The sequence below is a fragment of the Pseudomonas sp. D1-1 genome, assembly GCF_051132225.1.
GTDB lineage: Bacteria > Pseudomonadota > Gammaproteobacteria > Pseudomonadales > Pseudomonadaceae > Aquipseudomonas.
The window spans coordinates 5,749,125-5,806,795 of the sequence record NZ_CP071676.1 but is presented as its reverse complement, the minus strand read 5'-3'; the positions used below and the strand labels follow the sequence as shown (position 1 = coordinate 5,806,795).

The window sequence follows — 57,671 nt, the reverse complement described above, 5'->3', positions numbered from 1 at the left end:
AGCACCAGCGGCTTGTCGACTTCAAGCAGGTAGTGTTCGCCCTTGGTGCTCTGGTTGTGGATCTGTTCGGCAGGCGTGGCCAGGTTGCTGAAGAACTCGACGTCCTGGCCCAGGTATTTGTAGTGCCACTTCCATTGGTAGCCGGTGACCTGGACGTCGATCTCCGACTCGCTGGAATCGTACATCTTGATCAGCGTGGCGGTGGCAGGAACCGCCATGGCCACCAGTATCAGGAAGGGCACGATGGTCCAGAGGATTTCCACGCGGGTGTTTTCGTGGAAGTGGGCGGCGTTCTGCCCGGTTGAGCGGCGGTGCATCATCATCGACCAGAACATGGCGCCGAAGACGATGATGCCAATGACCACACAGATCCAGAAGATGGTCATGTGCAGGTCGAACACTGCGTTGCTGATCTGTGTCGCTCCAGGCGCCATATTCACAGTCCAGGCCGCTTGCGCCTGGCTGAAAATCGACCACAACAGGAGGCCCATCCATACGTGTGGATGTCGCGTCATTGCGGGTTCCCCTTATCGTTCTTGTTATCCCGTAGGCGTAACGCCTGCGGCAAGGGATCGGCATTCCAGACTGCTTACTTGACTCGCCGCGCCTTGCTGCACATGCAATCGGGTGTCATCGGCTAACTCCATTCCAAACCGAGTATAGACAGCACCCGCAACCTCGCAACGCGACGGCGTAAATCGTTTGAAACAGCTGGGACTTGCGCCAGAGCCCACGAATGGAGAAGGATGCGCAGCAGAGTGATGGCAAACCGATATAACGGCGACGTATCAAGGATGAGGCAGTTATGAAAAATAGGTCTTAGGAGTTTTTATGCGCCAGCTAAGTTATGTCATTCCTATTTCATTGCCTGTTGTTTCCTGGAGTTGTCATGAACACCGCCGCATTGCGCGAGCAGATCCAAAAAGCCCAACAGCACGAGGCCGAGACCGGCCTGCTGAGTCGTCAGCTGACGGCCCAGTTACCGACGCTGCACCCCGCCATTCAGCTCCCGGACGCGAACGCCAACGACGTTCTGGCGCGGTTTGTCGCAGCCTATATCAACGAAGTGCCTGACCTGCTGGATGCAGCCAATGACGTCGCCAGGGAGGCGGGTATCGAGTCGCAGATCAAGCCCGTACTGAAAATTGCCGAGCAGTATTTCCTCCAGCCTCCGACGATCATGGCCGGGCATGTCGGGCTCAACAGCCTGCTCGACGAAGCCTATCTGGCGCACCGGTTTGTCGAGGAGGTCAACGACCTGTACATCAAGCATTTCGGCCAGCCGCTGATCCCCTTGGACATGACGGTTGCCAATCTGATTGCCCATCAGTTGATCGGTGAGGAATTTGCCAACCAACTCGATGAGGTGGTGCATCACGCGTTCGACGAGATGCTCAACGACGAGACGTTTGCACTGGAGTCGGTGGAAACCTACCGCGAGAAGCTCAGCAGCCCGGAAACCGGCGCGGCCTGGAAGCGCTGGCCCTGCATGTCCCGCCGCTTGGGCGTGGGCCTGGAGCTGGATCAGCCGGCTGCTTGATCCTTCAAGAAAAACCCAAACCCCTTGTGGGAGCGAGCCTGCTCGCGAAGCGGTTGATCATTCAACATCATGTCGACTGAAACACCGCTTTCGCGAGCAGGCTCGCTCCCACATGGGGTCTGTGTTGCTCATCATGAGCGCTGGCGAAGCGGGGTCAGCCAGCTGTTGCGCCAACCCCCACGGTCGTGCGCAAGCGTCCTTCCAACCGGCGCTTGAGCCCGCGCGATTCGATCAACAACTTCGAACCCTTGCTGGCATTCGCCCGGCTCCATTCTTCGAGCAATTCCAGGCAGGAATGGTCGATATAGCTCAGGTTGTTGAGCGGCACATGCACCGTTGCGCCTTCGGGAATGGTGTTCAGCACCTGGGTCAGGGCTGGAACCTTGAGGAAGGTCGCCGCACCCACCAAGCGCAGTTCCATCTCGCCGTCCTGGGGCAAGTCGATCAGGCTGATCTTCAGGCGCGAGGCTTTCCACGCCAGTTTCACCAGGGTCAGGCCAAAACCGATCAGCACGCCGGTCAGCAGGTCGGTGAAGATGATCGCCAGCGCCGTCGCGGCGTAGGTGAACATCGGCATCCGGCCATAACGGCCCAGGCCACGGAACGCCTTGATATCCACCAGTTTGAAACCGGTGTAGACCAGCACACCCGCCAGGCTCGCCACCGGGATGCTTTGCAGCACGCTGGACAGCAGCAGCACGAAGAGCAACAACCACAGGCCGTGGAAGATCGTTGACATTCGTGTGGTCGCGCCGGCCTGGACGTTGGCCGAACTGCGTACGATCACGCCGGTCATTGGCAAGGCGCCGAGCAGGCCACAAAGCATGTTACCGACACCTTGGGCGGACAGTTCCCGATCGAAATCCGCCCGCTCGCCGCTGTGCATGCGATCGACGGCAGCCGCCGAGAGCAAGGTTTCCGCACTGGCGATGAAAGCGACCGCGAACGCGGCGATCAACACGGAGGGGTCGGCCAGGTTCAGCAAATCCGCCGGGCGCAGCCAGTCGATGGCTTCGGCCATGTTTTCCGGGACCTCCACGCGCTTGACCTGCAACGCCAGCAGCAGGCTGGCAACCGTTGCCAGGCCCACGCCGAGCAGGGCGCCAGGAACGAAGCGCAGGCTATGGGGGCGAAACTTTTCCCACAGCCACATCACTGCGATCGTCGACAGGCCGAGCAAACCGGCCTGCCAGCCGAACGAAGGTAAAGCCTGGGCCACTGCCGCCGGGAACGCCGCCAGGTTATCCAGCCCGGAAGGCTTGGGCGCCGCGTCAAGCATCACATGGACCTGGGACAAGATGATCAGCACACCGATACCGGCCAGCATGCCGTACACCACGGCAGGCGCGGTGACCCTGAACCAGCAACCGAGGCGAAAACGCCCGGCCAGCAGTTGCAGCAGCCCGGCCAACAAAAGGATCGGCCCGAGCATTGCCACGCCATGCTGGCGCACCAGTTCGAAGACCAGCACCGCCAAACCGGCCGCCGGGCCGCTGACTTGCAGCTTGGAGCCAGCCAGGAAGCCCACGATCAGACCACCGACGATACCAGTGATCAGCCCCTTCGCCGGTGGCAGGCCCGATGCAATGGCAATGCCCATGCACAAGGGCAGCGCCACCAGGAATACAACCACCGAAGCCAGGAGCTCCCGTGGCAGAACAGCTTTTAATTGAGCAGCACGCATGGCGACTCTCCCGAAATTTTCTTCAGGCATGGCGAGGCCCGCCCGCGCAAATGGCGGGAGGCTCGACCACACAAGGATGTTTAGGAGCGGTTAGAAGCGCGCTTTGGGCGTCGCCACCGGTATCGGATGGCTGCCATCGAGCGGCAGGAAACAACCCTGGTCCGCATCAAAGGCTTTGATCTCGCTGGTCTCGATGTTGTACACCCAGCCATGGATGAACAACTGGCCGCTGGCCATGCGAGAGGCCACCGAAGGGTGCGTTCGCAAATGCTGCAACTGGGCGATCACGTTCTCTTCGGTGAGGACGGGCATGGTCTGCTTTTCGTCACCGCACGGGCAGTTGTCGTGGACCATGGTCTTGGCGACTTCGGCGTGGCGCAGCCAGGCCTTGACTGTCGGCATTTTTTCCAGGGTGTCGGGGTTGAGCACCGCACGCATGGCGCCGCAATCGGAATGGCCGCAAACGATAATATGTTGCACACCCAGGGCCAGCACGGCGTATTCAATGGCGGTGGAAACGCCGCCGTTCATTTGTCCGTACGGTGGAACGACGTTGCCGACGTTACGGGTCACGAACAGGTCGCCTGGGGAGCTATGGGTGATCAGCTCAGGCACGATGCGCGAATCGGCGCAGGTGATGAACATCGCCCGGGGTTTCTGGGCGGTGGCGAGTTTCTTGAAGAGTTCTTCCTGTTGGGGAAAGATCTCGTGATGGAAATGCAAAAAGCCGTCAACAATGTGCTGCAGCGCTGCATCGGCGGTTTCCGCCTCGGGTTGGGCTGAAGCCGACGCAGCCAACGGCTGTTTATCCTTGTCACTCATGATTCATCCTCTTGACGGTTACGACGCCAGTGGCTGGTTAAAAAACATCCGGATCGAAGCTCGACCCGTCAGTCACTCGCTGAACAAGGTAGCGGCCGAAACTTAACTCAAACTGAATCGAAGGCTCTAGGACAACGATTCCAGGGGTGGCGAAACACTGGCGCAGTTCATGTCCAGCGCCCGTTCCAAGGTCAACTTTAATCAAATCAACGACATCTGTCGGCCGGGCGGACAGAAGGCATCGCAGTCAAGATTGTAACCATCTCGTCGGTTCAGGCCCAAACGCTTGAGCGTCTTGGCGAAGCGCTGAGCCAGCAGGTCGGCGAACGGACCTTCGCCGCGCATCCGCACGCCAAACCGGCTGTCATACAGTTCGCCGCCGCGGCTCTGGCGCACCAGGCTCAGCACATGGGCGGCGCGCTGCGGGTAGTGCGCCTGCAACCACTCCTCGAACAGCGGCGCCACTTCCAGCGGCAGGCGCAACATGACGTAGGCGGCATTCTGTGCACCGGCAGCGTGGGCTTCGGCCAGCAGGCTTTCAATCTCGCTGTCATTGATCATCGGGATCATCGGCGCGCACAGCACGCCGACGTTGATGCCCGCCTCGCGCATGACCTTTATCGCCCGCAACCGGGCCTTCGGCGCCGCCGCGCGGGGTTCGAGGATGCGCTTGAGTTCGTCGTCCAGCGTGGTGAGGCTGATCATCACATGTACCAGGCGTTGCTCTGCCAGTTCGGTCAGCAGGTCGAGGTCGCGCAGGATCAGCGAGCCCTTGGTAACAATCGTCACCGGGTGCCGATAGCGCAGCAGCACTTCGAGAATCCGCCGGGTGATGCGCTGTTCGCGTTCGATCGGCTGGTAGGGATCGGTATTGGAACCCAGGGCAATCGGCGCGCATTGATAGCCGCGCCGCGACAACTGCTCCTCCAGCACATCGGCGGCGTTGGTCTTGGCGATCAGCCTGGTTTCGAAATCCAGCCCGGGCGACATGTCCCAGTAGGCATGGCTGGGGCGCGCATAGCAGTAGATGCAGCCGTGTTCGCAGCCTCGATAAGGATTGATCGAACGATCGAAAGGGATATCCGTGGAGGTGTTTCGAGTGATGATGGTCTTGGCCGTTTCGATGCGCACCTCGGTGCCCTGGGTCGGCGGCACTTCCTGATACCAGCCATCGTCCTCGGCCACCGAACGGCTCGGCGCGAAGCGGTTGTGCGGGTTGGTGGCGGTGCCGCGGCCACGGGGCGGAAGTGAGACGGACATGGGAATACTCCGAAAGCTGTATGCGCATACAGTATTCGCTGCCGTCGATTCAAGCCAGTGCCGTTTGGCGGTTCAGGAAAAGCAGGCCCTGGTTCACGGCGCTTTGACGTCTTGCTCACAGGCTTTTAACCGAGGCGAACCGAAACTGACGACTTCAAAATCCTTGGTCGGCGGTTGCTCCCCATGCTCAAGCTCTGTTTGCGTTCCCTGCTTTGCCTGGCGTTGCTCGTCGCGCTGGTCGACTCCGCCGCCCAGGCCGCCACCGGCGCCGAGGCCAGGCCCGGCGAATGGGCCCAGCCCGTGGAAAAACGCTACGACCTCTACCAGATGTCGCCTACGCTCTATCGCAGTTCCTTGCCGGACGGCGGTGCCTTGCCCCTGTTGGCGAAACTCGATATCGGCACAGTCATCAATTTTCTGCCTGATTCGGACGCGAACTGGTTGTCCGCGCCTGACATCAAGCAAGTGCAGTTGCCCTATCGCACCAATCACGTCGACGACAGCGACGTTCTCAAGGCCCTGCGCGCCATCCAGGACGGGCAAGCCAGGGGGCCGGTGCTCATGCATTGCAAGCACGGCTCGGACCGTACCGGCTTGATGGCCGCCATGTACCGGGTGGTTGTGCAGGGCTGGAGCAAGGAAGACGCGTTGGAGGAAATGACCGAAGGCGGTTTCGGCGACAGCCATCACTTCAAGGACGGGGTTCGCTACATGATGCAAGCCGATGTCGAGAAGCTCCGTATTGCCTTGAGAGACGGCGATTGCAGTACCAGCGTCTTTGCGCTGTGCTCGTTGAAAGGCTGGGTCAATTCAACGACCACGGCGCGTCACCTCGATCCTCAGTCATTGGCTCCTTCACGCTGATTGGTCGCGCTGAGGAAGGCGCTTATGGATTCGGATAACGGCCGCGAGTCGCCCGGCCCGAATATGTGTTCGCGAAGCGCCCTGCCGGTCGTCGCTTTAAAGATTCCGTCGCGCTGGAACCTCTGGAAAACCGACTCGGCCAGGGCCTTGGACCACGAGTAGGCGTACACTCTTGCGCCGTAGCCCGTCACCATATGGTCCAGCCCGTTGGCCAGGCGTGCATTGGCAATTACCGGCAAGTGGCGGGTCTTTTCGCTGACCTGCTGGAAGACTTGCTGGACGCTGCGTCCATCGGCGTGGGTGCGATGCAACTCGAAATCCAGCAGCGCCTTGCGCAACTCGTTGGCGGTTTCCCAACTGGCCTGAGTGCTGATGAGCCTCATGAACTGATCGGCCATCTCGTCAGGCAAGGCTGCTCCGGTTTGATGATGCGCCGATACGCGGATCAGAAAATCCTTGGCGAAGCACCATTTTTCCAGCAGACATCCGGCGAATTCGACCGTATCGCGGGATGACTTATTGATCGCCGATAGGTCGCGATAGGCTGCCTGGCTCAAGACCTGATGCAGGCAATGGCCGAATTCATGGACAAGGATGCGTAGCTGCAGATGGTCGAGCAAGGTCGGGTTCGCCGCTGTGCCCCGTGGCAGCCAGCCATGCAGTGCGGCGATCGGGCGTCGGAGCACGCCTTCGGCGGTAATCTGACGGTCGCGAATGGTCGTGGTGTAGGAGAAACCTTCTCGATCATCAGATTTGAACGGATCGAAATAGATATAACCAATGCTCGTTCCGCTCTCCGTGACCTCAAAAAGACGTACGTCAGGATCCCAGCTGGCCACATCCTTGCGTTCGATGAAGTTCACGGTGAATAGATTCGACGCGATCACCAGCAGCTTGGAAAAAACCGCTTCCAATGGAAACCAGGCACTCAATGCCTGCTGTGAGATGCCCGCCTCCCGCTGGCGAATTTTTTCCGCCAGGTACCAGTAATCCCAAGGTTCGGGCTCGCTGAGACCTCGTTCACTGGCGAAGGCCTTGAGCTCATCGGTCTCCAGGCGGAAGGTGCTTTGCTGCGACTGGAGTTGATTGTCCAGAAAAGCCAGGACCTCTGCGGTGGACTCGGCCTGCTCCGACGCGATCGCGTATTGAGCGTAATCCGTGTAGCCCAGTAACTTGGCATACTCGTGCCGGTCGTCCAGCAGTTGCTTGAGGACGTTGCCATTGTCGAATTGCCCGGCTTGCGGGCCTTGATCGGACGCACGGGTGTTATACGCAACGTGGATCTGCTGGCGTAACGAGCGATTGTCGGCATAGTGGGTGACGATGCGATGCGACTCTTCATCAAGGGTCAGCAGCCATCCCGTGCGGTCGACCTTGCGGGCCAGGTGGGCCATGTGCTGTTTGAACGCCACCGGCAAGCCGCTGAGCAGGGCCTCATCGTCAATGAGGATGTCCCAGGCTTTGTTGGCCGACTCCAGCTGGTCCAGAAACAGACCTTCGGCGTTTCGAATACGGACTTGCACCAGGCTCAGGTCGCTCGCCGTGGTCATCGGCATGTTTTCACGAAACTGTCGCAGGTTTTTTTCCAGGACCCTCTTGCGTGCCGGTTCGAAATTTCCGGCTATTTCGCTGTTCGCCAGGCGCTCGTAGAGCTGAAAAAGTTCGGTGTTTTGTTCCAGTCCGACCTTAAATTCGTGCAGCCGTGCATCGCAATCGAGCGAGGACTGCTTCCAGGCGTCACCTGTCCGGGTCGAGGTCAGGCGGTTTAGCAAGTAGCCGAAACCCTCAAGCCGCGTGTGGATTTCATCCATTGCCAAGACGAGGTCGTCCCAGGTTGGGAAGGGTGTCTGGCTGGCAATGATCGCGGCAACTTTGATGCGGCTTTCGGCGATTATCTGGTCGAGGGCCGGGGAAAAGTGTTCGGCCTGGACGCGCGAAAAGGGCGGCAGGTCGTAGTCCTGCAGTAGCGGGTTATCAGCGTTTGGCATGGAAAGCTTCCTTTCAGTCTGGACGTGTCGGACCAGTCTGAAGAGGAAGGCAGGGCGCCCTGCGGTATATATGTATCGCTTCCGGGCCGGGCAGCCCGGAAGGTGATGCCGGAGATTTCAGTCGGTTTTTTTCTTCAACTTGGGGTTGGGGAAGAACTGCACCGCCTGGACCTTGGCGTCCGGTGCTTTCAAGGCGGACGTATTGACCCGGGTGCCCAATTCCTTGGGCACCGACAGGCCTTGTTCGTTGAGCGTGTCGGAATAACCACAAGCCACGCACTCGCGATGGGGCACGCCGTCTTCGTTCCACATCATCAACTTGTCCGGTTCACTGCACGCCGGGCAGACTGCCCCGGCGATGAAGCGTCGTTTGGTAATCACAGGCCCCTCACTCATGCTGCCGCGTCCTCGCTCAGGCCGCTATGGCGCAAGAGTGCGTCAATCGATGGCTCACGGCCACGGAAGTCGACGAACAGCACCATTGGCTCCTGGGAGCCGCCACGCGCCAGGATCGCCTCGCGGAAGGCGCGACCGGTGTCGGCGTTGAGCACGCCATCTTCTTCGAATCTGGAGAACGCATCGGCCGACAGCACTTCCGCCCATTTGTAGCTGTAGTAACCCGCCGCGTAACCGCCGGCAAAAATATGCGCAAAGCTGTTGGGGAAGCGGTTATAGGCAGGCGGACGCATCACCGACACCTCGTCGCGTACGCCTTCGAGCACTTGCAGTACGCTACGACCATCGCCATGGGTGGCGTGCAGTTCGAAGTCGAACAGCGAGAATTCCAACTGGCGGACCATCATCAGGCCGGACTGGAAGTTCTTCGCCGCGAGCATTTTTTCCAGCAGGTCCTGGGGCAATGGCTCACCGGTTTCGTAGTGACCGGAAATCAGCGCCAGGCCTTCAGGCTCCCAGCACCAGTTTTCCATGAACTGGCTCGGCAGCTCCACGGCGTCCCAGGCCACGCCGTTGATGCCCGACACGCCGGCATGGTCGACGCGGGTCAGCAGGTGATGCAGGCCGTGGCCGAACTCGTGGAACAGCGTGGTCACTTCATCGTGGGTCAGCAGCGCTGGCTTGCCACTGTCGGCCGGGGTGAAGTTGCACACCAGGTTGGCGACCGGGCTTTGCAGCGCGCCATCAAGGGTGCGGCGACGATCACGGGCGCCATCCATCCAGGCGCCGCCACGCTTGTTGGGGCGGGCGTACAGATCGAAGAAGAAGCGCCCGACGTGCTGGCCGTGTTCCTTGATCTCGAACAGGCGCACGTCCGGATGCCAGGCGTCGAAACCCTTCAGCTCCGCGATCTCGATGCCATAGAGGCGTTGCACGATGGCGAACAGGCCGCTCAGTACCTTGTCGATCGGGAAGTAGGCGCGCAGGGCTTCCTGGGCGACGCTGTAACGTTGCTGGCGGAGTTTTTCGCCATAAAAGCCGCTGTCCCAGCTTTGCAGGTCGGGGCAGCCCTGTTCGGCGGCGAAGGCTTTCAATTGTTCCAGATCCTGGGCGGCGAACGGTTTGCTGCGCTTGGCCAGGTCGCGCAGGAAGCTGAGCACCTGATCGCTGGATTCAGCCATCTTGGTTGCCAGGCTCAATTCGGCGAAGTTGGCGAAACCCAGCAACTGGGCCAGTTCCTGGCGCAGGTCGAGGATCTGCTCCATCACCGGGCCGTTATCGTTCTGACCGGCGTTCGGGCCCTGGTCCGAGGCACGGGTGCAGTAGGCGGCGTAGACTTCTTCGCGCAAGGTGCGGTCTTCGGCGTAGGTCATCACCGCGTAGTAGCTGGGAAACTCCAGGTTGATCAGCCAACCGTCGAAGCCTTTGGCCTGGGCCGCGGCGGCCATCTGCGCCTTGGCCGAGTCGGTCAGGCCGGCGAGGGCGGCCTCAGAGGTGACATGCTTGGTCCAGGCCTGGGTCGCGTCGAGCAACTGGTTGGAAAAGCGGCTGCCGAGTTCGGACAGCTTGCTTTGCACTTCGGCGTAGCGCTTTTGCTGCTCGGGCGGCAGATCGATGCCCGACAGGCGGAAGTCGCGCAGCGAATGTTCCAGGATGGTTTTCTGGGCCACGTCGAAACCGGCGGCCTCGGGGCTGTTCGCCAGGGCTTCGAACGCCTGGAACAGTTCGCGGTTCTGGCCCAGCTCGGTGGAATAGGCACTCAGCGCCGGCAGGCAAGCCTCGTAGGCTTCGCGCAACTCGGGGCTGTTGCGCACCGCGTTCAAATGGCTCACCGGGCTCCAGGCCGCGCCCAGGCGATCATTGAGCTCATCCATTGCCAATACCAGGCCGGCCCAGGTGGGCTGTTCGACTTGCGTCTTGAGGATCTCGGCGATGGCGGCGCGGTTGTCAGCCAGGATCTGCTCGATGGCCGGTTGCACGTGCTCGGCACGGATCGCCGAGAATGGCGGCAGGTCGTAGGGCTGCAAAAGAGGGTTGTTCACGCTCACGGTTGGCACCTTGGCTGGAAGAAACATGGGCCCATCTTAATTACAATCGACGTTCACCGCAGCTAGCAGCGCCTATCATCGGACAAGAGAGAGCCTATCGTGACCCTTCGAACGTACCAGAACCACAGCCCGCGGCTTGCCCGGGGCGCTTTTGTCGACAGCACCGCGGTGGTGATCGGCGACGTCGAGATCGGCGAAGACAGCTCCGTCTGGCCGCTGACAGTCATTCGCGGCGACATGCACCGCATCCGCATCGGCGCCCGTACCAGCGTCCAGGACGGCTGCGTGCTGCACATCACCCACGCCGGGCCGTTCAACCCCGATGGCTTCCCGTTGCTGATCGGCGACGACGTGACCATCGCCCATAAAGTCATGCTCCATGGCTGCTCGGTGGGCAGTCGGATCCTGATCGGCATGGGCAGCATTGTCATGGATGGCGCGGTGGTCGAAGACGACGTGATCATCGGCGCCGGTAGCCTCGTACCGCCGGGCAAGCGCCTGGAGAGCGGCTTTTTGTATGTGGGCAGCCCGGTGAAGCAGGTCCGGCCGCTGACGGACAAAGAGCGGGCCTTTTTCACCTACAGCGCGGCGAACTACGTGAAGCTCAAGGATTTGCATCTGGCTGAAGGCTACGACCAGCCTTGAGTGATTTGCCAGGCCCTTATTCTCGTGGCGAGGGAGCTTGCTCCCGCTGGGCTGCGTAGCAGCCCCACTTACTTCCTCAGGACCAGCCATGCACTACCAGACCATACTCTTCGACCTCGACGGCACGCTTACCGACCCGCGCGAGGGCATCACCCGTTCGATCCAGTTCGCCCTGGGCAAACTGGGCATCGACGAGCCCGACCTGACCCGTCTCGAACACTTCATCGGCCCACCGCTGTTGCAGGCCTTCATGCAGTTCTATGCCTTCGATGAAGCGAAAGCCTGGGACGCGGTGAATTTCTACCGCGAGCGCTTCAAGGTCACCGGCCTCTACGAAAACCGTGTCTTCGACGGTGTCGTGCCGCTGCTGGAAACGCTCGGTGGCCAAGGCCGACAGCTTTATATCGCCACGTCCAAGCCCTGGCTTTTCGCCCGGGAAATCGCCCGTCATTTCGATTTCGCCCGGCACTTCAAGGTGATCTACGGCAGCGAACTGGACGGTACCCGTACCAACAAGGTCGAGCTCATCGCCCACCTGATGGCCGAAGAAAGCCTCGACCCGGCCAGCACTCTGATGATCGGCGACCGCGAACATGACTTGATCGGCGCGCGCAGCAATGGTCTGGACGCGGCGGCGGTGGGGTACGGATTCGGCAGTTTCGAGGAGTTGAGTGCGCAGAACCCGGTACATCATTTCCAGACGCTGGAGGAGCTGCACCAGGCATTTTTGCGGGGCTGAAGACACAACTATCGGAAACGTCCGACATGCTCTAAAGAATTGTCTGATTTTCAGCACCTGCCACCGGGCATAGGTTCTCTGCAGACAGTTTTATCCATCGAGCAAGGAGAACAGCATGATTCAGCTGTCGCAAACGGAGCAGGTGATTTGGGATATGTATTTTGTCAGCGCCTTGCCGCAGGTGATGCAGCAGTTACCGGGCCGCCGTCCCGAGTTGATTGCGGAGAGCGCGGCCGAAGTCGCCGATGAAATGCTGGTGGAGCGCCGCGAGCGTCGCCCGGTGGCACAAAGGACTCTGCCGGTCAGGGACGCAACGATAAAATGAAAAAATAAATCCGGGACATGGTGGACCCCTGTGGCGAGGGAGCTTGCTCCCGCTCGGCTGCGAAGCAGTCGTAAAACCAGCGGATAAGGTGTGCCTGACGCCCCACGCCCAGCGGATTTTGGGGCCGCGCCACGCCCCAGCGGGAGCAAGCTCCCTCGCCACGCGAGCCCGGCGTTGTTCACTCCGGCGCGTCAAACACCAGCGACCCCTTGATCGTCGCCCAATGCGCCGCTTCGGCGTCGCCCAGCTTCTCGGCCTTGACGTAGCTCAGGGCGAGCATTTTGCGCGTGCCCGGCAGTACCAGGGCGAGCTGATACTGAAAGACCTTTTCGTTGCCCTTGTTGAACTGGCTGCGTAGCTCGATGGCTTCGACTTCCTGCCGAGCCCCCACGCGCAACGTGGCGCCGGGTTGGCAGCGCAGGTCCTGGACCTGCTTTTCCAGGCGCTTGAGCTGGTCGTCGAGGTTGCTTTGCAGGGTTTCTCCTTCGGCGAGCAGGCTGCGGCTGACGATCAGGGACGTGCCTAGTCCGGGGAACTTGAGGATGTTGATCGAGGCGTCGAGCAACTCGCTGGGCGGCAGCTGGAGCTGAAATTCATTCAAACGGTAAGTCATGGCGCATCAGGTCTCGAAGTTAGCCTTTGGGTTAGCCTTTGGGAAAGGCGGCAGCGACGTTGGCATCGATGCTGGCCTTGACGCCCTGGCCGTCCGGCGTGGCACCGGGGCCGCCGCCGTTGTTCAGGTGCAGCACACCGCCGGTGTTGAACTCGGCATCGCCGCTGGCGTAGAAGCTGATCTGCACGCCGGTCAGGTTGATCTGGCCGCTGGCGTTGAGCTCCAGGATGCTCTCGCCGCATACCAGGCGCAGGTTCTCGCCCACTTCAATGACGTAGCTCTGGCTGATGCTGTCGGTCTTGCGCTGGCCCACCGACAGGATGTCCTCCTGCTTGACGATGCGCAGGCGGTTGTTGCCGATGATCACCGTTTCGTCGTGGCCGATGCTCTTGGTGCGGTCGTGGCCGACCGAATGGCTCTCATCCACCTCGACCACGATGTCCTGGTTGCGCTCGGCATGGATGTAAAGCTGCTCGGCGCCTTTCTTGTCTTCCATGCGGATTTCATTGAAATTTGCCGGCGTGCCACCCTTGCTCGAACGGCTTTTCATGCCGCTCTGGGTGGCTTTCTCAGGCAGGTCGTAAGGCACGGTCTGCTCGGCGTTGTAGACACGGCCGGTGATGATCGGTCGATCCGGGTCGCCTTCGAGGAAGCTGACGATGACTTCCTGGCCGATACGCGGAATCTGCATCGAGCCCCAATTCTTTCCGGCCCAGCTTTGCGACACCCGAATCCAGCACGAACTGTTTTCGTTGGATTGATCGTGGCGATCCCAATAGAAGTGCACCTTCACCCGGCCGAACTGGTCGGTCCAGATTTCCTCGCCCTTGGGCCCGACCACCAATGCGGTCTGCGGCCCCTTGACGATGGGGCGGTGGGTGATTGCCATCGGGCGGAAGCTTTGCTGGGCGTCGATGCAGGTCAGGCTGCTTTCGAACTGCGCCGAGGGCGCGCCGACGCCGCTCTCGCCACTTTCCTGGGAAAGGTAATAACGCGCGCCGACGATCAGGTATTCGCGGTTCTGGTCCTGGCGGCTGAAACCGGTCAGGCTGAACAAATGCCCCGAGCCCAAGCCTCGGGCATTGCCGGCCAGCTCGACCTGCTCGTGCAGGGTCTGCAAGGCTTCGATGCGGGTGCGGGCGTAGTGCTCGCCGTCCTCGCTTTGCACGTAGGTGCCGGGATAGTCATAGAGCGGATAGTCGCCTGCGGTGTGCGGGCGCGGCATGGCCGAACGCACGTCGATGCGCGCGCTGGGGCGCTGGAAGTCGTAGTCGTTGAGCTCCAGCGACCCCGGTTGGACTTCCTGGGCCAGGTGCCAATCGTGGATATGATCGCGTTCACGCTGCTGCTCGTTCTTCGGGTAATACGGCACCGAGGCGTAGCCGGGCGCTTGGGTATGGGCGCCGTAGGCGTCGGCCAGCACCAGCACATGGCGACCCTGTTCATGACGGAAGAAGTAGTAGATGCCTTCCTGCTCCATCAGCCGGCTGACGAAATCGAAGCTGGTCTCACGGTACTGGACGCAGTACTCCCACTCGCGATACGGGCGGCTGAGGGCGTCTTCGAAGTCGGAGAAACCCAGGTCGCGGAACACCTGCTTGATGATCTGCGGAACCGTCAGGTTCTGGAAAATCCGGCAGTCGGAGGTGCGCGTCAGCAGCCACAGCCAGGGCCTTAGCGTGGCCTGGTAACTGGCAAACTGGCCCTGGTCGATGTTCTGGCTGAAGCGCGCGACGATGCCGTGGAAGTGCCGCTCGCCACCGCCATCCAGCTGAACGCTCACGCACATGGGTTTGCCAAGCACCTGATTGAGGTCGATGGCGTTGTCCAGCGAGTGCAGCTGCAACTCATAGTTGAACAGCCGCCCCAACTCTTCGCCGCCGCCCATGTCCTTGAGCAGCAGCACCTCGGGTCCCAAGGGGCTGGTGATTTTCGCCAGGCGGGAGGCTTGGTTGAATAGCATCGGTTGTCCTTATCGCTGCCGCAGTCCCTTATGCTGGCGAAGACTGCAATCGTCTGATTCAAAAAATCAACAGAATAGGCCCTTCGACGGCTTCTGCAGAGGCGTGAATCGCCAGAGTGGTGACGCTGATCGCATAATGTAGAGGGTTACCTGGAGGAGAGGAACCCGGTTCTTGATTGTTGCCAGGCATTACCCGAATATCTGCTCCTCCACGCGTCACCTCATGTCCATGGAAAGCGATTACCGTGACCTCATACCGCATTCAAGAAGCCGATCTCGAAATCCCCGATACCTGGCAGGACCAGAGCATCAACATTTTCAAGCTGCCGGCAGTGGGACCCGCCAAAGAGGCCAGTTTCGTCATCAGCCGCGATGCCACCCAGGGTGACGTTCCCTTTGCCGAGTACGTGGACCGCCAACTCAAAAGCGCGGAGCAGCAATTGCCGGGCTTCAAGCTGGTTCAGCGCTGGGACACGGTGCTGCATGGACACACCACCACCTTGCTGGATTACACCTGGCAGCGCGAAGGACGCGACCTGATGCTGCGCCAGGTGTTCATCGAGCGTAAGCCGTCCGTGCTGATCACCACCTTGACCACCACACCCAACGACTTCGCCTATCACGAGCCGGCCTGGAAGCTGGCGATGCATTCGCTCAAGCCACAGCCTCCGATTGCCTGAGATTCGATACGTGCCACTGCGCAGTCAGTCGAAATGAACCCTGGCACCGCCATTCGTTTGCGCGAACCGCGACCACGATCTACGAGCCATCGATACATCCCTGTGCAGTTGTACAAACCAGTAAGGTAAATTTTCGCAATGGATGCACAGGCAGCAGCACGTCTGGGTGATGAAATAGCCCACGGGTTCGGGTTGGCCGCTATGGTCGCCGGAGCCGTGGCCGGCGCCTTGATCGGCGCTGCGGTCGTTGCCGCGACGGTGGCCACGGGCGGTGTGGCGCTGGCGATCATGGCCGGCTCGATTGCCGCCGGCGGCTTGTCGATGTTCCAGATCGTCAAGGGCCTGTCCACCATATTCAACCTGCCCGAGCCGACCACGGGGGCGTTGATAATGGGCAGCTTCAACGTCTATATCAACGATCGAAATGCCATGCGGGCGGGCGAAGACATCGCCTCCTCCTGCACCGGCCTGCCGATGAACCATCCGATCTGGCCCTTTCCGGTGCTGATCGCCGAAGGCAGCGCCACGGTGTTCATCAACGGCAAACCAGCGGCGCGCCTGCACAGCAAAATGGTCTGCGGCGCCCACATCAAGACGGGCAGCCCGAACACTTTCATCGGCGGACCGACGGTGTCGGTGGCGTTTGTGCTCGACCTCGAAGGCTGGATGCACTCCGGGCTGGAAGTGTTGGGGTTGCTGGCTGCGGGCGGAGCCTTGTTACTTGCGGCTTTTGCCGGAGCTGCTGCTTTTTTCGGCGCCCTGGCCATCGGTGGTGCGTTGTATGCCGGTATGGAGCTGCTGGGAGATTTGGGTGATCGCCTCGGCCCCGGATATAGGGACCTGTTTCAAGGCGTGGCAGGAATGGCTCTGCTAGGTGCCGGGCCGAAGTTGGCACGTAAGCCCATGACTGCGGCCGAGCGGACGATCCTGGCGCGTCAGCGGCAAGAACAGATGCTCAAGGACAATCGGGGGTTCAACATTAGCCCGACGGCGTGGGACGCCTATCCGACGATTGGGCGGGCCGGTACTTTTGTTTCTGATAAGAAAGGCATCACCGACGTTATCGGGAACATCTCGGGGCGTTCCAAGATGACCATCAGTGGTAAAAAAGCAGCGGAGCTGGAACGCGCCTTTGGTTTGGAAAAAGATGCGCTTAAAGGCGGATTCAAAATCAGGCAGGTCGAGGATGTCGCAGGGCGCATGCCCAGAAGTCCGATGGAGGGGAACCAATATTTCCTGGGGCCAGGCAAACACTTGCCGGGTGGAGCTCCAGAAATGGTTGTCGAGTCGATTCCTACCAAGGATGCGGACGGTATTACCACTTTAACCGAGGTATTTGTCAGTGATTAATGATGGGCTGAAGGCGTACGTGGAAAAAGCGGACGGCGATGTGATTCGTGTCCAGGTGATGGATAACACGTTGGATTCGTCCCTGCGTGCTATCGGATTTTCTAACGCGGCAGAGAAAGATATCTACGTTTTGCAGGTCGCGGACAACACCCAGAAGGCCAAGGTATTCGATGAGCTCCGTTCGTTGGGGGTGGCCTTTTCGGCGGGCAAGGAATGGTGTCCCTCCGAAGTGTTCGAGTATCTTCGTGACGAGCAATTGCTGAGCGGCAAGTACTTGCGAGTCGCGTGGACGCAGCCTGGGCAATATCTGCTTACGGACGCATGAAGTTTCAAGATGCCCTGGTCTACCGTGAGCATGGATTCTGTGTGGGGACGGAACAGTGCTCGGGTCGATTCTATGTCTCCATACCGGTCAGCAATGGCATGGCTGACTACGAGGAGTACTACGAAATTAATCAGGCGACCTTTGAGCTATTCGAGCGTGACCCGGAAGCTGCGCTTCCTTTTGTGTCGCGTTGTAGAAAACGAGAGTTGGACGAGCTATTGATCATTCAACCGGGAACGAAGCGCGGCACAGCCATCTGACCGCCGAAAGGGCCGGTGGGTCGCAGTTTTCAATAGGTCCGTAAATACCTCGCCACGGGATCAGCGTTTTTCTTGAGTGAGTCAGGCTGGGGTTGTTCTGCGATGAATCTCACTGCTTGGCCTTTGCCGGGAATAACGCTTTCACCGCCGCCTCGATCACGCCCTTGATGCCCTTGCCCTTGGGGTCCACGGCGCTGGCGCCACCGGAGTTGAGGTCAAGGCGGCCGCCGGTGTCGATGTTGCCATTGCCACTGGCGTAGAGGTTGAACGCGGTGCCGGAGATATTGATCTCGCCACTGGCGTTGAACTCCAGCACGCTTTTGCCACACACCAGCCGAATCTGCGAACCCGCCTCGATGAGGTATTGGGTCGCGATACTGTCGCTCTTGGCCCCGCCGACGAGCAACGTGTCGTTGCGCTGTACGGCCCGCAGCCGGTCTTCGCCAATGCGTACGGTTTCGTTGCGGTCGATATTCTTGCGACGATCGCGACCCACCCAGTGGCTTTCATCCACTTCCACGGCGATGTCCTGGTTGCGCTCGGCGTGGATGTAAAGTTGCTCGGCGCCCTTTTTATCTTCCATGCGGATTTCGTTGAAATTCGTCGGCGTGCCGCCCTTGCTCGAACGACTCTTGGTACCGCTCTGGGTGGCATTGGCGGGCAACGCATAGGGGACGGTCTGTTCGGCGTTATACACACGACCGGTGACGATGGGCCTGTCAGGATCCCCTTCAAGGAAACTGACGATGACTTCCTGGCCGATGCGCGGGATCTGCACCGAGCCCCAATTCTTTCCGGCCCAAGCCTGCGACACGCGAATCCAGCACGAGCTGTTTTCGTTGGATTGATCGTGACGGTCCCAATAAAAATGCACCTTCACCCGGCCGAACTGGTCGGTCCAGATTTCCTCGCCCTTGGGTCCGACCACCAAAGCTGTCTGCGGCCCCTTGACGATGGGGCGGTGGGTGATTGCCATCGGGCGGAAGCTTTGCTGGGCGTCGATGCAGGTCAGACTGCTTTCGAACTGCGCCGAAGGCGCACCGACGCCGCTCTCGCCGCTTTCCTGAGAGAGGTAATAACGCGCGCCGACGATCAGGTATTCGCGGTTCTGGTCCTGGCGGCTGAAGCCGGTCAGGCTGAACAAATGCCCCGAGCCCAAGCCTCGGGCATTGCCGGCCAGCTCGACCTGCTCGTGCAGCGTCTGCAAGGCTTCGATGCGGGTGCGGGCGTAGTGCTCGCCGTCCTCGCTCTGCACGTAGGTACCGGGATAGTCATACAGCGGATAGTCGCCAGCGGCGTGCGGGCGCGGCATGGCCGAACGTACATCGATGCGCGCGCTGGGACGCTGGAAGTCGTAGTCGTTGAGCTCAAGCGACCCCGGCTGGACTTCCTGGGCCAGGTGCCAATCATGAATATGATCGCGTTCACGCTGCTGCTCGTTCTTCGGGTAGTACGGCACCGAGGCGTAGCCGGGCGCTTGGGTATGGGCGCCGTAGGCGTCGGCCAGCACCAGCACATGGCGACCCTGTTCATGACGGAAGAAGTAGTAGATGCCTTCCTGCTCCATCAGCCGGCTGACGAAATCGAAGCTGGTCTCACGGTACTGGACGCAGTACTCCCACTCGCGATACGGGCGGCTGAGGGCGTCTTCGAAGTCGGAGAAACCCAGGTCGCGGAACACCTGCTTGATGATCTGCGGAACCGTCAGGTTCTGGAAAATCCGGCAGTCGGAGGTGCGCGTCAGCAGCCACAGCCAGGGCCTTAGCGTGGCCTGGTAACTGGCAAACTGGCCCTGGTCGATGTTCTGGCTGAAGCGCGCGACGATGCCGTGGAAGTGCCGCTCGCCACCGCCATCCAGCTGAACGCTCACGCACATGGGTTTGCCAAGCACCTGATTGAGGTCGATGGCGTTGTCCAGCGAGTGCAGCTGCAACTCATAGTTGAACAGCCGCCCCAACTCTTCGCCGCCGCCCATGTCCTTGAGCAGCAGCACCTCGGGCCCGAGGGGGCTGGTGATTTTCGCCAGGCGGGAGGCTTGGTTGAATAGCATCGGATGTCTCGTGCAAGTTGTGTAATTGGAGTAACGCAATCAACTGTGGGAGCGAGCTTGCTCGCGATAGCGGTATGTCAGTCAACGTGGATGTTGAATGTGACTGCGCTATCGCGAGCAAGCTCGCTCCCACAGGGGTCGTGCGGTGTTTCCTGAACTCAGGCCGCGTCGCTGAAATCGTACTTCAGTTCGTTATCCACGGCGCTGATTCGCACGCCGGCCATGGCCTTGCCTTCGAGCATGCGAGTCAGGAACTCGCGGCTCATGTCCGGCAGCAGGCTGTTGGTCAGGATGGTGTCGATCATGCGCCCGCCGCTTTCGGTTTCGGTGCAGCGCGAGACGATCAGGTCGATCACCGCGTCATCGTAGTCGAAGGCCACTTTGTGAGTGCTCTCCACGCGCTTCTTGATGCGGTTGAGTTGCAGGCGGGTGATGGCCTTGAGCATCTCGTCGCTGAGCGGATAGTAGGGGATCGTCACCAGGCGGCCGAGCAGCGCCGGCGGGAATATTTCCAGCAGCGGCTGCCGCAGGGCCTTGGCGATTTCTTCCGGCTCGGGCACGTTCTGCGGGTCCTTGCAGACCTGGGCGATCAGCTCGGTGCCGGCGTTGGTGGTTAGCAGGATCAAGGTGTTCTTGAAGTCGATCACCCGGCCTTCGCCGTCCTCCATCACGCCTTTGTCGAACACTTGGAAGAAGATCTCGTGCACGTCCGGGTGGGCTTTTTCCACCTCGTCCAGCAACACCACGCTGTACGGTTTGCGCCGCACGGCTTCGGTCAGCACGCCGCCTTCGCCATAACCGATATAACCCGGTGGCGCACCCTTGAGGGTGGACACGGTGTGGGCTTCCTGGAACTCGCTCATGTTGATGGTGATGACGTTCTGTTCACCGCCGTACATGGCTTCGGCCAGGGCCAGGGCGGTTTCGGTCTTGCCCACGCCGGAGGTACCGGCGAGCATGAACACGCCGATCGGCTTGCTCGGATTGTCGAGGCCGGCGCGCGAGGTCTGGATGCGCTTGGCGATCATCTGCAGGGCATGGTCCTGGCCGATGATGCGTTTTTTCAGGTGCTGGTCGAGGTTGAGCACGGTCTCCAGTTCGTTGCGGGCCATGCGGCCCACCGGGATTCCGGTCCAGTCGGCGACCACCGAGGCCACGGCCTGGTAATCCACGGTCGGCAGGATCAGCGGGGTCTCGCCTTGCAGGGCGGTCAGGCGCTGTTGCAGGTCCACCAGTTTCTCGCGCAGGGCATGGCTGTCGTTGTCGGAAGCTTCGCTGCCGTTCTCGCTGTCCACCAGGCCGACGCGCTCGCGCAGGGTAGCGCGAGTTTCCAGCAATTCGTCGACCAGGGTTTTCTCTTCGGCCCAACGGCTTTCCAATTCGGCCAGGCGTTCGCGCTCGGCGGCGAGCAGGCTTTCGGTCTGGGTCTGGCGGGTGCCGATGGCGATGCCGATCGCATGTTCACGGGCGATGATCTGCAGTTCGGTTTCCAGTGCTTCGATGCGCCGGCGGCTGTCGTCCACTTCGGCCGGCACGGCGTGCAGGCTGATGGCAACGCGGGCGCAGGCGGTGTCCAGCAGGCTCACGGACTTGTCCGGCAACTGGCGCGCGGGAATGTAGCGGTGAGACAGCTTGACCGAGGCCTCCAGGGCCTCGTCGAGGATTTGCACCTGATGGTGTTTTTCCATGGTCGAGGCCACGCCGCGCATCATCAGCAGGGCCTTGTCTTCCGACGGCTCGGCGACTTGCACCACTTGGAAGCGCCGGGTCAGGGCCGGGTCCTTTTCGATGTGCTTCTTGTACTCGGCCCAGGTCGTGGCGGCGACGGTGCGCAAGGTGCCACGCGCCAGGGCCGGCTTCAGCAGGTTGGCCGCGTCGCCGGTACCGGCGGCGCCACCGGCACCCACCAGGGTGTGGGCTTCGTCGATGAACAGGATGATCGGTTTCGGCGAGGCCTGGACGTCTTCGATGACCTGACGCAGGCGCTGCTCGAATTCACCTTTCATGCTCGCGCCGGCCTGCAACAGGCCAACGTCGAGGCTGCGCAGCTCCACGTCCTTGAGCGAAGGCGGCACGTCACCGGCGACGATGCGCAGGGCAAAACCTTCGACCACGGCGGTCTTGCCGACGCCGGCTTCACCGGTGAGGATCGGGTTGTTCTGCCGACGACGCATGAGAATATCCACCAGTTGGCGGATCTCTTCGTCACGGCCGACGATCGGGTCGAGCTTGCCGCTGCGGGCCTGCTCGGTGAGGTCGACGGTGAAGCGCTTGAGCGCTTCCTGCTTGCCCATGGCGCTGGGGGCCATCGCGCCGCTGGCTTCGCCGGGCACGGCGCCGGCGTTGAAGCCGTCGCTGGCGGTCAGGGCGTTTTCCGGCGAGTCGCCGACGTATTCGTCAAACCGTTCGCTCAGGGCTTCGACCTTGACCTTGTCGAACTCCGACGACAGGCCCAGCAGCGCATGACGCAGGCTCGGCGTCTTGAGGATGCCCAGCACCAGGTAACCGGTGCGCACCTGGCTTTCGCCGAACATCAGGCTGCCGTAGACCCAGCCGCGTTCCACGGCTTCTTCCACGTGGGAAGACAGGTCGGTGATGGAGGTCGACCCCCGTGGCAGGCGATCCAGCGCCTCGGTCAGGTCGCGGGCCAGGCGTGCCGGCTCGATGTTGAACTGGCGGATGATGCGGTGCAGGTCCGAGTCCTGCAGTTGCAGCAATTGATGAAACCAGTGGGCCAGTTCCACATAAGGGTTACCGCGCAACTTGCAGAACACGGTGGCGGCTTCGATGGCTTTGTAGGCCACGCTGTTGAGTTTGCCGAACAACGCGGCGCGACTGATTTCACCCATGCTCATGGCTCCTTGAGGTCTGTGAGGTGTTGGCCTGTTCGGCGTAATGCCGGGCCAGTATTAGATCGTTGGCATCTTTTTCAGGGCGTCCCAGCCAGGTGTTGAAACCCAGGCGGAAACGACCATTGAGTTGTAGTGCGGGCACTTCGGGCTGCTCCAGGACCAGGTTCAGGTCCCAGTCCAGTTCGTGCCCCAGGTACTCGGCGACCCAGGCCACCAGCTCATTGAACGGTTGGCTGCCGGGCAGCATGCCCATGTAGTCGACGAGCTTGAGCGGCCCCAGGCGAATGCGGAATTTGTGCTGGCGATCCCAAACGTAGCGGCCCAGGCAGAAGTCCACGCCCAGTTGATGGGCGCTGACACCAACGCGGCTGCGCTCCGGCAGTTCCAGCCATTGGCCGACGTATTCTTCGATTTCCACCGGCAGGCCGAAGTACTCGCTGAGGATCGCTTTCAAACCGTCCGGGTAGCGGGTTTGCGCCGACAGGTGACCGCTGTAGTGCAGCTTCGCCGTATCGGGAATCAGCCCCTGGTTGAGCAGGCTCGGCATGCCCCGGCCGCTGAGTGCCGCCAGGCGCGCCGACCAGTAATCATCGTCCGGGCGATCGTGGCTGACCGTCGGCCGTGCTTCGGCCCAGGCCCGGTAGAACAGGCTGAGCAGGCGATGATGGAAGACGTCGAGAAAGCGTTTGCTGGTGCTGTCGCCATTGTTGCGTTGGCGTTCGCGCACGTATTCGGTGATGTGCAACGGCATTGGGCCGTTGGGGCCGCCGAGGCCGAAGAAGAACTGCTCCAGGCGCGCCGGCGCACCGTCGACGCCCGGTTGCACCGAGGCCAGGGTCGCCGGGGCGAAGGTGCACTCGGCCTGTTGCCCGAGACGCAGCGGATCATCGGCCAGGCGCAGGGAATGGCCCAGGCGCGGCAGTTCGGGGGATTCGCATTCGATGCGCCGCAACGCCTGGAAGAAGTCGTATTCCCAGGGTTCCTGGTGCATCGCTTCCAGGGTACTCACAGGGTCGGACGACGTCCGGGCTTGGCTTTCCATCGCATGATCTCGCCGCGTTCGGTGGTACGGATCACCGTCTCGGTAAAACTGTTGATCGACACGTAGCGTGCCAGGAAGCGTTCGAACACCGCGCCGAGCAGGAACACCCCGGTGCCGCGAAACGCGTTTTCATCGAATTCCAGGGTGATCTCCAGGCCGCGACCAAACACGATCGGGCCGGGCATCGGCAGGCGCCGGGTGCAGGCCTTGCTGCTGACTTCGCGCAGGCCTTCGATCTGCAATTGCAGCGCCGCATCGTTGCTGTCGCCATACAGGCGCAGCAGTTCGCGCAGGGCGGCCGCGCCCTGGCCTTGTTCGCTCAAGGACAGGTAGTTCAGCGACAGCTGGCTGATCAGCCGCCAGGCCTTGGCGTCGTGGGCATGGCTCGCCCGTGGGCGACTCGGCCCGGCGACGCAGCGCACCGCGCCAACCGGCGCACTGTCGGCCAGGGTGAAGTCGGTCTTGCCGTTGCCCACGCTCATGAACAGCGGCAGGTCACGGTTGGTGCACAGCGCGGTTACGCCCAATTGACGCAGGTCGTGGCGATAAGGCGTTTGCTGGCTGTCCACCAGGCTGACGAAGGTCTCGCTGCCGATATAGGTCGAGCGCGGGCCGTTGCGGCGTTGATCGCTGGACAGCACGCGCGGTTCGCGGCGCACCGTGTAATAGGCCTTGTCGCGGCCATAGCGGGACGGATCGCGCACGGCGTAGAAGGGCAGGAACGGCTGCTCCGGGCCGGTGCCGTGGCCGGCCAGCCCGGTCAGCGAATGCACTTCGAAATCCATCGGCCGGGTGCGGTCGGCAATCACATGATGTTCGTTGACCCGGTCCGACAAGTGAATGCGGTCCAGGCGTTTGGGAAACAGATTGATCGCCGGTGTGCAGAACGGCAGGAACTGCGCAGCGCCGACGCTGCCTTCCAGGCTCGGATCGTGGCGGTCGAACAGCACGATCAGCTCAAGCTCCTGGCCGTCGCAACGCTTGACCGCGCGGCCGAGCTGGGTGAAATCGACGAACAGGAAGCGGTGCGGCAGGGCGAAATATTCCTGCAACAGGCGATAACCCTGGAACGCCCGCGACACCACCGGCAGCGCGGCCTCGGCGTCATCGAAGCCTTGCGCGCGCAACGCATCCTGCGGCAACCGTTCGACCCAGTTGCCGCCGGGCTGGCGGGCGAACACCGCGCAGGCATTACCCAGCAGTTGTTCGTAGAGGCGGAAGGGCTGTTCATCGGCGCCGCTCAAGTACAGCGGCAGATTGTCCAGGGCCAGGCTGTTGAATGGCAGTTCGGCGCCGGTGCGCAGGGTCAGGCGCAGGCCGGCCTTGGCTTTCGGTTCGCTGGCGGCCAGGCGCCCGAGTACCGCGGACGGGTTGCCGAAGTACTCGGCCTGGCTGACCTGCAACGGCCACAACGTCACCGCGTGGGCGGTGCGGTACTCGCAGCAGGTCTGGGATTCGCGACCCAGGGCAGCGCGCAGGACGGTGTCACGGGGCAGCGGGAAACCGCTGCTCAGCGAACCTTCGTCCGGGTCGGCCTGCATCTGCACCACGGTCATCGACGGCGTCGGTGCCAGGTAATGCGGATAGGCGATTTCCAACAGGTTGTGGGTGAACGTCGGGTATTCGGCGTCGAGCTTGAGCTGCACCCGTGCCGTCAAATAAGCGAAGCCTTCCAGCAGGCGCTCGACGTAAGGGTCGGCGCAGTCCATGCCGGCCAGCGACAACCGGCTGGCAATCTTCGGGTATTCCTGGGCGAACTCCGCCGCGCTTTCGCGCACGTGGTGCAGCTCCTGGTTGTACAGCTCCAGCAGGCGCGGATTCATGGGCGTCTCCGCTGGTCGGCGTTGACTACGCGCACGTGGCCGGTCTCCAGATCCAGGTCGGTCTGCAGCATCAGGCGCAGCGGCACCGGCTGGGCCCAGAGATCGCCTTCGATCTCGAAGCTCAGGGCGTTATGGTTCATCTCGGCGGTTGCTCGGGCGCGCACGCGCAGGGTGTGGCGCAAGATACGCGGCTCGAAGGTGGCGATGGCCTGGTGGATCAAGGTTTCCAGCGCGGGCACATCGATGTTCGAGGCACTGTTGCCGGCTAGCGCCGGCAGCCCGAAATTCACCACCGAGGTGCCCGCCGGGGTGTGCACCGTGGCATCGGCGTCGAGCAATGACGTGGTGTTGAGCAGCCACGCCAGGTCACGCAGCACCGAGGCTTTTAATTGGGTAAGGGACAGCACGCGCTTGTCGGCGCTTTCCTTCGGGTTGCTCGGATCGTCGTCGGTCAGCCGGTCCAGCAGGGACGGTTGCAGGCGATCGCGGGTGGCGATTTCGGTTACCAAGTGAAATGGCCCGTGTAATTCTTCTGGTCACCTGTGCCGCGCATGCAACTGGCGTTGCGAGCGATGATCGAGGGTTCGAGTTGGCCTTTGAACTGGCGTATGGCGCGATACTCGGAGCGACACTCCTGATTGTTATGAGGACCAGCCGCTACATGGACAACGATGACAATGGGCACGTTATTGAAGGTTTCGACATGGGGTTTGCCTTGTCGATCGACCGTGAACTGGCAGGGCCAGGCCAAGTCGAGTGGCATCAGGGTCTGGTCGGGCTTGCGGAGCACGCAGCGCGCCTGGTCGTTCTCCAGCGTCAGCGTTTGCCCACCCATCGAGACGACATGCTCCACCGGGGCGGAGGAAGTCGCCGATGGCGACTGCTGCTGGGCACAGGCGGTCAGGCTGGTCAACAGACAGCCGACCCATATCGCGCAATGGGCCTTGATCATACGAGCTCCCAGAACCAGATCGCTCGGGATCGATAGGCCGGATCGTCATAACCGAGGGTCAGGCCACGGTTCCAGAGGTCGATATGATCGCCGGTACGACCCTCCGAGGCTTCCCCCACTTGCTGGAAACAATCCTTGAAGAAAATCAGGCCCGTCTTGTCTTGCAGTTTGCGTCGGTCCGCGGCGGTTCCGCCGAGAATCGTCGGGCGGCCCAGATGATGTTTCCACAACCAATTTGCCAATGACTCGGCCCCACGCGCATGCCCATGGGCACATTTGGGTTCGGTGTAGGTGGACTTGTTGACCTTGATGGTCAGTTCGGTATTGAGCGTGATGCTCATGCGAATCGCGCACTGATTTGCCCAAGGGCCGTCGCAAGGTTTCGCGTCGGGATGGGTGGCCAGCAAATCGGAATAGGCTTTCCACAAATTGATAAACGCAGGCTTGGCCATGACTCAGACACCGGAAGGGAAAGGATGGGTTGCGAGCAAGCACCAAACACCCCCGGCGCGTGGCGCCGGGGGCGTGTTCGATTACACCTTGACGTTCTGACGGATGTTCCAGCCGAACTTGACCGGACCGCCTTCCTTGGTGCCGTCGGCTTTCTGTGGCTGGTAGTCCACCAGCACCTTGGCGAAGTTCAGGGTGACGTTTTCGGTCAGACGATCATCGCCGCCCGAGCCGCCGGTGCTCAGGGAAGTGATCAGTACTTCTTCCAGGTTGATGATCATGTACTCGACCTGGCTTTCGCCGCCGGCCTTGCGCACGGTCAGCTTGACCTTGTCGACGTGCTTGCCGCTGGCGCAGTGCATCATCAGGTTCGGCGAAGCCTTGTCGACGTACTTGGTCAGCGACAGGTCCTGGATGCTCACCTTGCCCGCGCCACCGCCACTGCCGACGTGCATGTTACCGGTCTGGGACATGCCCCAGCTCCAGTTCAGGACGTCGATCTCGTCCTTGTGGACCTTGTCCATGGACTCGCCCTTGATGTCGCCGATCTTGATGAAAATATCAACAGCCATGTTTTCTCCCTGTGTGGTCTTTACCACATTGTTTGGTTGACGCTGACCTTGCGAAAATTTTTGTTGCCGACCGGAACCAGGGTGTTCTCCAACCCACTGAAGACCCCTGTGGGAGCGAGCCTGCTCGCGAAGGCGATGTCTCAGGCAACACAAGTGGCGACTGATGCACCGCTTTCGCGAGCAGGCTCGCTCCCACATTTTTCCATTGCGTACCGCTCAGTAAATCCTTACGCGCCCTTGGCCGACGGCAGTTTCGATACCAGGCGCAACGACACGGTCAGCCCTTCGAGCTGATAGTGCGGGCGCAGGTAGAACTTGGAGTTGTAGTACCCCGGGTTGCCTTCGACTTCTTCGACGATCACTTCGGCGGCAGCCAGTGGATGCTGGGCCTTGGTGGTCTCGGTGGAGTGCGCCGGATCACCGTCGACGTAGTTGAGGATCCAGTCCTGCAACCAGCGCTGCATCTCGTCCTTCTCTTTGAAGGAGCCGATCTTGTCGCGCACGATGCACTTCAGGTAATGGGCGAAACGGCAGGTGGCGAACAGGTACGGCAGGCGCGCGGCCAGGTTGGCGTTGGCGGTGGCGTCCGGGTCGTCGTATTCGGCCGGTTTCTGCAACGACTGGGCGCCGATGAAGGCGGCAAAGTCGGTGTTCTTCTTGTGCAGCAGCGGCATGAAACCGTTCTTCGCCAGTTCCGCTTCACGGCGGTCCGAAATGGCGATTTCGGTCGGGCACTTCATGTCCACGCCACCGTCATCGGTAGGGAACGTATGAGCCGGCAGGTTTTCCACTTCACCGCCCGATTCCACGCCGCGGATGCGCGAGCACCAGCCGAAGTGTTTGAACGAGCGGTTGATGTTCACGGCCATCGCATAGGCGGCGTTGGCCCAGGTGTACTTGGAGCTGTCGGCGCCGTCGGTGCTTTCTTCGAAGGCGAAGGCTTCCACCGGATCGGTCTTGGCGCCATACGGCAGGCGCGCCAGGAAGCGCGGCATGGTCAGGCCGATGTAGCGCGAGTCTTCCGATTCACGCAGCGAACGCCAGCCGGCGTATTCCGGAGTGGTGAAGATCTTGGTCAGGTCGCGCGGGTTCGACAGTTCCTGCCACGAGCCCATGCCCATTACCGTCGGCGAGGCGGCGGCAATGAATGGCGCGTGCATGGCGGCGCAGACTTTCGACAGCTCGCCCAGCAGTTCCACGTCCGGTGGCGACTGGTCGAAGTAGTAGTCGCCGACCAGGCAGCCGTAAGGCTCGCCGCCGAACTGGCCGTATTCTTCTTCATACATCTTCTTGAAGAGCGGGCTCTGGTCCCACGCGGTGCCCTTGAATTTCTTCAGGGTCTTGTGCAGGTCGGTCTTGGAGATGTTGAGCACGCGGATCTTGAGCTGCTCATCGGTCTCGGTGTTGTTGACCAGGTAATGCAGGCCACGCCAGGCGCTTTCCAGTTGCTGGAAGTCCGGGTGGTGGATGACCTGATTGACCTGGGCGGTGAGCTTGGCGTCGATCGCGGCGATGATCGACTCGATCGACTTGATGGCGTCGTTGGACACCAGGTCGGTCTGCGCCAGGGCCTGTTCGGCCAGCGTGCGCACGGCGGTCTCGACGGCTTCGCGGGCGCGTTCGGTCTTGGGCTTGAACTCTTGCAGCAGCAGCGAGGCGAACTCGCTGGTTTCTTCGGTGGCGCCCAGGTTCTGGGGCTGATTGTCGCGTACCAAATCGTTCATGATCGTTTGTCCTTAAGCCTTGGGCTCTGCATCGGCGGGCTTTGGCGCGCTGGCAAGGGCCTGCAGCAGCGCTGGGTCCTTGATCGCCTTCATGATGATTTCCTCGGCGCCGGTCTTGCCGTCCATGTAGGTCAGCAGGTTGGCCAGTTGAGTGCGCGCTTCGAGCAGCTTGTTCAGCGAATCGATCTTGCGGGCCACGGCCGCAGGGCTGAAGTCGTCCATGCTTTCGAACGTCAGGTCCAGGCTCAGGTTGCCTTCGCCGGTCAGTTCGTTAGGCACATGGAACGCCACGCGAGGCTGCATGGCCTTGAGACGCGAGTCGAAGTTGTCGACGTCGATCTCGAGGAACTTGCGATCGGCCACCGGCGCCAGAGGCTCCGCGGGCTTGCCGGCCAGGTCCGCCATTACCCCCATGACGAAGGGCAACTGGACCTTTTTCTCGGCGCCGTAGAGCTCGACGTCGTACTCGATCTGCACTCGAGGCGCGCGGTTGCGCGCGATGAATTTCTGAGAACTTTGCTTCGCCACGTTGCTGCTCCTGGTCGCTTGAGCGACGGTGTTGGCGTCATCGGGGGTACCTATGACGTGACTGCGTGATCCGCTCGCTTTTTATTCGCTTTCCGGGCCGCGCAGGTTTTCAAATTGACTCATGCCGTCGGGAATCAGGTTGCGTACGATCGCCGCGAAATCGGCGTGCACCAGATTCTTCGCCCGGTTCAACAGCACCGGCAGCGGGCTGGAGGGCTCATGACGGGTGTAGTACGCCAGGATCCGGTCCAGGCTGCGCAGGACATCGTCGCGGTTGTTGATTTCTCCGGCGACGGTACTGCGCGGCGTGCTGGGGGCGCTGGCGTATTCAACCGGCGCGGCGTTGTCGGTTTCGACGGGATCGACAAGGGCACTGTCGCCGCTCTGCGGGGCGAACTGACCGAGAATCTGCAGGGCCATCTTCAGCGGTTGTTTCAGCGGGCCGAGGTCCACGCCCTGGGCGGAACCGACCTGGTCGCTGACTTGCTGTTCGATGGATTCGGCGGCGCTACGGGCTTCCAGCAGGGCGGCACGAATGACTTCCAGCTGCTCGGGATCGCTGTCGAGCAGGGCGCCGGCGAGTTGTTCGGCGCCGAGGCTTTCATCGGGGAAACTCTGCAAGCCGCTGGCGTTGGCGGCGGCGCGCAGGCTGACGTTGCCGAACGTGCGCGAGCGAGCCAGGATGCTTTCGCGCAGCAGGCGGATGGTGACGTCCGACGTCAGGCCGGCAAGGGCATTGATGCGCACGGTGGGGTCGTTGTCATCATCGGCATCCAGGCGCGGGTGCAGGTCGGCCCAGTATTGCTTGAGCAGCTCGTTGATCAGCGTCAATACACGGGCCAGGCCGGGAATGCCTTCCAGGGCCAGGGAGCTTTGCAGCAGGAAATGGGTGATGCGCAGGTCTTTGCTGCGCGCGAGCAGGTCCAGGCTTTGCTGCTGGATGCTGCGCCATTCAGGGGGTTCTGCAGGCAGAATCGAGTCGCCCATGCTGCGCTCGGGCTGGCCTCGGGAGTCGCGTTCCAGGCGCAAGAAATCCGCGTCATATTCCAGGTCTTCACCGCAAGGCGAATTCGCGGAAACGGCGGCGAGCAGCAAAGGCACATCCACTTGGATCGATCTCCCTATCACCCGCTGAAGAAGTCGGGCAGTGCACATGAAAGTTTCGGATGAAACTTCACATGTTCCTTGACCGTAATGGCGCTATAAGTGCGAGATGATCTTAAAGTGCCATCATGTATATTCAAGAAGTTGTGCATTTTTGGTGTAGTACTTATCCCTTGTCAAGGTAAGCTATTTCGCCGATGTGACAGTTGTGAGGTGCTTAACAACCCGCGCGACTGGTAGGTCGAAGCAGGCACCGATGCAGGTTTTTTTGTCACGCAGGCCGGTTAAGATCAGCAATCATGCTGGCAAAACGCCGTTCCGGGTTGTTTGCAAGGTTTTTAGCGCGCAGCCGGGGGCTCAGGTCCATTGTTCCGTCGGCGAAAAGAAGTAATCAGCAAGGAGGCAAGATGCCGCTGTGTTTGACTATCACTAGTTATCACAAGATTACCCCTGGACAGTGTTCTGAAAAGACCCTGAACCAAGGGGTGATGGCAATTGGCCGTAATTCCGATAATGACTGGGTATTGCCCGACCCGGAGCGCCTGGTTTCTGGGCAACATTGCGTTATCCAATACAAGGACGGGCGCTATTATCTGACCGATAACAGCACCAATGGCGTGGAGTTGGTCAAGGCCGGCATTCGCCTGCGCAAAGGCAACAGCGAGCCGCTGCAGGATGGCGAAGTCATTCGCATCGGTGATTACGAGATCCAGGCGCGCGTGGATTTCAGCCTGCCGGTCACCGACAGCAATCCGTTCGCCGAAGCGCCCAGCAGCTTCGAAGCCTTGATGGGGCGCCAGGGTGCCGCCGTGAATACGCCGGCGCCGATACCCGTGGCCACGCCTGCGCATTTCCAGGGTGTGTCGTCCATGGACACGCTGCCGGACCTGTTCGACTTCCTTGCTCCGAGCAGCGTCCCCCCAGCCACCCAGCCCGATCACGTTCCGGCCGAGCAACATGATTTCCGCCCGCCCACGCCGATTCCGCGCCCGAGTCCGCCGCCAGTGGTCCAACCGCTGCCAATGACGCCTGCTCCGGTTATCCCGGATGATTGGGACCTGTTCAGCGACACGCCTGCGCCGGTTGCGCCGATTCCCGTCGCGCCGCTGCCGGAGCCGGTTTCCGTGCCGCCATTGCCGGTGATCGAGCCCGTTCCCGCGCCGCCGATCCCGCAAGTCGTTGCGCCGATCGAGCCCGCGCCACCGCGCGAAGCGCCGGTCAGCCGCGTCGAGCCGACGGCTACCCCAACCGACACCTCTGGCCCCGACCTGCTGCAAGCGTTCCTGCGCGGCGCCGGGCTGGATCAGTTGCGCCTGGACAAAGTCCAGGCTGAGGCGCAGATGGAAAGCATCGGGCGCAGCTATCGATTGATGGTCGAGGGCCTGATCGATGTGCTGCGCGCCCGCAGCAGCCTCAAGGGTGAGTTCCGCATCCAGCAGACAATGATCCAACCGGTGGAAAACAACCCGCTCAAATTTGCCCCGAACGTCGACGAAGCCCTGCTGTTGCTGTTGCGCCACGGCAACCAGGCCTTCATGGCGCCGGACGTGGCGGTGCGCGACAGCTTTGACGATTTACGCGCGCATCAACTGGCGGTGATGGCCGGTGTGGAAGCGGCCATCAAGCATCTGCTGGCGCGTTTCGAGCCGGCCCAGCTGGAAGAGCGCATGGGCAAGCCCGGCGGGTTGTCGGGGATTTTCAGCGGGTCGCGCCAGGCCCAGTACTGGCAGCAATTCACCGAGCTCTACAGCAACATTTCCCGGGAGGCCCAGGAAGACTTCCAGGACCTGTTCGGTCGGGAGTTCAGCCGCGCCTACGAAGAACACAGCACGCGACAGCGACGTCGTTGAGCGGCACCGGGCCAGACAACACTTTTCAAGCACACAACGGATAGCTCAAACGTCATTGAGGACGCAGGATGATTCCCAGGTTTTTACTCGCAGTCGCCACAGCACTTCTGCTGACGGCGTGCGCCAAGGATGCGGCCGCTCCCCAGCCCGAAGAGGCTGAAGCCGACACCGCCGCCGTCGAGTTGCACTTCCACGCCATCGCCGGGCTCAACCCCGGCGCCAGCGGCCAGCCGGCGCCGGTACGGGTGCGCATTTTCGAGTTGAAGAACGCCGCCACCTTCGCCCGCGCCGACTACTTCGCCCTGGCCGAACGGGCGCAGGCGACATTGGGGGCTGACCTGATCGACCAGGACGAAGTGCTGATCCAGCCGGACCAGCAACTGAGCCTGCAACGCGATCTCGACCCGGCCACCCGGCATATCGGAATCCTGGTGGGCTATCGCGAGCTGGACCAGTCGCTGTGGCGCACGGTGATGAATGTCCCGGCGCGCCAATACACCGAATACCAGATCAGCCTCGATGTGCGTGCCGTGCGCAGCGCCGTCGTCGTCCCCCCATCCAGCCCTGCCCAATAAGCAATCGGAGCCCCCATGTCCTGGAACAATCGCGTGGTCTGGTCGGAAGGCATGTTCATTGGAACGCAGCACTTCCAGCAGCATGACCGTTACCTGGAAAACCTCATCGATTCCCGCAGCCGTCCACTGTCGGCAGGCGCCTGGGGTTTTTCCGAATTGCTGACCGATCAGGGCCTGCTGGCCCAGGGCAAGCTGGCGATCATCTCGGCCAAGGGCCTGCTGCCCGACGGCACGCCGTTCAATATTCCCCAGGACGACGTTGCGCCGACGCCGCTGAACATTGACGACAACCTGCGTGACGGCCTGGTGTACCTGGCCCTGCCGCTCAAGCGCGCCGGCGCCCGCGACACCGTGGACGAAGGTGAGCCCTTGGGCGCTGCGCGCTACGTGAGCCAGGTCTGCGAAGTGCGTGATGACAATGCGCCGTTCGAAAACCGCGCACCGGTGGCCGTGGGTTCCCGGGCGCTGCGTTTGCTGACCGCCCAGGATGGCATCGGCGATTACGCCGCGATTGGCGTGGTGCGCATCAAGGAAAAACGCGCCGATCGCGCCCTGGTGCTGGATGAAAATTACATCCCGCCGCTGCTGGACGTAGCGGCTTCGAAGTCACTGGCAGCGTTCCGCAGTGAGCTGCTGGGCCTGCTGCACCAGCGCGGCGAAGCCCTGGCCGGGCGGGTCGTGGCCTCCGGCGCGGGTGGGGCCTCGGAGATTGCCGATTTCATGCTGCTGCAACTGGTCAACCGCGCGCAGCCGTTGATCCAGCACCTGAGTCAGCTGAGTCCGCTGCATCCCGAGCGTTTCTACAGCGAGCTGGTGAGCCTGGCCGGGGAGTTCTCGACCTTTACCGCATCCGGCCGCCGCCCGCAGGAATATCCGCAGTACCAGCACGATGACCTGGTGCTGAGTTTCACGCCGGTGATGCAAGCCTTGCGCGAGGCCCTGTCGATGCTCATCGACAGCAAGGCCACGCCGATTCCGATTGTCGAGAAAGCCTACGGCATCCATGTGGCGATGCTGGCCGACAAGACCCTGCTCGACAGCGCCAGTTTCATTCTCGTGGTGCGCGCCGACGTTCCCGCCGAAACCCTGCGCGGCCGCTTCGGCCAGCAGAGCAAAGTCGGCTCGGTGGAGCACATTCGCGACCTGGTCAACCTGCAACTGCCGGGCATTGGCCTGCTGCCGTTGCCGGTGGCGCCACGCCAACTTCCGTACCACGCCGGATCCACCTATTACGAGCTGGACCGGGGCAGCGATCACTGGCAACAGTTGAGCAACTCCGGCGGCTTTGCGTTCCACATCGCCGGCCAGTTCCCGGGGCTGAACCTGGCTTTCTGGGCGATCCGAGGATAAACCGCGATGAGCAACGACGATCGTACCCAGTTCATGCCGACCCCCGGTGGCCGTGGCGCGGACCCTTTCCGCCCGGACCCGGGGCGTCCGCAACCGGCACCCGCGACGGCGCCGCTGTCGATGCCGGCCGCGCCGCTGTTGACCGGCAAAGCCCAGGGCCTCAACCCGCTGGAGAGCGCCGCCGGCCCGCTGCTGGCCCTGCTGACGCGCTTGCGCAGCACCATCGCCCACCCGGCTCCGGCCAGCTTGCGCGCCCAATTGCTGGCCTACCTGCGCCAGTTCGAAGAGCGCGCCGAAGCCGCCGGCGTGGTGCGCAACGACGTCTTGCTGGCCCGCTACGCCTTGTGCACCGCGCTGGATGAGGCGGTGCTGAGCACGCCTTGGGGCGGCACCAGCGACTGGGGCAAGCAGAGCCTGTTGATCACTGTGCACAACGAAGCCTGGGGCGGCGAGAAAGTCTTCCAGCTGCTGGAGCACTGCCTGCAAAGCCCGCGCGAGCGTCTGTACCTGCTGGAGCTTTTGTACCTGTGCATGTGCCTGGGTTTCGAAGGGCGCTACCGGGTCATGAACGACGGCCGCAGCCAACTGGAAGCGCTGCGCGAACGCACCGCAGCGGTCATCCGCAGCGCCCGTGGCGACTACGAACGCGAGCTGTCGCCGCACTGGCGTGGGGTCACCGTGGCCCGCGATCGCCTGGCGCAGTTCATGCCGCCATGGATCGCCGTGGCCATTGGCATTGCCCTGTTGCTGGCGTTGCTGTTCGGCCTGCGCATGAAGCTGGCCGCCGATGCCGAGCCAGTGTTCAAGAACATTCATTTCCTCGGCGAAATTCCGGTGCAGACCATCGACCGTCCGGTGGTCCAGCCGAAAGTGATCGAACGTCCGCGCCTGGCCGGGTTCCTCGCCGATGAAATCAGGGCCGGCCGGATTGCTGTGGAAGATGCCGTCGACCGCTCGGTAGTGACCATCCGTGGCGATGAACTGTTCGCCTCCGGCAGCGCCAGCATCAAGGATGATTTCCAGCCGCTGATGCTGCGCATCGCCGATGCCGTGCGCAAGGTCAAGGGCCAGGTGCTGGTGACCGGCCACAGCGACAATCGCCCGATCGCGACCTTGCGGTTTCCGTCCAACTGGGCCTTGTCCGAAGCCCGGGCCAGGTCGGTGCTGGACATTCTTTCGGCCAAGACCGGCCAGCCCGAGCGCTTCAGCGCCGAAGGCCGCAGCGACACCGAGCCGTTGGCGTCCAACGCCACGACCGAGGGGCGGGCGCGCAATCGTCGGGTTGAAATCACAGTATTGGCGGAGGGGGTCGAGTGAAGGCGTTTTTCAGTTTCATGACCCGTTGGGTCATCCCGTTGCTGGGGCTGATCGCCCTGAGCCTGATCATCTGGTTCGTCGGCCCGCTGCTCGATTGGCTGGTGCCTGAAGGGCGCCGTTGGGCGCTGATCATCCTGGTGTTTGCGGTATGGATCGCCTATCGCCTGTTCCGCATCATCCAGGCCCGCCGGCAGGCCGCCGAGGTCATGCGCAGCCTGGCCGCGCAGACTCCGCCGGACCCGACCAGCATCGCCACCGCCGAAGAGCTCGAAACCTTGCGCCAGCGCATGGACGAGGCCCTGGCCCTGCTCAAGAAAGCCAAGCTGGGCGGTGACGAGCGCCGTAACCTCTACGAGTTGCCGTGGTACGTGATCATCGGCCCACCGGGCTCGGGCAAGACCACCGCACTGGTCAACTCAGGGCTGCATTTCCCGCTGGCGGCGCAATTGGGCGCCGGCGCGGTGCGCGGTGTCGGTGGCACGCGCAACTGCGACTGGTGGTTTACCGACGAGGCGGTGTTGCTCGACACCGCCGGTCGCTACACCACCCAGGACAGCGATGCGACCGTCGATAAGGCCGCGTGGCTGGGCTTCCTCGGCCTGCTGAAAAAACAGCGGGCGCGACGCCCGATCGATGGCGCGTTTATCGCCATCAGCCTTTCGGACCTGCTGTTGGGCAGCGACGCCGAACGTGCCGCCCACGCGGCGGCAATCCGCCTGCGGATCCAGGAGTTGTACACGCAGCTGGGCGTGCGTTTCCCGGTGTACCTGATGCTCACCAAGCTCGACCTGGTGCCGGGGTTCATGGAGTACTTCGACAACCTGAGCAAGGAAGAGCGCGCCCAGGTCTGGGGCATGACTTTCACCCTGGACGATGGCAAGAGCAACGACAGCCCGCTGGCGCACCTGCAGAGTGAATTCGCCCTGCTCGAGCAGCGCCTCAACGACCGCCTCGTCGAGCGCCTGCAACAGGAGCGCGACCCGGCGCGACGCGACCTGATCTACGGCTTCCCGCAGCAGTTCGGTGCACTGAAGGATTGCCTGCAAAGTTTCCTCGACGGCGTGTTCAAACCCAATGCGTTCGAAGAGCGTGTGTTGCTGCGTGGCGTGTATTTCACCAGCGGCACCCAGGAAGGCAGCCCGATCGATCGCCTGATCGGCTCCATGGCCCAAAGCATGAACCTGGACCGCCAGCACCTGGCGCGCCAGACCGGTACCGGGCGCAGTTACTTCATCGAAAAACTCTTCAGCGCCGTGGCCTTCGCCGAGCGCGGGCTGGTGGGGGTGGACCCGAAAGTCGAGCGCCGGCGCAAGTGGATCGCTCGTGGCGTGCTGGCGTCTACCGTGCTGGTGGTGCTGGTGGTCGGCACGTTGTGGTGGGTCAGCTACCGCGCCAACCAGGCCTACATCGCCCAGGTCGACCAGAAGGTCGCGCCGCTGGGCCAGACCGTGCAGAACCTCAGCCCGGCCCAGCGCGACGTACTCGCGGTATTGCCGCTGCTCAACGCCGTGAAGCATCTGGCCGACGATGCTCCGGACTGGGCCGAAGGCCTGGGCCTGTATCAGGGCGACATGCTCGAAGCCGAGTCCGGTAGCGTCTATCGCAAACTGCTGATCGCGGTGTTTGCGCCGCGCCTGCTGACGCGCATCGAAGAGCAACTGCACGGCGGCGGCAACTCGGACTTCCTTTACGAGGGGCTGAAGGCCTACCTGATGCTCGCCGACAACGAGCATTACGACGCCGATTTCATCAAGGCCTGGATTGCGCTCGATTGGGACCGCAGCCTGCCGCGCGACCTGCCGGCCGAACAGCGTCAGGCTTTGACCGGGCACTTGCAGGCGCTGCTCGAGCGGCGTCCGCCGACCGCGCGCCTGGACCCACGCCTGATCGAGGACCTGCGCCGCCAGCTGCAACAACTGCCGGTGGCCCAGCGCGTCTACGACCGCATCAAACGGCAGAAGCTGCCCGACGGCATCCCCGACTTCCGCATCAACGAAGCCGCCGGGCGTGACGCCGCGCTGGTGTTCAGCCGCAAGAGCGGCAAGCCGTTGGGCGAGCCGCTGAGCGGCTTCTTCACGGTCAAGGGTTACCGTCAGGGCTTCTTGCTCTCCAGCCTGAGCCAGACCGGCACCCTGGCTGAAGAGCAATGGGTGCTGGGCTTTGAGCAGGCCGATCAGCAGAACGTCGCCAGCCTCGCCGCCGATGTGCGGCGCCTGTACTTCCAGGATTACCAGCGCCAGTGGGACGCATTGCTGGCCGACATCGACTTCGTGCCGATCACCAGCGTGGCCCAGGCCGCCGATGTGCTGCGGGTGCTTTCCGGCCCGACTTCGCCGCTGAAAAAGCTGCTGGTGGCGGTGGCAAAGGAAACCGACCTGCAACAGGACGAACGCCTGCTCGCCGCCCAAGGCGTACCGGCGGGCGACGGCGTGGACAAGCTCAAGGAGCGCCTCGGCAGCCTGCTCGGCCAGGAGCAGGCAACGCCAAACGCGCCGCAAACCAGCGATGACCCGATCACCGCGCACTTCGCCGAGCTCAACAGCATCGTCAGCAAGAGCGAAGGCGAACCGGCGGCCATCGACGGCCTGCTGTCCGACATGAACGCCCTGTATGTGCAGGTCAGCGCCATGGTCGGCGCCAGTGGCGACGCCTTGCTCGGCGAAGCGAAGAACCAGGCGTCGGCCGCCGCCACCCGCGTCAGCCTCAACGCCGAACGCCAGCCGCCGCTGGTGCAGGGTCTGGTCAAGTCGGTGGTCAACTCCACCACCAACACCATGATGGGCGGCGTGCGCAATCAGTTGAATGCTGCCTGGACCAGCGAAGTGGTGAATATCTATCGCCAATCCCTGGCCGGGCGTTATCCGATGTCCCCGGGCAGCGCGCGGGACGCGACCCTCGATGACTTCGGCCAGTTCTTCGGCGTCGGCGGGGTGATGGACAACTACTTCCGCAAGTACCTGCAACCCTACGTCGATACCTCGGCCCCGACCTGGCGTTGGCAGCCGGGCGCAGCGCAGAAGCTCGGCATCGCTCCGGGTGTGCTGCAAACCTTCCAGCGCGCGGCGACCATTCGCGATGCGTTCTTCCGTTCCGGCGGCACGCAGCCGATGGTGCGCTTCGAACTCAAGCCGGTGGCGATGGATTCGACCATCACCCAATTCCTGCTCGACCTCGACGGCCAGCAGTTGAGCTACGACCACGGCCCGAGCCGGCCGACCGCCATGCAATGGCCGAACCCGGGCAGCATCGGTGTGGTGCGCATCTCGATCATGCCGCCGTCGTCCAGCGGTCGTTCCGGCATCACCTTGGATGGGCCATGGGCCTGGTTCCGCTTGCTGGAGCAGTCGGACCTGACCGCCGGCAACTCGCCGGATCGCTTCAACCTGCGGCTGCGGGTCGATGGCGCCAGCGCCTCCTACGAGTTGCGGGCCAACAGCGCCTTCAACCCGTTCAAGAGCCGGGTACTCAGTGGCTTCAGCCTGCCGGAGCGGTTATGAGTACAGCGGGGTTCTATGGAAAGTTGGCCAGCCGTGGGGACTTCGTCAGCCGTGGCTTGCCGCAGAGTTTTATCGGCCCGTGGGACTCGTGGCTGGCGGCGGGTTTGCTCGCCAGCCAGGCCAGCCTCGGCGAGCGTTGGCTGGATGCCTATCTGGTCAGCCCGCTGTGGCGCTTCATGGTCGCGCCCGGCGTGTGCGGGCCGGACGCTGCGGTTGGCGTGGTGATGCCAAGCATTGACCGGGTCGGGCGGTATTTCCCGCTGACCGTTGCAGCGTTGCTCGACCCGGATGCCGACCCTGCCTCGGTGGTCGGCGGCGCGGACGACTGGTTCGAGCGGGTCGAGAACCTGCTGTTGAGCACACTGAACGTGGAGGCCAGTTTCGAAGCTTTCAACGCGGAGCTGGAAACCCTGGCTGGCCCGATGTACCTGCCGCGCACCCCGAGCAGTCGCTTCGCCAGCCTGCATCGCTTCGATGCCACCGATTCGCAGCGGCGAATGAGCGCCCTCGCCGAGTCGGCTTGCGAAGGCGTCAGCCTGTGGTGGGGCCAGGGTTCGGAGCGCATCGCGCCCGGTTTGATGCGGTGCCAGGGACTGCCGGCCGCCGCTGATTTTGCGCAATTTTTGCTCGGCCAAGAAGGTGTTGTGTAGATGCGTCCAAGTGCTGGAAAAGCCTTCAAGTCTGCAAGCAAAAGCCATGTCGGCATGGTCCGCCAGGTCAACGAGGACGCCTGCCTGGACCTGCCGGAAAACGGTTTGTGGGTAGTCGCCGACGGCATGGGCGGGCACGCGGCGGGCGACTACGTCAGCAGCCTGATTGTCGACAGCCTGCGTAGCATTGCGGTGGGCCGCTCGCTGGACGAATACATCGCGGCGCTGCAAAGCGACCTGCTGCGGGTCAACGCCGCCGTGCGCGAAGAAACCGCCAACCGTGGCGTGACCATGATGGGCAGCACCGTGGTGGTGCTGGCCACGCGCGACCTGCGCGGCATGTGCCTGTGGGCCGGTGACAGCCGCTTGTACCGCTTGCGCGACGGCGTGCTGGAAGGCATCTCGCGCGACCACAGCTATGTCCAGGATCTGCAGGACAGCGGCTTGCTCAGCGAGGCCGAAGCCCGCGTGCATCCGCGGGCCAACATCGTCACCCGCGCCATCGGCGTCGAGGCGCAATTGAACCTGGCGATGACCGAGCTGCTGCTGGTGCCCGGCGACAGCTACCTGCTGTGCAGCGACGGCCTGACCAAGACCGTCGAGGACGAAGAAATCCGAGAAGTATTGAGCCACGACGAGCCCGGCGAAATCGCCAGCAGCCTGGTGTCCCTGGGTCTGATGCGCGGCGCGCCGGACAACATCACCGTGGTCGTTGTGAAGGTGCCGTCATGAGCTTGCCCCTGAATATTGTCATCCCCGGCTACGACATCGATGGCGAGATCGGCGAAGGCGCGATGGCCAGCGTGTACCTGGCGACCCAGCGTTCGCTTGAGCGCAAGGTCGCGTTGAAAGTCATGGCCGCGGCGCTGGCGGCCGACCCGACTTTCTGCGAGCGTTTCTTGCGCGAGGGCAAGACCCTGGCGCGCCTGTCGCACCCGCACACCGTCACCATCCATGACATCGGCAATGTCGGTGAGCTGTACTACATGGCGATGGAATACCTGCCCAACGGCACGCTCAAGGAACGCATCGCCGCGGGCCTGACGCCGGAGCAGGGCCTGACCTACATCCGCCAGATCGCTTCGGCCCTGGGGTACGCCCACGGCCTGGGCCTGGTGCACCGTGACGTCAAGCCGGCCAACATCCTGTTTCGCGCCGATGGCACGGCGGTGCTGTCGGACTTCGGTATCGCCAAGTCCCTGGACGACCGCACCCAATTCACCCAAGCCGGTTTCGCGGTTGGCACACCGAGCTACATGAGCCCTGAGCAAGCCCGTGGGCAAGACATCGACGGCCGCGCCGACCTGTACGCCCTGGGCGTGGTGCTCTACGAGATCCTCGTCGGCAAGCTGCCGTATATCGGCAACGACGCGCTGTCCACGGCCCTGGCCCACCTGACCGAACCGCTGCCGGAGTTGCCGGTGCACCACGGTCGTTACCAGGAAGTGCTGCGCAAACTGCTGGCAAAGGATCCGGCGGAGCGTTTCCCGGATGCGACTGCGTTGCTGCGCGCGTTGGATAACTTGCCAGAGGAATCGTCGGAAGCGACGCTGATCCGGCCGTTGTCGTTTGAACTGCCTGCCGCGCCGCCTCCGGTGGATGACTTGGCCGGCCTGACGCCCGTGTCCATCGACATTCCCAGTGGCCCGGCTTACGCACAACCGCAGCCCAGGCCGATCCCGCCGCCGGTAAAACCGACGCCTCAGTCGACGGTGTCGGAGCAGCGCAAGCGGCCGGTGTTCGCCCTGGCCGCCGTTGCGGTCGCCGTGGCGCTGGCCTTGGGCGGCGCAGGTTATTGGTGGTTGGCCGGTGACAATGGCAAAAAAGTGAAGACGCCAGTGACTACGACCACCTCGGTCAAGCCACCGGAAGTGAAGCCACCGAAGGCCCCGGAAGTGCCAGCGGTCAAGCCCCCCATCGCCCCTCCGACTCAGCCCCCCGTGGCGACCGAGGCCGATGGCGGCCAGCGACCATTGCTGATGGCCGGCAAGAAAACCCTATTTCAGCGTGTGCTCAGCAAGCCGGGGGCGAAACTCGCCGACGCGCCGGGCGCCGCACCGGGCAAGTCGCTGCCGGCGTTCTCGGTGTTGTATGTGTATCAGCGCAAAGACGTGGAGGGCAGCGCCTGGGTGCGGGTCGGCGCGGCCACCGACGGGCGCAGCGACGGCTGGTTGCCCGCCGCCCAGGTCAGCGACTGGAAACAGAGCCTGGTGCTCAAGTTCACCGAACGCTCCGGCCGTGCGCCGGTAATGTTCCTGCGCCAGCCCGGCGAAGTGGAAAAGCTCCTGGCGAACCCTTCGGCCGCGAAAAATGCGTTGCTCAAGGCCCAGCAAAGCCCTCAGGACAACCAGCAAGTGCTGGCCCTGGAACCGGCCGCCAGCGCCGTACCGCAAAACCAGTTCTACCTGTTGCCGATCTTCGATTCGCGTGAAAGCTTCGACGACAACGGCCAGCCGGTGCAGTTGCTGAACGTTGCCTCCATTGACCCCGGCAACGCGCAAAAGGTCGCGACCAACACGCCGATCACCTCCGCCAATGCCGACGCGTTCCGTACCGCCGTGGTGCTGGTGGTGGACACCACCGTGTCCATGCAGCCCTATATCGATCAGGTCCGCGACGTGGTGCATCAGTTGCAGACCCGCATCGGCGAACGTGGCGAGTTGGACAGCGTCAGCTTCGGCATGGTCGGTTTCCGCAGCAGCATCAAGAAGACCCCGGGCCTGGAGTACACCGCCAAGACTCTGATCACGCTGGAGCAGGGCCGCGACCCGCAACGCTTCCTGGAGATGGCGCGGCAGGTCAAGGCGTCTACCGTGTCGAGCCATTCGTTCAACGAGGATGCGTTTGCCGGGGTCATGGAAGCCGTGGAAGGCGTGGACTGGTCCGGTTACGGCGGGCGCCTGATCCTGCTGGTGACCGATGCCGGTGCCCTGCGCAAGAACGACCCGTTTGCCGCGACGCAGATGAACGAGGCCGAAGTGCGCCAGGCCGCGTTGGGCAAGCAGATCAAGATCTACGCCTTGCACCTGCTCAGCGACGCCGGCAAGAAAACCCACGCCGGCGCCCAGACCCAGTACCGCACCCTGACGGCCGACGCCAATCCACAGATCGGCGACCTGTACATCCCGGTGCCGGGCGCCGACGTGCGCAAGTTCGGCGAGCGGGTCGACGAGATCGGTTCGGTGTTCGCCGATCTCGTGCACCAGGTGCGCAGCAACAAGCCGCAAAGCGTGCCGCTGCTCAGCGCCGCGCCAAGCCTGGCGGACAAATCGGCGGCGGTCGGTTACGCCATGCACATGGATTTCCTCGGCCGCAAAACCGCTAGCCAGGCGCCGCAACTGGTCAGCGCCTGGACCGCCGACCGCGACCTGACCAACCCGGCGCTGCCGGCGTTCCAGGTCTGCGTGATGCTGACCAAGCTGCAGCTCAACGACCTGCAGCAATCGCTGAAGCTGATCGTCGATGCGGCTCGCAAGACCCAAAGTTCGCCCAAGGATTTCTTCCAGGAAATCGCCAGTGCCAGCGCCTACATGAGCCGCGACCCGTCGGCCCTGCGCAAGGGCGGCAATCTCGCCACCGGCGGCATCCTCGGCGAGTACCTGGAAGGGCTGCCGTACCGCAGCAAATCGTTGAACATGACCCAGGACCTGTGGCTGTCCTTGAGCGTGGCCGAGCAGGAAGATTTCATCGACGAGCTGGAGTCGAAGATCCGTCTCTACGAAACCTTCCACAACGATCTCGCCAACTGGGTGCGTTTCGGCGATGCCGAGCCGGGCGATGCCTTGTACCGCGTTCCGTTGTCGACGCTGCCGTGATGCTGAACCTGAACGCCGTGCACAAAAGCCGGGGCTCCGGCAGCCAGCGCTACAGCCTGGTGATTCCACGGCTGCAACTGCGTGGCGGTGAACAGCTGGCGGTGGTCGGCCCCAGCGGCTGCGGCAAGAGCACCCTGCTGGACTTGCTCGCTCTGGTGCTGGCGCCGGATCAGGCCGGGCAATTCGATTTCACGCCCGCCAATACACCGCTGGACATCGCCAAACTGTGGCGTGCGTCGCAACAGGACACCTTGGCCGAGCTGCGCAGCCGTCACCTGGGCTATGTTCTGCAAACCGGAGGCCTGCTGGGCTTCCTGGACGTGCGCGGCAACATCGCGTTGTCGCGCAAATTGCTGGGCTTGAAGGATGACGGCAGCGTGACGCGCCTGGCTGGACAACTGGACATCGCCGATCAACTGGACAAGAAACCGACGGACCTGTCCGTGGGTCAGCGCCAGCGGGTCAGTTGCGCCCGCGCTTTGGCCCATGGCCCGCGCCTGCTATTGGCCGATGAGCCGACCGCCGCGCTGGACCCGTTGAACGCCGAGCGCGTCATGCAGTTGCTGGTGACCCAGGCCCGGGAGCAGGGGGTGTGCTGCGTCGTTGCCACCCATGACGAGGCGCTGGCCCGCGCCAGCGGCTTGCAGGTGCGGCGCATCAGCTGCCGTCGCGACACGGACGGCGGCGTCACCGCCACCCTTGGGGAGGCTTGCTGATGCGCGGCGCGCTGGTGGCTTCCCTGGCCTGGCAGGATTATCGCAACGACGCCTGGCTGTCGGCCTGTTCGGTGCTGGCGCTGGTCGCCGTGGTGGCGCCGTTGCTGGTGTTGTTCGGCCTGAAGTTCGGTCTGGTCAGCAGTCTGACCGAGCGCCTGGAACGTGACCCCGCGACCCGGGAAATCATCCCCCTCGGCGGTGGCCGTTTCAGCGCCGGATTCGTTGAACAACTGGGGCAGCGCAGCGACGTCGCCTTCGCCTTGCCGCGCACTCGGCAGATCGCAGCCACGGCGGACCTGAGCAATGAGGCTTCGGCGGTCACGGTCGAAATGATTCCCACGGCGCTGGGCGATCCGCTGTTCGACCAACTGCCGGTGCCGCAAGGCCTGGAGCAAGTGGTGCTCAGCCAGACCGCCGCGGAAAAACTCGGCGCCAGGTCTGGCGATTGGTTGCAGGCCAGTTTCGGCCGGCAGGTGGCTGGTCGCAGCGAGGCGCAGCGCACACGGGTGCAGGTGTTGCAGGTGCTGCCGTTGGAAGCCTTCGCCCGGGACGGTCTGTTCGCGCCACTGGCATTGCTCGAGGCGGCCGAGGATTACCGTGACGGCCGCGCCGTGCCCGCGTTCGGCTGGCCTGGCGATGCGCTGGGCGACGCTGGGCAGCGGGTTTATCCGGCGTTTCGTTTGTATGCCCGCAGCCTCGGCGATGTCGAGCCGCTGCGTCAGTACTTCGCCGGACAGAACCTGCTGGTGTCGACCCAGGCCCAGACCATCGCACAAGTGCAATCGTTGAGCCGCAACCTGTCGATCGTGTTCTGGATCATCGCCGGATTGGCGCTGGCCGGTGCATTCGCGGCGATTTTTGCCGGTGCCCTGGCGGCCGTCGAGCGCAAGCGCCGGGAGCTGTCGGTGTTGCGCCTGCTGGGTGTGTCCACGGCGGCGCTGTTGTTGTTCGTGGTCTTGCAGGCGCTCTACAGTGCCATGTTTGCGGCCCTGCTGAGTGTTGGCCTGTATGGCCTGGCGCAGTCGGGCCTGAATCATTTATTTGCGCAGATGCCCGGCGAATACGCCAGCCATCTGCTGGTGCGCCATTACACCTTGGCCCTGGTGGCCGTGCTCGGCGTCAGTGCCGTCGCGGCGGCCTGTGGCGGTTGGCGGGTGGCGCGCATCCAGGCGTGTGAAGGAATTCGCGATGTATAAATTATTGGGCGCCGCCGTGGCGCTGAGCCTGGCCGGTCTGGTCTGGGCTGATGAAGGCACGGATAAACTGGACAACCCCAAGCCATTGCCCGACGACGTCAGCCTGCCGCTGCCGTGCGAGGGGCAGATGGTGTTCCGCTACGTCTACATCCTCGCCCAGGGCACCCTGGACGACCGCGAGATCAGCCTCGGCTACCCGTTCAGCGAAGGCGAGGCGGGCTATCAACAGTCGTTCATTTCCGGCTACCGGCGCGACTTCATCAACGGCCAGTTCACCCTGAAGGATTTGCCCAAGGACTGGAACAAGACCATCACGCCGTTGATGCCCAAGACTGACGCCAAGACGCCGCTCAAGCCGATGCTGTACTTCATCGGCAAATACGAAGTGACCGCCCGCCAGTACGCCCAGGTCATGGCGCAGGCGCAATCGCTGGCCAGCGGCGAGCCGGCACCGGCCTGCGAGGCGCTGCTGGCCGAGTTGCCCCAGGGCATGGCCGGGCGCTTACCCAAGGTGAAGCTGTCGAAGTTCGAGGCCGAGCGCTTCTCGGCGGTGTACAGCGCCTGGCTGATGAAATACCACAAGGACCTGTTGCCGGTGAGCGGCCGCGGTACCTCCGCTGAAGACGGTGGGCTGGGCTTCGTGCGCCTGCCCACCGAGGTCGAATGGGAATTCGCCGCCCGTGGTGGACATGCCGTGAGCCGCCAGGACCTGGAAGGACGATTGTTTCCCCGACGCCTGGAAGGCAGCGAAAGCGACGGGCCGTTGGCCGATTGGGCGGTGTTCAACCAGGTCGCCGGCGGCACCGGCCAGGCGGCGCGACTGATGCCCATCGGCACCAAGCTGGCGAACCCGATCGGGTTGTTCGACGTGATGGGCAACGCCGCCGAGATGGTCCAGGAATCCTTCCAGCTTGTGCATGCCGGCCGCCGTCAGGGCGCCTATGGCGGTTTTGTGGTCAAGGGTGGCAACTACCTGGAAGGCGAGGGCACGTTGTTTACCGGCATGCGCCGCGAATACCCGTTGTTCGCCGCCGACGGCACCGAACAGAGCAACGAAACCACCGGCTTTCGCGTGGCGGTCGGGGCGCTGTCGGCGCCGCGCTCGCGCTACAAGGAATTGTTCGCCCAATGGCAGAAGGAAGGCCGGCTCGCGTCCCTCACCGATGCCATCGACGATGCCGAAGACCCGACCAAGCGCCTGGACAGCATTATCGCCGCCAGCGCCGACCCGCGACTGCAAGCCGAGCTGGGACTGGTCAATGAAGAGCTCAAGCGCAACGTCTCGCTCATCGCCCAGCAGCGCGAGGAAGCGGCGGGCAACCTGATCCAGTCTTCGGCCCTGGTGGCGGAGACCATCAACAACTACAACATTCGCCTGACCAACCTGCAAAACAGCCGGCAGGCGGCCCTGGACGCCAAGGACGAGGCCAGTGCCACGCTGTTCGCCACGGCCATCGACAACGGCCGCAGCGCGCTGGATGGCGCGGTGGCGATCTACATCGACAACCTGGCAACCGGCACGCGCTACACCGATGCCGTGATCCAGGCGCAGTTCCAGCGCATCAAGGAAGAGCTGGAGCGCAAACCGGTACTGGGCAAGAGCCTGGTGGCGCGTGCAACGTTATTCGTTCGTCATGTCGGGGATTATCGTCAGCAGAAACGAGCCGACCCGGCGGCGATATTGAAGGAATTGCTCGCATCGAGCGCTCAGCGGTCTTGAGTGTTCGTTGTCAGCGAGCTTGGAAGGGACTCAGGCGGCGATAGGGCTGTGCTGAGCTGGTCAAAACTTAAACGAGAACACAACTATGCTTTTCTCCCGTAAACCTTTTGCTTCGGTTTCCAAGCGTCATTTGCTGATGGTCGCTGTTGGCTTCAGCACCGTACTGACCGGCTGCGCCACGTCGCCGACGTCCAAGGTCGCTTCGAGCACCAAGGTCGAGTACTACCCGAACTGCTACGAGCCGGTGCAGCACCTGCGCTCTACTGAAGGCAACATGACCAAGTCCGTGGTCACCGGCGCAGCCGTCGGCGCCGTCGGCGGTGCCTTGCTGGGCGCGCTGACCGCTGACAAGGAAGACCGTGGCCGCAACGCCGCCATCGGTGCCGCGGGCGGCGCCCTGGCCGGTGGCGCAGCCGGTTACTACACCGAGCGCCAGAAGCAGATCGCCGATGACAACATGCGCATCGCCTCCTACGCCGCCGATGTCAGCAAAAGTGCTTCGGACATCGACCGCAGCACCGCGTACGCCAAGGCTTCGCAACAGTGCTACCAGAACGCGTTCAGCAAACTGGTCGCCGACCGCAAGGCCAAGACCGTCAACGACACCGAAGGCCGCAAGCGCCTGGCGGAAATCGTTGCCGGCCTGAAAGAGTCCAACGACCTGATCGTCACCGTGAACGGCAAAGCCGCCGAAGACCTGAACAACTACACCCAGGCCTATGAAAAAGACCTGCAGCAAGTGGGTGTGCAGCGTACTGACGTGGTGACCGTGGCCACTGCTGATACCACGCAAGTTGTGGCGGCACAGACCAGCACCAAGAATAAAAAGAAAGTGACGCCGGCGAAGAAGAAAGAGCTGCCAACCGTGCCGAAAGAAGCGGTCGCCACCGAGAAGACCCTGCAGACCGCCAAGGCCAAGCAGGATGAAGGCAAGCAGGTCGCCAGCGCCGGCACCACCCAGGTCAACAGCATGTGCAAAAACCCGGACCTGGGCGATTGGGCACCGGTGCCTTGCCCGAATGTCTGATTGATTGATGACGGTTGGTCACTCCCTCAGGGGGAGTGATCACCGCGTAAAACCCGTGGGAGCGAGCTTGCTCGCGATAGCGTCCGTTCAGTTGGCATTGATGTCGACTGAGGCATAGCTTTCGCGAGCAGGCTCGCTCCCACAGTTTTTTGTGTGTGGCTGAAGATCCGCATCAAACCCAATCCCCTGTGGGAGCGAGCCCGCTCGCGATAGCGTCCGTTCAGTTGGCATTGATGTCGACTGAGGCATAGCTTTCGCGAGCAGGCTCGCTCCCACAGTTTTTTTTGTGTGGCTGAAGGATCCGCAACAAACCCAGATCCCCTGTGGGAGCGAGCTTGCTCGCGATGGCGTCCGTTCAGTTGGCATTGATGTCGACTGAGGCATAGCTTTCGCGAGCAGGCTCGCTCCCACAGTTTTTTGTGTGTGGCTGAAGATCCGCATCAAACCCAATCCCCTGTGGGAGCGAGCCCGCTCGCGATAGCGTCTGTTCAGTCGGCATCAATGTAAAAACGTGACTTGGCAGTCATCATGCAGGATTCCAGGTCTATCTTCCGCAAACCGGATTCGATGATGGCGTTCTGGTGCGGAATCGCTAAACTGCGCCGGCCATTCATTTTCTCACGAGGCTGTGCCCATGAAATTTCGTTTGCTGCTGTGGATGCTCGGGTTGTTGATGGGCAAGGCCAGTCGTAACAATCCGGCGTTCCAGCAACAGTTGGCCGACCGGGAGTTGGTGTTCCAGTTGCAAACCCTGGACGGCAAGGTCGCCAGGCATTACACCGTGAAGAACCAGCGCATCACCAGCCACTCCGGTGCGTACCCGACACCGGCCTTCGCCATCGCCTTCAAGGATGCAGCCTATGGCTTCGCCACGATGCAGGCGAAGAACAAGCAGTTGGCATTCATGACCGGGATCCAGGACAAGTCGATCCAGATCAAAGGCAACCCGGCGCTGGTGATCTGGTTTCAGGGGCTGATGAAGTATTTGAAGCCGAGGAAACCGAAGAAGGTTTAGCCGAGCGGATCATGGTAGCAAGGGGATGGCTGTGGCGAGGGGATTTATCCCCGCTGGACTGCGCAGCAGGCCCCAAAGGGCTAAGTGCGGTGAGCCTGCTTAACCGAGGAGGCAGGTTTTAGGGTTGCTTCGCAGCCCAGCGGGGATAAATCCCCTCGCCACAAAAGCTCTGCTGGCTGTCTCAGTAATCAATGGCTGAACTGCGAAGCCAGCTCCCGCAGCAACACTTCGGCTTCGAGCACTTTGCTGACCACGTCGTTGGCCTTTTCCCGGGTCAGCCCCACGCGTTCGAGCAGCGAGTCCGGGATGTCCTCGTCCGGGCCCGAGCCGATGCTGCGCGAGCGCAGCAGGCGAACGGCCAGGCACACCAGGTTCGGGTAGGCGGCGTATTCACCGTCGTAGTGAGGGTCGTGCTGGAAGCGCAGGGCGGTGGCCAGTTCGTCGGGCATGTCCCAGTAGCGCATCAGCCAGGCGCCAATCTGCTCGCGACTGATGCCCAGCAAGTGCTGTTCCACGTAGCTGTGGCACAGGTGCGGGTTGACCTCCAGATGCCGGCAGATCAGCGAGAAATGCGGCGGGAACACGTGGGCAAGCAGCAGATAGCCGAAGTTGTGCAGCAGCCCCGACAGGTAGGTCAGGCCGCCTTCGGGGCGCTGGGCGCGCGGCATGGCGCGGGTCAGGCCTTCGATGACGGCGGCGGTGTAGATCGACTGCTGCCAATAAGGCGTGGTGTGTTGCGGGTGGTCCTTGGGCAGGCTCAGGGTCTTGCCCAGGGCCAGGCCCAGCGCCAGGTTGATCACCAGGTCGAAGCCCAGCACCCGGACAATCGCGTCTTCCACCGAACGAATCTTGCCCGGCGAGGCGTAGTACGGCGACGCGGCCCAGCTCACCACTTGCGCGGCCAGGGCCGGGTCGGTTTCCACCACGCCGGTGATGTCATCGATGGTCGCGTCGGGATCGACCCGCAACTTGATGATCTTCTGCGCGGTTTCGGCCAGCGGCGGAATCTCGATGGTTTCTTCCAGGCGTTGCTGGATACGCCGCGCGGTGAAGGCCTGCACGGCCATGGTGATTTCCTTGCGGTCGTCGTCCGGGCGGTCCAGGTTTGGCGTGATATTGCTCAAAGGCTCGCCGAACGTCGCGGCGCTGGCCTTGGTGAGCATGGTCTTGAAGGCTTCGCTGGTGACTTCCAGCAGCAGCCCCGGCTCGCCGGAATTGATCAACAGTTTCGGCTCGCGCAGCAGGCCTTCTTCATACAGGCACGGCGAGCTGGTCAGCGCTGGCAGGCCGGGCAGCAGGCTCAGGTTGTGCTTGCCGAGCATGCGTTCCAGGCGCTCGGTCGGCACAGCCGTGAGTTTACGACCGGTGAGCTCGGCCAGCCGGTTGAGGTCCAGCAACTGGTTTTGCGGAAACAGGACCATGAGCGCGCCGACAGCGTCGTGCAACAGCACGGCCTGCACTTTACGAGCGGGGTTCAAGCCCGGTCGCTCGATGACTTCGTCAAAGGCGATGCCCAATTTCTCGAGCAACTGCCGAATAACAGACGGAGCGTGCGGGGTTTCGGGGACGAGGGCAGCTTCGGTCATGGTCTGTATCCGTTTTCCTACAAGTTGGTCAGTATAACCAGCTTGTCGGGCAGGCGCGTCCAGAAAACTGAGCGCGTGCTCACACTTGGCCGTATTGCTGCCCGTGGCGCAACCAGCGATCCAACAGCGGGCTGACGTGGTCCGGCCAGCGCTCCAGCAACGCCTGGGCGGCGTCGCGGACCGCAGGGAGCAGGTCGGCGTCGCGCATCAGGTCGGCTACCTTGAATTGAAGCAGACCGGTCTGGCGCGTGCCGAGCATTTCACCCGGGCCGCGCAGTTCGAGGTCTTTTTCGGCGATGACGAAACCGTCATTGGTTTCACGCATGATGCCCAGCCGCTGGCGGCCGATCTGTGACAGCGGCGGGTGGTACAGCAACACGCAATGGCTGGCCGCGCTGCCCCGGCCGACCCGGCCACGCAACTGGTGCAACTGCGCCAGGCCCAGGCGCTCGGGGTTCTCGATGATCATCAGGCTGGCGTTGGGCACGTCGACGCCGACCTCGATCACCGTGGTGGCAACCAGCAATTGCAAGGCGCCGGCCTTGAATTCGGCCATGACCGCGGCTTTCTCGGCAGGCTTCATGCGACCGTGGATCAGCCCGACCTTCAGTTCGCCAAGGGCGGCGGTGAGGTCCTCGAAGGTGGTTTCAGCCGCCTGGCAGGTCAGCTCTTCCGATTCCTCGATCAAGGTGCACACCCAATAGGCTTGCCGGCCTTCGGCGCAGGCGCTGCGCACGCGCTCGATCACTTCGACCCGCCGGGTGTCGGTGACCAGCACGGTGTTGACCGGCGTGCGGCCGGGCGGCAGTTCGTCGAGGATCGAGGTGTCGAGGTCGGCGTAGGCGCTCATCGCCAGGGTCCGCGGAATTGGTGTGGCGGTCATGATCAACTGGTGCGGGCACATTCGGCCACCGACACCTTTCTGCCGCAGGGCCAGGCGCTGCTGGACGCCGAAGCGGTGTTGTTCGTCGATGATGACCAAGGCCAGGTTCTTGAACTGCACTTCGTTCTGGAACAGCGCGTGCGTGCCGACCACCATCGGCGCGCCCTCGGCGATCTGCGCCAGGGCGGCGACGCGGTTCTTGCCCTTGAGCTTGCCGGCCAGCCAGGCGACTTCGATGCCCAGCGGTTCGAGCCAGCGCTGGAAAGTGATGAAGTGCTGTTCGGCGAGAATCTCGGTCGGCGCCATCAACGCCACCTGATAACCCGCCTCCAGCGCTTGCAGCGCGGCGAGAGCGGCGACCACGGTCTTGCCGGCGCCGACGTCGCCCTGGATCAACCGCAGCATCGGCTCGGGCTGGCTCAGGTCGTAGGCAATTTCATTGCCGACCCGTTGCTGGGCGCCGGTGGGGGTGAAACCGAGATTGGCCAGGTAGCGGGCTGGCAGTTTTGTCGCCTTGGGCATGGCCGGGGCGCGCAGCGAGCGCAGGCTTTCGCGCAGGCGTTGCTGGGACAGTTGATGGGTCAGGAGCTCTTCGAACGCCAGGCGATGCTGGGCCCAGTGATGTCCAAGGGCGAGCTCTTCGACGTCGGCATCGGCGGGCGGGTGGTGCAGATAACGAATCGCGTCGGCCAACGGCGCCAATTGATAGTCCCGCGCCAGTTCCTTGGGCAGCCAGTCCGGCAGGCTGGTGGGGCCGAGCATCGTCAGGGTCTGCTGGCAGAGCTGGCGCAAGCGCTGCTGGGTCAGGCCTTCGGTGAGGGGGTAGACCGGCGTCAGGGTTTCAGCCACTGGCGGCGGTTCATCGCCGGTGATGGCGCGGTATTCCGGGTGGTAGATTTCCAGCCCGGACGCGCCGGGCCGCGCCTCGCCGTAGCAGCGCACGCGGGTGCCCCGCTTGAGGCCTTCCTTTTGCGCGTTGCTGAAATGGTAGAAGCGCAGGCTGAGCCCACCGGTGCCGTCCTGCAGGCGCACCACCAGGCTGCGCCGCCGGCCCATGACCACGTCGGCGCCGCTGACGGTGCCTTCGACCACCGCATCCTGCCCGGGTCGCAAATGGCCGATGGGCACCACGCGGGTGCGATCCTGGTAACGCAGCGGCAGGTGGAACAGCACGTCCTGGAGGGTTTCCAGGCCGACCTTGGCGAGTTTCTCGGCCATGGCTTCACCGACACCCTTGAGTGCCGTGACCGGCACTTTCGACAGCTCAGTCATGGCAGCGGCTTACTTGGCGGCGGGCGGCTTGGCCACGGAACACAGGCGGATCGAATCGGCGAGGATCTCGATGGCCTTGGGTCGCGGGAAGCTGGCGCGCCAGGCGATGGCAACGGTGCGGAACGGCACCGGCGCGGTCAATGGACGGACTTCGATCACGCCGGGTGAATAATGATGGCTGTCCACCGCCGACAGCGGCAGGATCGAAATGCCCAGGCCGGAGGCGACCATGTGGCGAATGGTTTCCAGGGAGCTGGATTCCACCGTGGTGTGCTTGGCGCCTTCGCTGCCCTTGGTCAGGGTCGGGCAGGCTTCGAGCACCTGGTCGCGGAAGCAGTGGCCTTCGCCGAGCAACAGCAGGCTCTTGTCATTGAGCAGGGCGGCGTCGATGGTTTTCTTCTGGGTCCACGGGTGTTGGGCCGGCATCAGGACGTAGAACGGCTCGTCGTAGAGCGGCAGGGTCAGGACATCGGCTTCGTTGAACGGCAGGGCGATGATGATCGCGTCCAGCTCACCGTTGCGCAGCTTGTCGCGCAGCACATGGGTGAAGTTTTCTTCGATGTACAACGGCATCTGCGGGGCGACCCGGTGCAGTTGCGGGATCAGGTGCGGGAACAGGTACGGGCCGACGGTGTAGATCGCGCCGACTTTCAGCGGGGCGGTCAGCTGGTTCTTGCCGGCCTGGGCCAGCTCGCGGATGCCCTGGGCCTGTTCCAGGACTTTTTGCGCCTGGGCGACGATGCCTTCACCGACCGGCGTCAGGCGCACCGCGCTTTTGCTGCGCTCGAAAATAAGCACACCGAGTTCGTCTTCAAGCTTTTTCACGCCCACCGACAGCGTCGGCTGGCTGACATGGCAACGCTCGGCCGCATGGCCGAAGTGCTGCTCTTGGGCGAGGGTCACGATGTAGCGTAATTCTGTGAGGGTCATGGCGAGCGTCCGTGAAGTTGCGAGCCAAGCATACCGGCTGCAATCGATAGACGCACGTTATCAGACTGGAGGCGCGGTGCGACACTGGCGAATGCCTGTGTGGTCGTTGCCGGATATGAAAAAGGCATCTTTCGATGCCTTGGTCATTTGTGGCTGGGAGTAACCAGCCCCCGGCCCAAACAGGACGCTGCCTGGAACTCAGCGCCGGCGCTTGTCGATGGAGTACAGGAACGGTGCCGTCAGTTCGACCGTGCCGTTGCTCAGCAGGTCGGCCGGTGGCTTGGGCAGCGGTTGGGCGCGGCGGATCATTTCCAGGGTGGCCCGGTCCAGATCGGCGTTGCCTGACTTGCCCACCAGTTCGAACGACACCACGTTGCCTTCGGCATCCACCACGAACCGCAAGCGGTTCATGCCTTCCTTGCCACGTGCCTGGGCGCTGGCCGGGTACTTCTTGTATTTGCCCAGGTGCGCCAGCAACGTACCTTGCCAACTGGCCTTGGCGGCCATCTGTGCGGGCGACGGACCAGGGGCCGGTTGCGCGGACTTCTCGGTCGGTGCCTGGGTCGGCTGAGTGTCGGCGGGCTTTTGCTCCGACGGCGTTTCCTTTGGCGGCTCCGGCTTTTTCTCCACCGGCTTTGGCTTGGGCGGCTGTGGTTTTGGCTTGGGCTTGACCGGTTTGGGCACGGCGATTTCCGCCTTAGGCGCTTCGGCCAGTTTGGGCAGCGGCAGCTCTTCGACCGGCTCGGGCGGTTGCGGCGGCGTGACCACTTTTGGCGGTGCAGGCGGTGGCGGTGCTGGAACCGGCGCCAGTTCGACCATCATCGCCTGGGGTGGCAATTCGATGGGGGCACGCGTCGTCCAGTTCAGCGCCAGTGCGATGGCAAGCGCATGCACGCCCAGCACCACGGCCAGGCTACCGCTGTAACGCGTCAGCTTTTGGCGCGTCGTGATCATTTCTTCGGCGCCGTCTCGAGTCCGACCAGACCGACCTTCAGGTAGCCGGCGCCACGAAGGGCGTCCATCACGCTCATCAGGTCGCCGTAGTCCACGCCTTTGTCGGCCTGGAAGAAGATCGTCGTGTCTTTCTTGCCCTGGGTCCTGGCGTCCAGGGTCGCGCCGAGGCTGTCGACCTTGATTTCCTCTTCACCGAGGAACAGGCGCTGGTCGGCCTTGACGCTCAGGAACACCGGTTTCTCCGGGCGTGGCGACGGCTTGGCCGTCGACGCGGGGAGGTCAACCTTGATGTCCACGGTGGCGAGCGGGGCGGCCACCATGAAGATGATCAACAGCACCAGCATCACGTCAATGAATGGCGTGACGTTGATTTCGTGGTTCTCGGCCAGATCGTCGTCTGCGCCTTCTTTCAAATGCAGGCCCATGGCCGATTACCCCACTTTCACCATGTGCGGTTGCGAGCTGCGCTCGGGCGGCAGGTGGTCGAGGTCGCGACTGACCAGCAGCAGGACTTCGGCCGAAGCGTCGGAGACCTGGGCCTTGTAGCCGGCGATGGAGCGGGCGAAGACGTTATAGATGACCACGGCGGGGATCGCTGCGACCAGGCCCAAAGCCGTCGCCAGCAAGGCTTCGGCGATGCCGGGAGCAACGACGGCGAGGTTGGTGGTCTGGGTCTTGGCGATGCCGATGAAGCTGTTCATGATCCCCCACACGGTGCCGAACAGGCCGACGAAGGGCGCGGTGGAACCGATGGTGGCGAGTACGCCGGTGCCGCTGCTCATGTTGCGACCGCAGGCCGCGACCAGGCGCTCGAGACGGAAGCTCACGCGTTCCTTGATGCCTTCCTTCTCGCGGCTGTTAGCCGACAGGCGCATCTCTTCGAGCGCATCGTGCACCAGCAGGTTGGCGAGGGTGCCTTCCTTGCCGGCGGTGGTGCTGGCTTCCTTGAGGGTGGCGGCTTTTTTCAGGGCGGCGATCTCGCCACGCAAGCGGCGCTTGGCACCCAGCAGCTCGAAGCCTTTGGCGATCCAGATGGTCCAGGTGATGATCGAGGCGATGGCCAGGCCGATCATCACGGCTTTGACGACCACGTCGGCGTTCTTGTACATGCCCCAGGGCGACAGGTCGTGGGCCATGCCCAGGGTGTTGTCGGCTTCAAGCACTTGAGGCGCGTCGGCTGCGCTGGCTTCGACGGCCTGGGCCGGGTCGCTGGCTGCGGGAGCGGCTACAGGTGCTGTCGTGTCGGCCGGCGCCTGGGTGGCAGCGGGTGCCGTGGTGGACGTGCTGGCCGGCGTCTGGGCATCGGCGAATGCGGCGGCAGGCGCCAGCAGCAGGCTGAACAGCAACGCTGCCACAGCGCTCCAGGCGCGAGGTCGATTGGTTGGCGAAGCGGAGGAGAGAGAGCGTGTCATGCTGGCCGGACCTGAGAGAAAAAAGAAGGTTGATGTTCTTCCAGGCCTCGTGAGGCCGAGAACAAAAGTGGCGAGCATTATTGCAAGTAATTCTTGTTAACAAAAGTAATACAGTATCTTTTTTTCGTAGAATGCTAGCCGCTCGTCCTCTCTGGCAGCTAGTCTGCGGCTTTGCCATAGGAGATTCTGATGTCCGCGCCTTCTGTTCTAATTGCCGGCTGTGGTGATATCGGCGGCCGTTTGGCCAGCCAACTGGTGACCGAACATTGGCGGGTGCACGGCTTGCGGCGCACGGTTTCGAACCTGCCGGCCGGGGTCATCGGTGTCGGGGGCGACTTGTTCAACGAGCGATGCCCCACCGATTGGCCCAGCGGGCCATTGGACTACCTGGTCTACAGTGCTGCCGCCACCGACCATGACGAAGCGGGCTACCGCATGGCATACGTCGAAGGGTTGCAACATGTGTTGGGCTGGTTGAAGCAACATGGCCAGCAACCCAAGCGCTTGCTTTTTGTGTCCAGCAGCAGCGTCTATGGACAACAGAACGGCGAGTGGGTTGATGAAAGCTCACCTACCGAGGCGGGTGGTTATTCCGGGCGGGTCATGCTCGAAGCCGAGCAAGTGGCGCTGGGCAGTGGCATCCCGGCCAGTCGTGTACGCCTGACCGGCATCTACGGGCCGGGCCGGGAGTGGCTGCTCAGCCAGGTGCGCCAGGGTTATCGAGTGGTGACCGATCCGCCGCTGTACGGCAATCGCATCCACGCGGACGATGCCGCCGGCCTGCTGGCGTTCCTGCTCAAGGCCGACAATCAAGGCCAGGCGTTGAAGGACTGCTACATCGGCGTTGACGACGCTCCCGCGCCGTTGGCGGAAGTGGTGGGCTGGTTGCGCGAGTACATGGGCATCACCGAGTGGGCCGAGGCCGCCAGCGTGCGCCGCGCCGGCAGCAAGCGCTGCAGCAATGCCCGGGCGAAGGCCCTGGGCTGGACACCGCGTTATCCGAGTTTTCGCGAGGGGTATGCGGCGATCCTGGAAGGGCGTTGCTGATTTTCCCGGCACACCAAAAGCAACTGTGGGAGCGAGCCTGCTCGCGAAGAGGTCATGACATTCAACGGCAGCGTTGACTGTCACACCGCTATCGCGAGCAGGCTCGCTCCCACAGGGGATTACTGTTTCTCCAGTACCCAGCGCCGGTCACCTGGCGTGAACGAAGGCATCTCATCGGCCAGCGCCGCATTCACGGTCTGGAAGATCTCCAGCTTCTTGCCATTACGCGCGAAAATCCAGGTGTTGCCCTGGCCGTTCTG

50 protein-coding genes (2 of these 50 cut by a window edge) are annotated in these 57,671 nt (G+C 62.8%); 23 read left to right on the top strand and 27 right to left on the bottom strand.

Annotated features, from left to right (window positions below; all coding sequences use genetic code 11):
- A protein-coding gene (gene coxB, locus J3P86_RS26305) for a cytochrome c oxidase subunit II (protein WP_305497831.1) crosses the window boundary here: on the bottom strand, positions 1-515 show its beginning. 613 nt of this gene lie to the left of the window's left edge; only the first 515 of its 1,128 coding nucleotides appear in the window; its start codon is at positions 513-515; its stop codon lies off the left edge, out of view.
- A 374-nt stretch (positions 516-889) separates the two neighbouring features.
- On the opposite strand from coxB, the gene J3P86_RS26300 reads away from it, so the two are divergent.
- Entirely contained in the window at positions 890-1,540 is a 651-nt protein-coding gene (locus J3P86_RS26300) for a hypothetical protein (RefSeq protein ID WP_434570825.1), read from the top strand.
- A 154-nt stretch (positions 1,541-1,694) separates the two neighbouring features.
- On the opposite strand, the gene J3P86_RS26295 is transcribed toward J3P86_RS26300, so the two are convergent.
- From J3P86_RS26295 to J3P86_RS26285, 3 genes are all read right to left on the bottom strand, one after another.
- On the bottom strand, positions 1,695-3,224 hold the full coding sequence (locus J3P86_RS26295) for a SulP family inorganic anion transporter (RefSeq protein ID WP_434627031.1): 1,530 nt from the start codon (positions 3,222-3,224) through the stop codon (positions 1,695-1,697).
- A 90-nt stretch (positions 3,225-3,314) separates the two neighbouring features.
- Entirely contained in the window at positions 3,315-4,046 is a 732-nt protein-coding gene (locus tag J3P86_RS26290) for a carbonic anhydrase (protein ID WP_305497838.1), read from the bottom strand.
- A 201-nt stretch (positions 4,047-4,247) separates the two neighbouring features.
- A complete protein-coding gene (locus J3P86_RS26285) occupies positions 4,248-5,306 on the bottom strand; it encodes a PA0069 family radical SAM protein (RefSeq protein ID WP_434699136.1) in 1,059 nt (352 codons plus the stop codon).
- Positions 5,307-5,489: 183 nt separating this feature from the next.
- Here J3P86_RS26285 and J3P86_RS26280 point away from each other — a divergent pair, with 183 nt between their 5' ends.
- A complete protein-coding gene (locus J3P86_RS26280; protein ID WP_434699135.1) occupies positions 5,490-6,170 on the top strand; it encodes a phosphatase domain-containing protein in 681 nt (226 codons plus the stop codon).
- Here J3P86_RS26280 and J3P86_RS26275 read toward each other — a convergent pair.
- From J3P86_RS26275 to prlC, 3 genes are all read right to left on the bottom strand, one after another.
- On the bottom strand, positions 6,146-8,158 hold the full coding sequence (locus J3P86_RS26275; RefSeq protein ID WP_434699134.1) for a M3 family metallopeptidase: 2,013 nt from the start codon (positions 8,156-8,158) through the stop codon (positions 6,146-6,148). The genes J3P86_RS26280 and J3P86_RS26275 overlap by 25 nt on opposite strands.
- A gap of 117 nt (positions 8,159-8,275) precedes the next feature.
- Entirely contained in the window at positions 8,276-8,554 is a 279-nt protein-coding gene (locus J3P86_RS26270) for a YheV family putative zinc ribbon protein (RefSeq protein ID WP_018600854.1), read from the bottom strand.
- Complete coding sequence (gene prlC / locus J3P86_RS26265) at positions 8,551-10,629, bottom strand: oligopeptidase A (RefSeq protein ID WP_434699133.1); 2,079 nt, start codon at positions 10,627-10,629, stop codon at positions 8,551-8,553. Before prlC ends, J3P86_RS26270 begins: the two co-directional genes overlap by 4 nt.
- Positions 10,630-10,701: 72 nt before the next feature.
- On the opposite strand from prlC, the gene J3P86_RS26260 reads away from it, so the two are divergent.
- The 3 genes from J3P86_RS26260 (at position 10,702) to J3P86_RS26250 (ending at position 12,311) form a co-directional block, all read left to right on the top strand.
- Complete coding sequence (locus J3P86_RS26260) at positions 10,702-11,247, top strand: gamma carbonic anhydrase family protein (protein ID WP_186643364.1); 546 nt, start codon at positions 10,702-10,704, stop codon at positions 11,245-11,247.
- Positions 11,248-11,335: 88 nt separating this feature from the next.
- Complete coding sequence (locus J3P86_RS26255) at positions 11,336-11,986, top strand: HAD family hydrolase (RefSeq protein ID WP_434627043.1); 651 nt, start codon at positions 11,336-11,338, stop codon at positions 11,984-11,986.
- A gap of 115 nt (positions 11,987-12,101) precedes the next feature.
- Positions 12,102-12,311 (top strand): hypothetical protein, encoded by a 210-nt coding sequence (locus J3P86_RS26250; protein ID WP_305497851.1) that lies wholly within the window; start codon positions 12,102-12,104, stop codon positions 12,309-12,311.
- 178 nt (positions 12,312-12,489) lie between these two features.
- Here the strand turns inward: J3P86_RS26250 and J3P86_RS26245 are convergent, their stop codons facing one another.
- Together J3P86_RS26245 and J3P86_RS26240 are read right to left on the bottom strand one after the other, a co-directional pair.
- A complete protein-coding gene (locus J3P86_RS26245) occupies positions 12,490-12,924 on the bottom strand; it encodes a DcrB-related protein (protein WP_434627045.1) in 435 nt (144 codons plus the stop codon).
- A 31-nt stretch (positions 12,925-12,955) separates the two neighbouring features.
- Positions 12,956-14,887, bottom strand: a complete 1,932-nt coding sequence (locus J3P86_RS26240) for a type VI secretion system tip protein VgrG (RefSeq protein ID WP_434699132.1) — start codon at positions 14,885-14,887, stop codon at positions 12,956-12,958.
- Between the two features lie 245 nt (positions 14,888-15,132).
- Here J3P86_RS26240 and J3P86_RS26235 point away from each other — a divergent pair, with 245 nt between their 5' ends.
- The 4 genes from J3P86_RS26235 (at position 15,133) to J3P86_RS26220 (ending at position 17,502) form a co-directional block, all read left to right on the top strand.
- Entirely contained in the window at positions 15,133-15,567 is a 435-nt protein-coding gene (locus tag J3P86_RS26235; protein WP_434699131.1) for a DUF1795 domain-containing protein, read from the top strand.
- Positions 15,568-15,705: 138 nt separating this feature from the next.
- The gene (locus tag J3P86_RS26230; RefSeq protein ID WP_434627050.1) at positions 15,706-16,917 is read left to right on the top strand and encodes a PAAR domain-containing protein; all 1,212 of its coding nucleotides are present in this window, start codon (positions 15,706-15,708) and stop codon (positions 16,915-16,917) included.
- Positions 16,918-16,936: 19 nt separating this feature from the next.
- The gene (locus J3P86_RS26225) at positions 16,937-17,242 is read left to right on the top strand and encodes a hypothetical protein (RefSeq protein WP_434627052.1); all 306 of its coding nucleotides are present in this window, start codon (positions 16,937-16,939) and stop codon (positions 17,240-17,242) included.
- Positions 17,239-17,502, top strand: coding sequence for a hypothetical protein (locus J3P86_RS26220; RefSeq protein WP_434699130.1), 264 nt, complete (start codon positions 17,239-17,241; stop codon positions 17,500-17,502). The genes J3P86_RS26225 and J3P86_RS26220 overlap by 4 nt, the downstream gene beginning before the upstream one ends.
- A 109-nt stretch (positions 17,503-17,611) precedes the next feature.
- Here J3P86_RS26220 and J3P86_RS26215 read toward each other — a convergent pair whose 3' ends face one another.
- The 11 genes from J3P86_RS26215 to tssA all read right to left on the bottom strand — a co-directional run bounded on the left by J3P86_RS26215 (position 17,612) and on the right by tssA (position 30,602).
- The gene (locus tag J3P86_RS26215) at positions 17,612-19,552 is read right to left on the bottom strand and encodes a type VI secretion system tip protein VgrG (RefSeq protein ID WP_434699129.1); all 1,941 of its coding nucleotides are present in this window, start codon (positions 19,550-19,552) and stop codon (positions 17,612-17,614) included.
- 158 nt (positions 19,553-19,710) lie between these two features.
- Positions 19,711-22,401, bottom strand: coding sequence for a type VI secretion system ATPase TssH (gene tssH, locus J3P86_RS26210; protein WP_434627058.1), 2,691 nt, complete (start codon positions 22,399-22,401; stop codon positions 19,711-19,713).
- Positions 22,394-23,446, bottom strand: coding sequence for a type VI secretion system baseplate subunit TssG (gene tssG, locus J3P86_RS26205; RefSeq protein WP_434602271.1), 1,053 nt, complete (start codon positions 23,444-23,446; stop codon positions 22,394-22,396). Before tssG ends, tssH begins: the two co-directional genes overlap by 8 nt.
- Positions 23,410-25,269, bottom strand: coding sequence for a type VI secretion system baseplate subunit TssF (gene tssF, locus J3P86_RS26200; RefSeq protein WP_305497869.1), 1,860 nt, complete (start codon positions 25,267-25,269; stop codon positions 23,410-23,412). The genes tssG and tssF overlap by 37 nt, the downstream gene beginning before the upstream one ends.
- The gene (gene tssE, locus J3P86_RS26195; protein ID WP_434627060.1) at positions 25,266-25,778 is read right to left on the bottom strand and encodes a type VI secretion system baseplate subunit TssE; all 513 of its coding nucleotides are present in this window, start codon (positions 25,776-25,778) and stop codon (positions 25,266-25,268) included. The genes tssF and tssE overlap by 4 nt, the downstream gene beginning before the upstream one ends.
- The gene (locus tag J3P86_RS26190; protein WP_434627062.1) at positions 25,772-26,221 is read right to left on the bottom strand and encodes a hypothetical protein; all 450 of its coding nucleotides are present in this window, start codon (positions 26,219-26,221) and stop codon (positions 25,772-25,774) included. The genes tssE and J3P86_RS26190 overlap by 7 nt, the downstream gene beginning before the upstream one ends.
- Entirely contained in the window at positions 26,218-26,673 is a 456-nt protein-coding gene (locus J3P86_RS26185) for a type VI secretion system amidase effector protein Tae4 (RefSeq protein ID WP_434627064.1), read from the bottom strand. Before J3P86_RS26185 ends, J3P86_RS26190 begins: the two co-directional genes overlap by 4 nt.
- A gap of 81 nt (positions 26,674-26,754) precedes the next feature.
- Positions 26,755-27,243: an Hcp family type VI secretion system effector gene (locus J3P86_RS26180; protein WP_186615146.1), complete on the bottom strand. Its 489-nt coding sequence runs from the start codon at positions 27,241-27,243 to the stop codon at positions 26,755-26,757.
- A 227-nt stretch (positions 27,244-27,470) separates the two neighbouring features.
- On the bottom strand, positions 27,471-28,967 hold the full coding sequence (tssC, locus tag J3P86_RS26175; protein ID WP_305497874.1) for a type VI secretion system contractile sheath large subunit: 1,497 nt from the start codon (positions 28,965-28,967) through the stop codon (positions 27,471-27,473).
- Between the two features lie 12 nt (positions 28,968-28,979).
- Entirely contained in the window at positions 28,980-29,495 is a 516-nt protein-coding gene (tssB, locus tag J3P86_RS26170; protein ID WP_186633609.1) for a type VI secretion system contractile sheath small subunit, read from the bottom strand.
- 81 nt (positions 29,496-29,576) lie between these two features.
- Complete coding sequence (gene tssA, locus J3P86_RS26165) at positions 29,577-30,602, bottom strand: type VI secretion system protein TssA (RefSeq protein ID WP_434654682.1); 1,026 nt, start codon at positions 30,600-30,602, stop codon at positions 29,577-29,579.
- Positions 30,603-31,006: 404 nt separating this feature from the next.
- Between tssA and tagH the strand changes: the two genes are divergently transcribed.
- The 13 genes from tagH to J3P86_RS26100 all read left to right on the top strand — a co-directional run bounded on the left by tagH (position 31,007) and on the right by J3P86_RS26100 (position 49,327).
- Positions 31,007-32,449 (top strand): type VI secretion system-associated FHA domain protein TagH, encoded by a 1,443-nt coding sequence (tagH, locus tag J3P86_RS26160; protein WP_434627068.1) that lies wholly within the window; start codon positions 31,007-31,009, stop codon positions 32,447-32,449.
- A 68-nt stretch (positions 32,450-32,517) separates the two neighbouring features.
- Positions 32,518-33,024, top strand: coding sequence for a type VI secretion system lipoprotein TssJ (gene tssJ / locus J3P86_RS26155; protein WP_434627070.1), 507 nt, complete (start codon positions 32,518-32,520; stop codon positions 33,022-33,024).
- Between the two features lie 15 nt (positions 33,025-33,039).
- Complete coding sequence (gene tssK, locus J3P86_RS26150; RefSeq protein ID WP_434696413.1) at positions 33,040-34,374, top strand: type VI secretion system baseplate subunit TssK; 1,335 nt, start codon at positions 33,040-33,042, stop codon at positions 34,372-34,374.
- Positions 34,375-34,380: 6 nt separating this feature from the next.
- Positions 34,381-35,691: a DotU family type VI secretion system protein gene (locus J3P86_RS26145; protein WP_434627072.1), complete on the top strand. Its 1,311-nt coding sequence runs from the start codon at positions 34,381-34,383 to the stop codon at positions 35,689-35,691.
- Complete coding sequence (gene tssM, locus J3P86_RS26140) at positions 35,688-39,188, top strand: type VI secretion system membrane subunit TssM (protein WP_434699128.1); 3,501 nt, start codon at positions 35,688-35,690, stop codon at positions 39,186-39,188. Before J3P86_RS26145 ends, tssM begins: the two co-directional genes overlap by 4 nt.
- Positions 39,185-39,838, top strand: a complete 654-nt coding sequence (tagF, locus tag J3P86_RS26135; RefSeq protein WP_434699127.1) for a type VI secretion system-associated protein TagF — start codon at positions 39,185-39,187, stop codon at positions 39,836-39,838. The genes tssM and tagF overlap by 4 nt, the downstream gene beginning before the upstream one ends.
- Positions 39,839-40,570, top strand: a complete 732-nt coding sequence (locus J3P86_RS26130) for a PP2C family protein-serine/threonine phosphatase (RefSeq protein WP_434570876.1) — start codon at positions 39,839-39,841, stop codon at positions 40,568-40,570.
- A complete protein-coding gene (locus J3P86_RS26125; RefSeq protein WP_434699126.1) occupies positions 40,567-43,653 on the top strand; it encodes a protein kinase domain-containing protein in 3,087 nt (1,028 codons plus the stop codon). The genes J3P86_RS26130 and J3P86_RS26125 overlap by 4 nt, the downstream gene beginning before the upstream one ends.
- Entirely contained in the window at positions 43,653-44,369 is a 717-nt protein-coding gene (locus J3P86_RS26120; protein ID WP_434698073.1) for an ABC transporter ATP-binding protein, read from the top strand. Before J3P86_RS26125 ends, J3P86_RS26120 begins: the two co-directional genes overlap by 1 nt.
- The gene (locus J3P86_RS26115) at positions 44,369-45,565 is read left to right on the top strand and encodes an ABC transporter permease (RefSeq protein ID WP_434699125.1); all 1,197 of its coding nucleotides are present in this window, start codon (positions 44,369-44,371) and stop codon (positions 45,563-45,565) included. Before J3P86_RS26120 ends, J3P86_RS26115 begins: the two co-directional genes overlap by 1 nt.
- Positions 45,558-47,285, top strand: coding sequence for a formylglycine-generating enzyme family protein (locus J3P86_RS26110; protein ID WP_434699124.1), 1,728 nt, complete (start codon positions 45,558-45,560; stop codon positions 47,283-47,285). Before J3P86_RS26115 ends, J3P86_RS26110 begins: the two co-directional genes overlap by 8 nt.
- Positions 47,286-47,370: 85 nt before the next feature.
- Positions 47,371-48,312 (top strand): type VI secretion system-associated lipoprotein TagQ, encoded by a 942-nt coding sequence (tagQ, locus tag J3P86_RS26105; RefSeq protein ID WP_434699123.1) that lies wholly within the window; start codon positions 47,371-47,373, stop codon positions 48,310-48,312.
- 634 nt (positions 48,313-48,946) lie between these two features.
- Positions 48,947-49,327 (top strand): helicase, encoded by a 381-nt coding sequence (locus tag J3P86_RS26100; protein ID WP_434699122.1) that lies wholly within the window; start codon positions 48,947-48,949, stop codon positions 49,325-49,327.
- A 188-nt stretch (positions 49,328-49,515) separates the two neighbouring features.
- On the opposite strand, the gene J3P86_RS26095 is transcribed toward J3P86_RS26100, so the two are convergent.
- The 6 genes from J3P86_RS26095 to exbB form a co-directional block, all read right to left on the bottom strand.
- Positions 49,516-50,913 carry an HDOD domain-containing protein gene (locus J3P86_RS26095; RefSeq protein WP_434570889.1) on the bottom strand — a complete coding sequence of 466 codons (1,398 nt, stop codon included), beginning with the start codon at positions 50,911-50,913 and terminating at the stop codon, positions 49,516-49,518.
- Between the two features lie 79 nt (positions 50,914-50,992).
- On the bottom strand, positions 50,993-53,068 hold the full coding sequence (gene recG / locus J3P86_RS26090; RefSeq protein WP_434602256.1) for an ATP-dependent DNA helicase RecG: 2,076 nt from the start codon (positions 53,066-53,068) through the stop codon (positions 50,993-50,995).
- A gap of 9 nt (positions 53,069-53,077) precedes the next feature.
- A complete protein-coding gene (locus J3P86_RS26085) occupies positions 53,078-53,998 on the bottom strand; it encodes a hydrogen peroxide-inducible genes activator (protein WP_030142183.1) in 921 nt (306 codons plus the stop codon).
- A gap of 198 nt (positions 53,999-54,196) precedes the next feature.
- Positions 54,197-54,952 carry an energy transducer TonB family protein gene (locus tag J3P86_RS26080; RefSeq protein WP_305497900.1) on the bottom strand — a complete coding sequence of 252 codons (756 nt, stop codon included), beginning with the start codon at positions 54,950-54,952 and terminating at the stop codon, positions 54,197-54,199.
- Complete coding sequence (gene exbD / locus J3P86_RS26075) at positions 54,949-55,377, bottom strand: TonB system transport protein ExbD (protein WP_434602255.1); 429 nt, start codon at positions 55,375-55,377, stop codon at positions 54,949-54,951. The genes J3P86_RS26080 and exbD overlap by 4 nt, the downstream gene beginning before the upstream one ends.
- 6 nt (positions 55,378-55,383) lie before the next feature.
- Positions 55,384-56,364: a tonB-system energizer ExbB gene (gene exbB, locus J3P86_RS26070; RefSeq protein ID WP_434627086.1), complete on the bottom strand. Its 981-nt coding sequence runs from the start codon at positions 56,362-56,364 to the stop codon at positions 55,384-55,386.
- Between the two features lie 189 nt (positions 56,365-56,553).
- Here exbB and J3P86_RS26065 point away from each other — a divergent pair, with 189 nt between their 5' ends.
- Entirely contained in the window at positions 56,554-57,411 is an 858-nt protein-coding gene (locus J3P86_RS26065) for an NAD-dependent epimerase/dehydratase family protein (RefSeq protein WP_434699121.1), read from the top strand.
- A 119-nt stretch (positions 57,412-57,530) separates the two neighbouring features.
- On the opposite strand, the gene J3P86_RS26060 is transcribed toward J3P86_RS26065, so the two are convergent.
- On the bottom strand, positions 57,531-57,671 hold the 3' end of the coding sequence (locus J3P86_RS26060; RefSeq protein WP_434627090.1) for a hypothetical protein. Its footprint extends 600 nt past the window's final position; only the last 141 of its 741 coding nucleotides appear in the window; the start codon falls outside the window, past its right edge — the gene reads right to left on this strand; it ends in the stop codon at positions 57,531-57,533.

Bases quoted from the DNA above. Each gene is read 5' to 3' on its own strand.
- J3P86_RS26300 (WP_434570825.1), top strand. From the start codon at position 890: ATGAACACCGCCGCATTGCGCGAGCAGATCCAAAAAGCCCAACAGCAC.
- J3P86_RS26295 (WP_434627031.1), bottom strand. From the start codon at position 3,224: ATGCGTGCTGCTCAATTAAAAGCTGTTCTGCCACGGGAGCTCCTGGCT.
- J3P86_RS26290 (WP_305497838.1), bottom strand. From the start codon at position 4,046: ATGAGTGACAAGGATAAACAGCCGTTGGCTGCGTCGGCTTCAGCCCAA.
- J3P86_RS26285 (WP_434699136.1), bottom strand. From the start codon at position 5,306: ATGTCCGTCTCACTTCCGCCCCGTGGCCGCGGCACCGCCACCAACCCG.
- J3P86_RS26280 (WP_434699135.1), top strand. From the start codon at position 5,490: ATGCTCAAGCTCTGTTTGCGTTCCCTGCTTTGCCTGGCGTTGCTCGTC.
- J3P86_RS26275 (WP_434699134.1), bottom strand. From the start codon at position 8,158: ATGCCAAACGCTGATAACCCGCTACTGCAGGACTACGACCTGCCGCCC.
- J3P86_RS26270 (WP_018600854.1), bottom strand. From the start codon at position 8,554: ATGAGTGAGGGGCCTGTGATTACCAAACGACGCTTCATCGCCGGGGCA.
- prlC (WP_434699133.1), bottom strand. From the start codon at position 10,629: ATGTTTCTTCCAGCCAAGGTGCCAACCGTGAGCGTGAACAACCCTCTT.
- J3P86_RS26255 (WP_434627043.1), top strand. From the start codon at position 11,336: ATGCACTACCAGACCATACTCTTCGACCTCGACGGCACGCTTACCGAC.
- J3P86_RS26250 (WP_305497851.1), top strand. From the start codon at position 12,102: ATGATTCAGCTGTCGCAAACGGAGCAGGTGATTTGGGATATGTATTTT.
- J3P86_RS26245 (WP_434627045.1), bottom strand. From the start codon at position 12,924: ATGACTTACCGTTTGAATGAATTTCAGCTCCAGCTGCCGCCCAGCGAG.
- J3P86_RS26240 (WP_434699132.1), bottom strand. From the start codon at position 14,887: ATGCTATTCAACCAAGCCTCCCGCCTGGCGAAAATCACCAGCCCCTTG.
- J3P86_RS26230 (WP_434627050.1), top strand. From the start codon at position 15,706: ATGGATGCACAGGCAGCAGCACGTCTGGGTGATGAAATAGCCCACGGG.
- J3P86_RS26220 (WP_434699130.1), top strand. From the start codon at position 17,239: ATGAAGTTTCAAGATGCCCTGGTCTACCGTGAGCATGGATTCTGTGTG.
- J3P86_RS26215 (WP_434699129.1), bottom strand. From the start codon at position 19,552: ATGCTATTCAACCAAGCCTCCCGCCTGGCGAAAATCACCAGCCCCCTC.
- tssH (WP_434627058.1), bottom strand. From the start codon at position 22,401: ATGGGTGAAATCAGTCGCGCCGCGTTGTTCGGCAAACTCAACAGCGTG.
- tssG (WP_434602271.1), bottom strand. From the start codon at position 23,446: ATGGAAAGCCAAGCCCGGACGTCGTCCGACCCTGTGAGTACCCTGGAA.
- tssF (WP_305497869.1), bottom strand. From the start codon at position 25,269: ATGAATCCGCGCCTGCTGGAGCTGTACAACCAGGAGCTGCACCACGTG.
- J3P86_RS26190 (WP_434627062.1), bottom strand. From the start codon at position 26,221: ATGATCAAGGCCCATTGCGCGATATGGGTCGGCTGTCTGTTGACCAGC.
- J3P86_RS26185 (WP_434627064.1), bottom strand. From the start codon at position 26,673: ATGGCCAAGCCTGCGTTTATCAATTTGTGGAAAGCCTATTCCGATTTG.
- J3P86_RS26180 (WP_186615146.1), bottom strand. From the start codon at position 27,243: ATGGCTGTTGATATTTTCATCAAGATCGGCGACATCAAGGGCGAGTCC.
- tssC (WP_305497874.1), bottom strand. From the start codon at position 28,967: ATGAACGATTTGGTACGCGACAATCAGCCCCAGAACCTGGGCGCCACC.
- tagH (WP_434627068.1), top strand. From the start codon at position 31,007: ATGCCGCTGTGTTTGACTATCACTAGTTATCACAAGATTACCCCTGGA.
- tssJ (WP_434627070.1), top strand. From the start codon at position 32,518: ATGATTCCCAGGTTTTTACTCGCAGTCGCCACAGCACTTCTGCTGACG.
- tssK (WP_434696413.1), top strand. From the start codon at position 33,040: ATGTCCTGGAACAATCGCGTGGTCTGGTCGGAAGGCATGTTCATTGGA.
- J3P86_RS26145 (WP_434627072.1), top strand. From the start codon at position 34,381: ATGAGCAACGACGATCGTACCCAGTTCATGCCGACCCCCGGTGGCCGT.
- tagF (WP_434699127.1), top strand. From the start codon at position 39,185: ATGAGTACAGCGGGGTTCTATGGAAAGTTGGCCAGCCGTGGGGACTTC.
- J3P86_RS26130 (WP_434570876.1), top strand. From the start codon at position 39,839: ATGCGTCCAAGTGCTGGAAAAGCCTTCAAGTCTGCAAGCAAAAGCCAT.
- J3P86_RS26125 (WP_434699126.1), top strand. From the start codon at position 40,567: ATGAGCTTGCCCCTGAATATTGTCATCCCCGGCTACGACATCGATGGC.
- J3P86_RS26120 (WP_434698073.1), top strand. From the start codon at position 43,653: ATGCTGAACCTGAACGCCGTGCACAAAAGCCGGGGCTCCGGCAGCCAG.
- J3P86_RS26115 (WP_434699125.1), top strand. From the start codon at position 44,369: ATGCGCGGCGCGCTGGTGGCTTCCCTGGCCTGGCAGGATTATCGCAAC.
- J3P86_RS26110 (WP_434699124.1), top strand. From the start codon at position 45,558: ATGTATAAATTATTGGGCGCCGCCGTGGCGCTGAGCCTGGCCGGTCTG.
- tagQ (WP_434699123.1), top strand. From the start codon at position 47,371: ATGCTTTTCTCCCGTAAACCTTTTGCTTCGGTTTCCAAGCGTCATTTG.
- J3P86_RS26100 (WP_434699122.1), top strand. From the start codon at position 48,947: ATGAAATTTCGTTTGCTGCTGTGGATGCTCGGGTTGTTGATGGGCAAG.
- J3P86_RS26095 (WP_434570889.1), bottom strand. From the start codon at position 50,913: ATGACCGAAGCTGCCCTCGTCCCCGAAACCCCGCACGCTCCGTCTGTT.
- recG (WP_434602256.1), bottom strand. From the start codon at position 53,068: ATGACTGAGCTGTCGAAAGTGCCGGTCACGGCACTCAAGGGTGTCGGT.
- J3P86_RS26085 (WP_030142183.1), bottom strand. From the start codon at position 53,998: ATGACCCTCACAGAATTACGCTACATCGTGACCCTCGCCCAAGAGCAG.
- J3P86_RS26080 (WP_305497900.1), bottom strand. From the start codon at position 54,952: ATGATCACGACGCGCCAAAAGCTGACGCGTTACAGCGGTAGCCTGGCC.
- exbD (WP_434602255.1), bottom strand. From the start codon at position 55,377: ATGGGCCTGCATTTGAAAGAAGGCGCAGACGACGATCTGGCCGAGAAC.
- exbB (WP_434627086.1), bottom strand. From the start codon at position 56,364: ATGACACGCTCTCTCTCCTCCGCTTCGCCAACCAATCGACCTCGCGCC.
- J3P86_RS26065 (WP_434699121.1), top strand. From the start codon at position 56,554: ATGTCCGCGCCTTCTGTTCTAATTGCCGGCTGTGGTGATATCGGCGGC.